Origin of the sequence: Microbacterium sp. NPDC057407 (genome assembly GCF_042803895.1) — a bacterium.
In the GTDB taxonomy this organism is placed as follows: Bacteria; Actinomycetota; Actinomycetes; order Actinomycetales; family Microbacteriaceae; genus Microbacterium.
This window is the reverse complement of record NZ_JBHVCA010000007.1, coordinates 76,058-120,050: the sequence shown is the minus strand read 5'-3', so window position 1 is coordinate 120,050 and position 43,993 is coordinate 76,058. Positions and strand designations below refer to the sequence as shown.

Here is a 43,993-nt window from a genome sequence, read left to right as displayed (position 1 = left end):
CCGCCATCACGGGCTTCGCGCTGGCCGGAGTGAGCGCGGGCGTGCTCGTTCCGGTGACGTTCGGCGCGGCGGGCGATCTCGACCCCGCCCACAGCGACCAGGTCATCGCCCGCGTGAACCTCTTCAACTACGCGGGGGCCATCCTCGGAGCCGTCGCGATCGGCCTTCTGGCTGACGGCCCCGGGCTCGGGCCCGCGTTCCTGCTGCCCGCCCTCGCGCTGGCGGCGATCCTGTTCGCGGTCCCCCGATTCGGCTCGCCGCGCGCCGCGGTCGCCCCGGCCTCCCCGCCCGGGGATGGCGTTCCTGGGTAATCTGACTGCGTGACGCAGACTCCCTCGCCGGACGCGCGCGCGGTGGCCGACGCCGCGCAGCGCGAGGAGGAGTCGCTGCGCGAGCGGTGGGAAGAGACCGAGCAGCACCTCCGCCAGCGCTTCGACGCCCCGATCAGCCGGGCGACCCGCATCACCGAGGCCACGCTGGCGTGGTTCCCGGTGCGGGTGTGGCGCAACTTCCTCATCGAGAACGGCTTCCTCCTCTCGGCCGGTGTGAGCTACGTCGCGCTCTTCGCGTGCTTCGCGGCGGTCTATCTCGCGTTCGCGATCGTCGGTCTGTGGCTCGGCGGCAGCACCGAGGCCGTCAACGGGTTCATCGCGCTGATCAACAGCTACATCCCGGGGCTCATCGCGCCCGACAGCAGCTTCGCCACGCCCGAGCAGGTGCAGGAGATCGCGTCGGAGAACACCGGCGTCCTCGGCTGGACGGGTGTGATCGCGCTCGGCGCGCTCATCTGGACCGCCATCGACTGGGTGACCTACAGCCGCCGCGCGGTGCGCGAGCTCTTCGCGATCCCGCCCGACCGTCGCAGCTACTTCCTCCTCAAGGCGCGCGACCTGCTCGCCGCCGTCATCTTCGGAGCCGCGCTGATCCTCGGTGCGGCGCTCTCCACCGTGGGCAGCCTGACGATCGACTGGCTGTTCTCGGTGCTCGGATGGGGCAAGGCGAGCGACCTCGTCGACGTCACGGTGCGCCTCGGCTCGCTGTTCATCGGCTTCGCCGTGACCTCGACCGCGCTCGTCGGCCTGTTCCGCTTCCTGACCGGCACGAAGCTTCCGTGGCGGCGCATCTGGCCGGGCGCGATGATCGGCGGCCTGGGTCTGTCGGTGCTGCAGCTCGGCGCGGGCCTCCTGCTCAGCTACACGCCCTCGAACCCGCTGCTCGCGGGGTTCGCGTTCTTCATCGGGATGCTGCTGTGGTTCCGGCTGATGGGGATCGTCCTGCTCGTGTCGGCGTCGTGGGTCGCCGTGGCCGCCCGCGACCGAAACGTCGTGCTGCTGCCACCCACCGAAGCCGAGCGGCTCGCCGAGGAGCACGCCGCCCTGCTCCTCGCCGCGAGGGTGCGGCTGCGCACCGCGAAGGACGCCCGCGCTCAGGCCCGGTGGTGGCGTGTGCCGCTCGCGGAGCGAGCGGTGCACGAGGCTGAGGAGGAGCTGCGGCAGGTAGAGGCATCCGCTCCCCCGCCCCCGGTGAAGAAGTCGCTGCTGCAGCCGCCGACCACGACCGCGACGGCTTCGCGTACGGCGAAGCCGGGTGCCGCGACCGGCACGGGGACGGATGCCGCGGTGGAGGTGCACGGCGGCTGGCGGTCGCTGTTCTCGCGCTCGCGCCACACCGAGAGCGGGGCGGACGAGGCGGGGAGCGACGGCGACTGACGCCCCGCGCCCGGACGGCAGGGCGGACCCTCGGCAGCGGGGCGTGTCGGCGGCCACGGATAGGCTGACGGGCGTGCCACGTCGAGTTCGCATCGCTTCCGTCAACGTCAACGGCATCCGCGCCGCCACCCGCAAGGGCATGATCGAATGGCTCGACGAGGCCGACGTCGACGTGATGGCGCTGCAAGAGGTCCGCGCCACGCTCGAAGAGCTGCAGACCGCGCTGCCCGGGTGGGAACTGGTGAACGACGAGGCGCTCGCCAAAGGGCGCGCAGGCGTCGCCATCGCCACGCGGATGCCGGCGGTCGAGGTGCGACGGGTGCTCGGGCCCGAGCCGCTCGACTCGGCCGGTCGCTGGATCGAGGCCGACCTCGACATCGACGGCGAGCGCCTGACCGTCGTGAGCGCCTATGTGCACACGGGTGAGGCCGAGACGCCGCGGCAAGACGCGAAGTGGGCGTTCCTCGACGCCATGGAACAGCGGATGCCGCAGATCCAGCAGGCCTCGCCCCTCGCGGTCGTGATGGGCGACCTCAACGTCGGGCACCGTGAGCTCGACATCCGCAACTGGAAGGGCAACGTCAAGAAGGCCGGGTTCCTGCCGCGGGAGCGGGCGTACTTCGACCGGTTCCTCGGTCCGGCCGGTGAGACGGTGACCGGGGTCGACGGGTCGACCGGACCGGGGCTGGGCTGGGTCGATGTGGGGCGTGCGGCGCACGGCGAGGTCGACGGCCCGTACACCTGGTGGTCGATGCGCGGGCGGGCGTTCGACAACGACAGCGGGTGGCGCATCGACTACCACCTGGCCACCCCGGCCCTCGCCGAACGGGTGTCGAACTACCGGGTGGTGCGGGCGCCGTCGTGGGACACACGGTGGAGCGACCACTCCCCCGTGGTCGCGGACTACGCCGTCGGATCCTGACGCCGCGGCCGAGGCATCCGTTGTCCCGTCGTCCGCGACCGGCGCGGATCGCGACCGGCGCGGCCGACCCTAGGATTGTCAGGTGAGCAAACCGCGCCTCTACTCCGGAATGCAGCCCTCCGCCGACTCCCTGCAGATCGGCAACTACATCGGGGCTCTCCTGCAGTGGCGCGACCTCCAGGAGTCGTACGACGCGTTCTTCTCCGTCGTCGACCTGCACGCACTCACGCAGCCCAACGACCCGGCCGAGCTGCGCGAGAAGACGCGTCGCACGGCCGCGCAGTACATCGCGGCCGGCATCGAACCGTCGAAGTCGACGCTGTACGTGCAGTCGCACGTCCGGGCGCACGCCGAGCTGGCGTGGATCCTGTCCACGATCACCGGGTTCGGTGAGGCGGGGCGGATGACGCAGTTCAAAGACAAGTCGCAGCGGTACGGATCGGACGCCACGTCGGTCGGCCTGTTCACCTACCCGGTGCTCATGGCAGCCGACATCCTGCTCTACCAGACCGACATCGTGCCCGTGGGCGACGATCAGAAGCAGCACGTCGAGCTGACCCGCGACCTGGCCGAGCGGTTCAACAGCCGCTACGGCACGACGTTCAGCGTGCCGACGCCGGTCATCCAGAAGGACACCGCGCGCATCTACGATCTGCAGAACCCCATGGCCAAGATGTCGAAGTCCGCCGAGTCGGACGCCGGCGTGCTGTGGCTGCTCGACGACCCTTCGGTGAGCGCGAAGAAGATCATGCGCGCCGTGACCGACAGCGACGGCACCGTCCGGTACGACCGCGAGGAGAAGCCCGGCGTGTCGAACCTGCTCGTGATCTACGCGGCGCTGACGGGTCGGCAGATCGCCTCCATCGAGGACGAGTACGCAGGGCGGGGCTACGGCGACTTCAAGAAGGGTCTCGCCGAGGTCGTCGTCGAGGAGTTCGGCCCGGTGCGCCAGCGAGCGCTCGACCTCCTGTCCGACCCCGCCGAGCTCGACCGGGTGCTCGCCGCCAACGCGGCGCGCGCCGACGAGGTCGCGAACCGCACCCTCGGCGACGTCTACGACAAGGTCGGCCTCCTCCGCCGCGTCTGACCCCGGGCCGCTCCGCGGCGCGCCGCCGGTGCGAGGGTCGGGCGGCGGCTAAGCACGGGACGGCCGCGGTCAGTCGGCAGCTGGCTGTGCACCACGGTCACGGCCTTCGACCATGCACGAGGACGCCTCGAAGTGCCGAAAGCACTGCGTCGGGACGGTAGAGGATGTCCTCCGCCGTCAGCCGAAGCGTGACGAACCCCAGCGTGGCCGCCGTGAGGTCGCGCCGGTAGTCCTTCCGCCGCTGCTCCCAGCTGTCGTGGAAGCCTCGACTGTCGCATTCGATCACGAGCCACTCGTCGACGAGTAGGTCGACGAAACCGACCCCGTCGATCTGCACCTGGAGGTCCACGGAACAGCCGAGCCCGAGCACCATCAACCGAACCAGGGTTTCGGGACCGGACTGGGCCCGACCGTCGATGAACCGACGCAACGCACGAAACTTCGCCGGGAGTGCATGGAAGATGTCGTTCAGATCGGTCCGTTCGATGACGCCCCGGTTCAGAGCGCTGTCGAGTGTGGCGATCGCGTACCTCGGCGCCTGGCACCGTATGGCGTGAATCACCGCATCGACGACGCCGACGACTGCGCTGCGAGCTTCATCCGGGTGCAGCAACGGCGCCCAATGCAATCGTGCGTCGCGGTCGGGGCGGGCCGCGAGTGGACGCCCGGCGACGGTGGCGGACCTCAGCCTGGCCGCATTGCCTGGCAGGTGCACGTGCACGCGGTCGGAGGCGAAGACGAAGACGTCCAACAGTCGCAACAGGGACAGACACGTCAGTCGACCGCCCACTCGTACGGCCTGGATGAGATCGTCGGGAGCGTCCACTCGGAGATAACGGTCGCGCCGAGCGCGTACGAGGAGCCCGTCGCGGAGGGCGGCCTCGAGTCGCCGACGCGTCATCCCCCTCCGACGCAGTTGAGCGCGGGTTCGGACAGACCATGGATGCATCTCGCGAATCTCGCGCAGTCTGCGGCGGCGTACGCGCAAAGATTCGAGGGCTGTGGATGAGTGGCCTGGATGCCTCCGTGTGAAGGAGGCGCGCCATCGCGCGCCGGCCTGCCGGGCGCCTCGGTGACCGGGCTGACCCTCCGTGAGGCCCGGGCGCCCGCCCGCCGGGTGCACTTACTCAGGCGGGGCGAGCGGGCCGAGTTAGGGCGACCCCGATTTCGCGGGCCGCCCACTCCCACAGCCTGAGTTGATGTCGGAGATGACGCCACGACCCCACGGCCCCCGCCGGAGAGCCGCGCGACCCGCGCCGCGACTCCGCACCGGTGGACATCAGGGCGGCCGGGGTCACGACCGGCACGTACTCAGGCCCGCAGAGTGGGTCGAGGCCGACGTTCCGCGGAATCGAGGGCATGCCGGTGTCGCCCGACGCCGCGCAGCCTGAGAAACGGCACACCCGTGGCCCGGGACAAGCCGACGACGGCGGGCGGGTTAGCCTGGCGGGATGGAACCGGTGATCCTGCGCACGGAGCGGCTCGAGCTCTCGCTGCCCCGCGAGTCCGACGTCGACGCCATCTTCGAGGCCTGTCAGGATGCCGGGATCCAGCGTTACACGCCGGTTCCGGTGCCGTACGAGCGGCAGCACGCCGAGTCGTTCGTGCGCCAGGTGCCGAAGGACTGGGAGGCCGGCCGTCACGTGACGTGGGCGATCCGCGAGAACGGCACCCTCATCGGGACCATCGGCCTCTACCGCATGGAGGGCGACGGCAACGGCGAGATCGGCTTCTGGATGGCTCCCGCCTCGCGCGGCGGCGGGCGGCTGCGCGAGGCCGCGAACGCCGTCATCGACTGGGGCTTCGCGTCCGACGGCGTCGACCTCTCGCGCATCGAGTGGCGGGCGGTCGTCGGCAACGTCGCCTCGGCGCGCGTCGCGAGCGCGCTGGGCTTCCACTTCGAGGGGACTCTGCGCCAGGCGCTCTCGAACGCGAAGTACCGCGACGACGGCTGGATCGCGGCCCTGCTCCGCAGCGATGACCGGATGCCGCAGCCCTGGCCGGTTCTCGACAGCTGAGCCCGTTCGGCCCGGCCGTGGCAGGATGGCCGCATGCCGGAGATGCCCGAGGTTCAGGGTCTGGTCGAGTTCCTCCGCGGACGCCTGACCGGACTCGAGGTGACACGCGTGACGGTCGCGAACATCGCGGCGCTCAAGACCTACGACCCTCCGGTCGACGCGCTCAAGGGCGGCCGGGTCGCCGAGGTCGCCCGCCACGGCAAGTTCGTCGATCTCGCGACGACGGGGACGGATGCCTCGCCCCACCTCGTCTTCCACCTGGCGAAGGCCGGGTGGCTGCGGTTCTACGACGAGCTGCCGGCGACGGTGATCCGGCCGGGCAAGACGCCGATCGCGCTGCGGGTCGCCTTCTCGGACGGCTCGGGGTTCGACCTGACCGAGGCGGGCACGAAGAAGTCGCTCGCCGTCTACGCGGTGCGCGATCCGGCCGAGGTGCCGGGGATCGCGCGCCTCGGTCCCGATCCGCTCGACCCGTCGTTCACGCGCGACACGCTCGCCGGCCTGCTCGCGGGACGTCGCACCCAGATCAAGGGCGTGCTGCGCGACCAGGCGACGATCGCCGGTGTGGGGAACGCGTACTCCGACGAGATCCTCCACGCGGCGAAGATGTCGCCGTACGCGCTGGCGTCGAGCCTCGACGACGCCGATGTCGACCGCCTGTTCGCCGCGATGACCGACACCCTCGCGGAGGCGGTGGCCGCGGCATCCGGTAAGCCTCCCGCCGAACTGAAGGACGCGAAGCGGCGCGGGATGCGGGTGCACGGCCGGCGGGGCGAGACGTGCCCCGTGTGCGGCGACGAGGTGCGCAGCGTGTTCTTCGCCGACAACTCGCTCGAGTACTGCCCGACGTGTCAGACGGGCGGGAAGATCCTGGCCGACCGGCGTCTTTCGCGCCTTCTCAAATAAAGGCGGCGCCGATCAGGGGCCGGTCGTGCCCATGAGGGTCCGGGCGTCGTCGTCGACCCAGTTCAGCGACTTCGACACGGCTTTGCGCCACAGCCGGTAGCGCCGCTCGCGCTCGTCCTCGGGCATGCGCGGCTCGAACCGCACGTCCTCCTGCCAGTGGGCGCGGAGCGCGTCGCGCCCGCCCCACACACCGACCGCGAGGCCGGCGGCGTATGCGGCGCCGAGCGCCGTCGTCTCGACGACCTTCGGGCGCACGACCGGGATGCCGAGGATGTCGGCCTGGAATCGCATGAGCGCGTCGTTGCGTGTCATCCCGCCGTCCACGCGCAGCTCTTCGAGCTCGCGCCCGGTGTCGGCGACCACGGCGTCGATGACGTCGCGCGTCTGGAAAGCCGTCGACTCCAGCGCCGCGCGGGCGATGTGGGCTTTGTTCACGTAGCGGGTCATCCCGACGAGCGCACCCCGGGCGTCCGGACGCCAGTACGGCGCGTACAGGCCCGAGAACGCGGGGACGAAGTAGGCGCCGCCGTTGTCGTCCACGCTCGCGGCGAGGGTCTCGACGTCTTCGGAGCGCTGGATGATCCCGAGGTTGTCGCGCAGCCATTGCACCAGCGACCCCGTCACCGCGATCGACCCTTCGAGCGCGTACCGGGCCGGTTCGCCGTCGCAGCGGTAGGCGACGGTGGTGATGAGGCCGCGGTCCGAGCGCACGATCTCGGTGCCCGTGTTGACGAGCAGGAAGTTGCCGGTGCCGTATGTGTTCTTCGACTCGCCGGCGTCGAAGGCCGCCTGCCCGAAGGTCGCCGCCTGCTGGTCGCCGAGGATGCCGGCGATGGGCGTGCCGTGCAGCACGTCGGGGAGCGCCGTCGTCCCCACCACCTCCGACGACGAGCGAATCTCGGGCATCATCGGGCGCGGGATGCCCCAGACCGCGAGCAGCTCGTCGGACCAGTCGAGGGTGCGCAGGTCCATGAGCAGCGTGCGCGAGGCGTTCGTGACGTCGGTGACATGGATGCCGCCGCGGGCGCCGCCCGTGAGGTTCCAGACCACCCAGGTGTCGGTGGTGCCGAAGACGAGGTGCCCGGCTTCGGCGGCCTCGCGCGCGCCCGCGACGTGGTCGAGGATCCACGCGATCTTCGACGCCGAGAAGTAGGTGGCCAGCGGCAGCCCGGTCGATTCCGCGAACCGGTACGTGCCCTCGCCGCCGGCGCCCTCCGCCGATCCGGCGAGCTCGTCGATGCGCGGCTGGGTGCGCGTGTCCTGCCAGACGAGGGCGTTGTAGACGGGACGGCCGGTGCGGCGATCCCAGACGACCGCCGTCTCGCGCTGGTTCGTCACGCCGACGGCGGCGATGTCGGATGCCGCGACCCCCGCCCGCGAGAGGCACGACGCGATGACCCACTCGGTGTTGGTCCAGATCTCGACGGGGTCGTGCTCGACCCAGCCGGCGCGCGGGAAGATCTGCTCGTGCTCGCGCTGCGAGACCGCGACGACGGCGCCGGCGCTGTCGAACACGATCGCCCGGGTGGACGTGGTGCCCTGGTCGATAGCCAGAACGTGGTCGGCCACGGCCGCCTCCTTCCTCGCGGGCATCGCCGCCCGCACCTGCCCGGGCGGCGGTGCGCCGGGCTGCGGTCCAGGTTATCGCGATGCCGCGGATGCCTCGCCCCACGCCGCGTCGGCGGCGTGCACTCCCGCGATGCCGCGCTCGGTCTCCGCCGCGATGCGGGCGGCGTCCCACCCGAGCACCGGCCCGACGGTGTGCGCGATCTCGCGCACGGCGTCGTCGGTGGCGGCGCCGACGAAGGCGATGCTGGTGCGGCGGAGCAGGAGATCTTCGAGGTGCACGACGTCTTCGGCCGCCGCCAGATAACGCAGTTCTGCGGAGCTGTAGCCGGGGACGTGCTCGAGTCCGGTGTCGTCGACGTCGTCGACGATGGCGGCGATCACCTCGGTGGCGACGGTGCCGTAGCGGTCGAGGAGGGTCGCGACCCGGGCGCGGGGCAGTCCGTCGGCGTGACCCGAGATCCACTGCTGGCGGGCGCGCTCGGTCGTCGGGAACCCCTTGCCGCCCCCGATGGGCACGCCCTTGGTCGAACGGCGCCGCGGCCGGGCGAGCAGCTCGAGGGCGCGGTCGGCGAGGTGCTCGCCCGACGCGCGGAAGGTCGTCCATTTGCCGCCGACGAGACTCAGGACGGTGGCATCGCCGCCCACGAGCGGCGCAGACTCGATGCGGTAGTCGCGCGACACGAATCCCGGGGCGAGGTCGTCGTGGCCGGGGAGCGGCCGCACCCCCGAGAAGCGGTACACGATCTGCGAGCGGTCCACCGCGATGCCGGGCAGCACCTGCCCGACGAGGTCGATGAAGTAGTCGACCTCTTCTTCGGTGCACACGATCGGGTCGCGCATGTCGTGCTCGAGATCGGTCGTGCCCACGAGCACCCGGCCCTTGAGCGGGTAGATGAGCACGATGCGGCCGTCGGCGTTCTCGAAGAACAGCTCGCGCCCGCGGGTCGCGGCGAGCAGCTCGGGGTGGTCGAGCACGATGTGGGAGCCCTTGGTGCCGCCCATGTAGCGCGTGGGGTCGCCGAGGGCGAGGTTGGTGAGGTCGGTCCACGGTCCGGACGCGTTGACGACGACGGATGCCGCGAACAGCACCTCCTCGCCCGACACGGTGTCGCGCAGCACGACCTTGCCGTCGCGCGTGCCGGCGGCGCCGGTGTAGTTGGCGGCCCGCGCCTTCCCGTCCCCGGCCGCCCGCCCGTCGCGGAGCACGTCGAGCGCGAGGCGCTCCGGGTCGTGGAGCGAGGCGTCCCAGTAGGTGGCGGTGTACTTCACGTCGGGATTGAGCTCAGGCAGCTCCTGCAGCGACCGCTTGCGGCCGCGGAAGGTGTGGCGCGGCACGCGGCCGCCGCCTCGCGAGAACGAGTCGTAGATCACGAGGCCGATCTTGATGAGCGCCGCTCCGCGCTCGCGGTGCGCGCCCCCGCCGTGGCGGAGGAACCGCAGCGGAGCACTGAGCACACCAGAGAACGTCGAGAAGATCGGGATCGTGGTCTGGAGGGGCCGGACGTAGTGCGGCGCGACGCGGAGGAGGGCGTTGCGCTCGGTGACGGCCTCGTGCACGAGACGGAACTCGCCGTTCTCGAGATAGCGGATGCCGCCGTGGATCATGTGCGACGACGCGGCGGACGCTCCGCTGACGAAGTCGGATCGCTCGACGAGGGCGACATCGACCCCCTGCATGGCGAGGTCGCGGAACGTGGCGAGACCGTTGATGCCCCCGCCCACGACGAGCACGTCGGCGTAGGGCCGCTCGCGGAGGGCCGAGAAGCCCCGTGACGGGCCGCCGTCGGGTCGGGGGTCGGATGCGGATTCGGTGACGTCGCTCATCGGCTTCCCTGTCGTGCGTCGTGGTGCAGTGCCTCCATGATCGCATCCCTGGACGTCCTTGCAGGCCGATTGCACATATGTGCAAGACTGCACCTGTGGAGGAAGCATCCGACCCCCGAACGCTGCAGCGCGCCCTCACCGCGGCCCATCTCTACTACGTGCAGGACCGCACCATGGAGGCCATCGCGCGCGAGCTCGACACCTCTCGCTCGACGGTCTCGCGGCTGCTGTCGCACGCCCGTGCGGCCGGAATCGTCGACATCCGCATCCGCTCCCCGTTCGCGGCTCCCCAGCTGCTCGAGGAGCACCTGGCCGACCGCTTCGGCGTGACGGCTCATGTCGTCCCGGTGCCCGACGACGCGACCGACGTGGAGCGACTGGAGCGGGTCGCGGTCGCCGCGGCCCACCTGCTCAACGAGCTGGTCCAGTCCGACATGACCATCGGCGTCGCGTGGGGGTCGACGACGGCGGCGGTGAGCCGGCGCCTCGTGCCGAAGCCGATGCACGGCACGACGTTCGTGCAGCTGAACGGATCCGGCAACACCTACACGACGGGACTGCTCTACGCGAGCGAGATCCTCAGCCGGTTCGCCGGCGCCTACGGCGGAAGCGCGCAGCAGTTCCCGGTGCCGGCTTTCTTCGACGACCCGCGCACGAAGCACGCGATGTGGCGCGAGCGCAGCACCCGCCGCATCCTCGCGATGCAGGCGGCGATGGACCTCGTGATCTTCAGCACCGGATCCGCCGGATCGCGGGTGCCGAGCCACGTCTACTCCGGGGGCTACCTGGAGGCGCAGGAGCTCGCCGCCCTCGAGGCCGAAGGCGTCGTCGGCGACGTCGCCACGGTGTTCTTCCGCGCCGACGGCTCGAGCGACCGGATCCCGCTCAACGACCGCGCCACGGGGCCGCACTTCGACGTGCTGCGGCGCGTGCCCCGACGACTGTGCGTCGTGTCGGGCGTCTCGAAGGTCGAGAGCCTGCGCGGCGCCCTCGCCGCCGGGCTCGCCACCGATCTGGTCGTCGACGAGGCCGTCGCCCGGGCGCTCAGCGAGTGACCGGTCGGCGTTCATTCTGCGACATGGAATGAACCGGTCACCTCGGCGTTTACTACACTCGAGAGCATCAACGTGCTCCGGGGTCGGTGAGAATCCGAACCGGCGGTGACAGTCCGCGAGCCAAGGCACCAGCATCCGAACGGATGCCGCCGCGGCCGATCCGGTGCAATTCCGGAACCGACGGTGATGCGAAGAAGCCTGTGCGCAGGAGTCTTCGCTAGTCCGGATGGGAGGCAGCACGGGCGGCGCCACGCGCGCCGCCGATTCCCGTGTCCCGGAGCACCGCGGGTGAGACAGAGGACACGGATGACGGCGACCACGGCAGAGCGCGACGCGATGCGTCGTGCGCTCGAGCTCGCGACGCGCGGCCCCCGCGGGGTGAACCCGCAGGTGGGCGCCGTTCTGCTGTCGCCCGATGGCACGGTCCTCGCCGAAGGCTGGCACCGCGGCGCAGGCACGCCCCACGCCGAGGTGGCCGCCCTCATGCAGCTCGCCCCCGGCGCCGCACACGGTGCGACGGCCGTCGTCACGCTCGAGCCGTGCAACCACACCGGCCGCACCGGCCCGTGCTCCGAGGCGCTGATCGCCGCCGGCGTGGCCCGCGTCGTCTACGCCATCCCCGACCCGAACGCGGTCTCGTCGGGCGGCGCCGAGCGCCTGCGGACGGCCGGCGTCGACGTCGTCTCGGGCGTCCTCGCCGACGAGGCCACGGCGCTGCTCGACTCGTGGCTGACCGTCCAGCGTCTGGGCCGCCCGCACGTCACCGTCAAGTGGGCGCAGAGCCTCGACGGGCGCGCCGCAGCCGACGACGGCACGAGCCAGTGGATCACCGGTCCCGCCGCCCGGGCCGACGTGCATCGCCGCCGCGCCGCGAGCGACGCGATCGTCGTGGGCACCGGCACCGTCATCGCCGACGACCCGTCGCTGACCGCGCGGGAGGACGACGGCTCGCTCTCCCCGCAGCAGCCCGTGCCGGTCGTGCTGGGCGCACGCGGGATCCCGGCGGATGCGGCCGTGCGGCGGCATCCGCTCCCCCTCGTGCAGTACGCGGGCGACCTGCATGCGGCGCTCGACGACCTGCGCGCGAAGGGTGTGCACCGCGTGTTCGTCGAAGGCGGCCCGGCCGTCGCGTCGTCCTTCGTGCGCGAAGGGCTGGTCGACGAGTACCTCGTCTATGTCGCCCCGGTGCTGCTGGGCGGCGACCGGCTCGCGGTGCGCGACGTCGGGGTGTCCACCATCACAGGCGCGCTGCGCCTCACGCCCGAACGCATCGAGAGACTCGGCGACGACCTGCTGATCGTCGCTTCCCCCGCCACCGAAGGAGACCGCTGATGTTCACGGGAATCGTCGAGGAAGTCGGCGAGATCACCGCCGTGGAGCCGTCCGGGGACGGCGTGCGCGTGACCGTCCGGGCGCCGAAGGCGGTGTCGGATGCCGCGCACGGAGACTCCATCTCGGTCAGCGGCGTCTGCCTCACCGTCGTCGACCAGGGCACGGACTGGTTCACCGCCGACGTCATGCGCCAGACGCTCGACATGTCGACGCTCGCCGGCGTGGGGGCCGGACGCCCCGTGAACCTCGAGCGCGCCACCGCCGTCCACGGCCGCCTCGGCGGTCACATCGTGCAGGGTCACATCGACGGCACCGGCGAACTGCTCGAGGTGCGCCCCGGCGCCGAGTGGCGCGTGCTGCGGATCGGCCTTCCCGCCCACCTCGCCCCCCTCGTCGTCGACAAGGGCTCGATCGCCGTCGACGGCGTCTCGCTCACCGTCAGCGCCGCGAGCCCGGCCGCGCCGGCCGACGGCGTGCACTGGTTCGAGGTCTCGCTGATCCCCGAGACGCTCGCCGCCACGACTCTGGGCGCCCGCGTCGCCGGCGACCGCGTCAACCTCGAAACCGACATCCTCGCCCGACACGTTCAGCGGCTGGTCTCCTTCGGGACCCTCCCCGCCGCGACGTCAGAACTCCCCGCGGCTGCGGCCGCACCGACGGAAGGAGGCTCGGAATGAGCCTTGCCACCATCCCCGAGGCCCTGGACGCGATCCGCGCCGGGCGGCCCGTCATCGTCGCCGACGATGAGCACCGCGAGAACGAGGGCGACGTCGTGCTCTCGGCGCAGCTCGCGACGCCCGAGTGGCTCGCCTGGACCGTGCGCTGGTCGAGCGGCTTCATCTGCGCCCCGATGCCCGCCGACTGGGCCGACAGCCTCGACCTTCCGCCGATGGTCGAGATCAACCAGGACGCCCGCGCCACCGCCTACACGGTGAGCGTCGACGCGGCCGACCGCGAGTCGACGGGCATCAGCGCCTCCGACCGCGCGCACACCCTCAACGTGCTAGCCGACCCGGAGTCCACGCCGTCGAGCCTCATCCGCCCGGGGCACATCCTGCCCCTGCGCGCCGTCGACGGCGGCGTGCGCGAGCGCGGCGGCCACACCGAGGCCGCGGTCGAGCTGATGCGCCTGGCGGGCGTGCACCCGGTCGGCGCGATCGCCGAGGTCGTCGCCGAGGACGGGTCGATGATGCGGCTCCCGGGGCTGCTCGAGCTGGGTCAGCGCGACGGGGTGCCGGTCATCACCATCGAGCAGCTGATCGACTACCTCGACGAGCACGAGCCGGTCGAGAGCCAGGCGCACACGCACAAGCGCCGGGTGAGCCTGCGCGCCGAGGCCCTCGTGCCGACGTCGCACGGCGAGTTCCGGTTCCTCGCGTACAAGGACCGGGTCACCGGCACCGATCACGTCGCCGTGGTCTCGGGTGAGATCGGCGACGCGCCCCTGGTGCGCGTGCACTCCGAGTGCCTGACCGGCGAGGCCTTCGGCTCGCTCAAGTGCGAGTGCGGTCCGCAGCTGGATGCCGCGCTCGACGCGATCGAGCAGGACGGCGGTGTCGTCATCTACATGCGCGGGCACGAGGGCCGCGGCATCGGCCTCATCAACAAGCTCCGCGCCTACTCGCTGCAGGAGCGGGGGCTCGACACCGTCGACGCGAACCTGGCCCTCGGCCTCCCCGCCGACGCGCGCGACTACGCCGCGGCCGCCGGCATCCTCGCCGACCTCGGCGTCGACAAGGTGCGCCTGCTGACGAACAACTCCGACAAGGTGAAGCAGCTGCGCGACTTCGGGCTCGACATCGTCGAGCAGGTGCCGCTGTTGGTCGGGGTGGGTCCGAACAACCACCAGTACCTCGCCACCAAGCGCGACCGCATGGGCCACATCATCGACGAGGACGACCTCGCCGACGCCCTCGCGCAGATGCACGAAGGAGCGGAGCGATGAGCGGCAAGGGAGCTCCGGTGCCCGGCGCGCCCGTGGATGCGACCGGTCTCGACGTGGTCGTGATCGCCGGCACCTGGCACGACGAGATCTCCAACGGCCTCATCGCGGGCGCCCAGCGCGCGCTCGACGAGTACGGTGCCACGTGGCGACTCGTTCGCGTGCCGGGCTCGTTCGAGCTGCCGGTCGCCGCGAAGGCCGCGCTCGAGGCGGGGGCGGACGCGGTGGTGGCGCTCGGCGTGATCATCCGGGGCGGGACGCCGCACTTCGAGTTCGTGTCGTCGGCGGCGACGGACGGGCTCACGCGAGTGGCGCTCGACACGGGCAAGCCGGTCGGCTTCGGCGTGCTCACGCTCGACGACGAGGCTCAGGGCATCGCCCGCGCCGGCCTCCCCGGCTCGGACGAAGACAAGGGGTTCGAGGCGGCCGACGCCGCCGTGCGCACCGCGATGGTGCTGCGCGACCTGCGCGGGCAGTGAGGCCGTCCTTGGTGGCGCGGCGCGCCCCGCGGGCTTAGCCTCGGGCGCATGGAGTTCCTTCGCCACCTCGTCCTGCTGTTCCACCTCGTCGGGTTCGCGCTGCTGTTCGGAGCGTGGGCCGTCGAGCTCGTCAACGGTCACCGCGGCATCACGCGGCTGATGCACTGGGGGCTCGCGATCGCCGGTCTCGCCGGCGTCATCCTCGCCGCACCGTGGGGGATCGACTACGAGCTGAACTACGCCAAGATCGGCCTGAAGCTCCTGATCCTCCTCGTGATCGGAGCGCTGCTCGGCATCGGCGCCGGGCGTCAGCGCAAGACCGGCAAGGTGCCGCCCGCGATCTTCTGGTCGATCGGCGTGCTCACGCTCGCGAACGCCGCGATCGCGGTGCTCTGGCGCTGAACGCCCGACACGGATCGAGATCGGATGCCGCGTCCCACGCCGGGCGCGGCATCCGCTCTTCCCGTTCCGGACCGTGCCGCCCACCGCGAAGCTAGACTCGATGCTCGTGCCCGGGTGAACGCACCCGGGTTCCGGTGACCCAGTGCAGCGCCGCCTGATGCGTCACCCTGCATCGGCGGCCGCCCACCTCACATCCCACGAGGATGGACCGCAACGCGTTTCGACAGGTATCCATGTCTTCCCCCAGCTCTGCCGCCGCTGCGACGGCGTCGTCCTCAGCCCCCGCGAATCCCCGCTCCCGCGTCATCACCGCGAGCCTCGTGGGCACCACCATCGAGTTCTACGACTTCTACGTGTACGCGACCGCCGCGGTGCTCGTGTTCCCGATCCTCTTCTTCCCGACCGGCAACGACACGACCGCGCTCCTCGCCTCGTTCGGCGTGTTCGGCGCGGCGATGATCGCCCGGCCGCTGGGCGCCATCGTGTTCGGTCACTTCGGCGACCGCTTCGGCCGCAAGGCCACGCTCGTGGCATCGCTGCTCACGATGGGGATCGCGACGTTCCTCATCGGCTGCCTGCCGACGTACAACGACATCGGCTGGTGGGCGGCGCTGCTGCTGCTCATCCTCCGCCTCGCGCAGGGCTTCGCCCTCGGCGGCGAGTGGTCGGGCGCGGCGCTGGTGGCGACCGAGAACGCCCCGGCGGGCAAGCGCGCCTGGTACGGCACGTTCCCCCAGCTGGGTGCGCCGCTGGGCTTCATCATCGCGAACTCGATCTTCCTCGCCGTCATCCGTCGTCACTGGTGGCACCTGATTCTCGGCACGTTCATCATGCTCGCGACGTACGTGCTGTTCTACCTCATGACGAACTTCACCCTCTCGTACGGCACGAAGGCCGCCGATCTCGAGACGGCGTCGGCGGCGGCGCAGGCGGCGGCAGAGGCGGCCGGCAAGCCGTTCGACGCGGCGACGTTCGCGGCGCAGTTCTACCCGGGACTCGGCTTCGGCTACACCGACTTCGTGATCATGCAGATCATCGGGGTGGTGTTCTTCGGCATCTTCACGCTGCTATCGGGCCCCATCGCCGACGCGGTCGGCCGCCGCAAGCTGCTGCTGTGGGTGACGGGGCTGATCATCGTGTTCGGTCTGACGTTCAACCTGTTCCTGCTGCCGCAGGCCGACCCGAAATTCACCGGCGCCCTGGCGCAGGCGTTCCTCATCTTCCGGGTTCATGCTGATGGGATCGACGTTCGGCCCGATGGGCGCCGTGCTGCCCGAGCTGTTCCCGACGAACGTGCGGTACACCGGCTCGGCGGTGGCGTACAACCTGTCGTCGATCCTCGGAGCGGCCCTCGCGCCGATCGTGGCGGTGGCGCTGTGGGCGGCGACGGGCGGAAGCCCCTGGCTCGTCGGCCTGTACCTCTCGGCGATGGGCGTCCTGACCTTCATCGCGCTGCTCCTCGCGCCCGAGACGAAGGACGTCGACTACGACGCCGACCTGGGAGTCGGAGCCACCGGCTCGCTCTGATCCCGTTCTGAAGAACAGCGGATGCCGCGGCCCTGCGTGGGTCGCGGCATCCGCTGTTCCTCCGGGCCTGCGGTCGGCGCGAGGGGCCGGGGTCGCCGGGCCGGGTTCGGCGTGGCGGGACGGGTTCGGCGCGCGGGGCGCGCGGCACTTTGCGGCATGCGCGGCGTCGCCCGACGCCGCAGTTGCAGGAAACTGCAGCGGTCGCCGACGGCCCGCGGTACATCCCCTCGGGCGCGGCAGCTCACGGCACGCGCGGCAGCTCAAGGCACGCGCGGCAGCTTCCTCCAGCCGCTGCACCTCACGGCAACCGCTGCGTCGCGCGACGCCGCAATTGCAGGAAACTCGCGCGCCTTACGGGGGCACGAGCACGATCGCGAGGATGTGCTGGATCACGGATCCGCGCGGAGCAACCGGCCCGTCATCGTGCACATCCACGCGGGGCGTGCTCGCTGCGGCGAGGTCAGTCGAGGAAGAGGGCGCGCAGGCGCTTCGTGGTGAAGACGAGGCCGATCGCGATCATCACCACGAAGTACAGCACGTGCCACCACATGTCGGGCGTGAGGACCCCCGTCGTCAGACCGCGTACGAGCTCGACACCGTGCCAGAGCGGGAAGGCCATGATCACGTGCTGGACCCAGTCGGGGTAGACCGTGATCGGGTAGAGCGTCGCCGAGAAGAGGAACATCGGCAGCAGGACGAAGTTGATCCAGTCCATGTGCTGGAAGGTCTTCATGTAGCTCGTGACGGCCATGCCGAGGCTGGCGAACCCGAACGCGATGAGCAGCACGGCGGGAATCGCGAGGATCGCGGTCCAGGCCAGGTTGAGCCCGAGCACCTGCATGATGATCATGAAGCCGGTCGCGTACAGCAGGCCGCGCAGCAGCGCGTAGAGGATCTCGCCGAGCGCCACGTCGAGCGGCCCCAGCGAGGTCGCGAGCATCCCCTCGTAGAGCTTCCCGTAGTTGAGCTTGAAGAACACGTTCCAGGTCGAGTCGTAGATCGCGCCGTTCATCGCCGAGACGGCGAGCAGCGCCGGCGCGATGAACGCCGCGTACGACACCTCGACGCCGCTGGAGGTCTCGACGTCGCCGATGAGGCTGCCGAGCCCGACGCCCATCGACACGAGGTAGAACACCGGCTCGAAGAATCCCGACAGCACGACGACCCAGCTCGACGATCGCGCCGCGATCAGTCCGCGCTGCACGACGGATTGGGGATTGCCGGCCCACAGCGCCCGCACGCCGCCGCGCCGGACCGGGGCGTCCGTCGTCGTCGTCACCGCGGTCATTTCGCGAGCCTCCGCTCGAACAGGCGCCGGCCGACGACGAGGCCGCCGATCGCGAGGGTCAGCAGATACACGACGTGCACGACGATGAGGATCGGCGGGCTCGGCTGCCCGTACGTGACGACGCGTCCCAGCTCGGTCGCGTGCCACAGCGGCGAGATCCAGCCGATCCACTCGAGCCAGTCGGGCAGCTCGCGCAGCGGGTAGAAGGTGCCCGAGAACAGGAACATCGGCATGAAGAGGAACCGCTGCACGAGCGCGAACTGGCCCTTGTCGTCTTCGATCGACGCCGCGTAGGCCATCAGCGGCGTGCCGAACGCGAGGCCGCCGAGCAGCGCGATGAAGATCGCCAGCCACGCGGTGCCGGGTCGCATCGCGTCGGGCTGCAGCCAGGCGAAGAACAGCGCGATGAACAGGAAGTACAGCACGACGGTCACGCCCATGCGCGCCCCCGCGCCGGCGACGACGCCGTTGGCGATCTGGCCGGACGACAGCGGCGACGCGTTGAAGCCGTAGAAGTATCGCCGCCACTTGAACCCCGACATCACGGGGTAGGTGAACTCCTCGGATGCCACGGCCACCGCCGACGTCATCAGCAGCGCGGGCGCGACGAAGACCAGGTACGGCACCTCCTGGCCGCCGACCTCGATCGGCGCCTGGATCAGCGCGGCGAGCCCGACCGCCAGTCCGAGCAGGTAGAGCACCGGCTGCCCGAGGGCGCCCACGATGATCGTCCACCCGTAGGCACGCATCGCCCGCACCATGTGCTCGGTGACGTAGTACGAGCCAAGGGTGCGCGGTCTGCGCCCCCACTCCCTCGCTTCGGCACGGAGCTCGTCGAGCCCGTCGTCGGCGGTGACGGATGCCTCGGCCCCCGGCATCCGCTCGTCTCCCGGTCTCGGTGATCGCACGTCGCTCATTCGATCAGCGACCTTCCCGTGAGGCGCAGGAACACGTCTTCGAGGCTGGAGCGACGCACGAGGCTGGTGAGCGGGTGCAGTCCGCGCGAGGTGACCTGCTCGAGCGCCGCCTCGCCGTCGCCGGCGTAGACGAGCACGCGGTCGGGGAGCACCTCGACCCGGTCGCCGATCCCATGCAGCTGCCCGGCGACCTGCTCGTTGCGGTCGGAGCCGAACCGCACCTCGAGCACCTCGCGACTGGAGTGGTCGCGGATGAGCGACGCGGGCGTGCCCTCGGCCATGATGCGGCCCTTGTCGACGACGATGAGTCGGTCGCACAGCTGCTCTGCCTCGTCCATGTAGTGGGTGGTGAGCACGAGGGTCGTGCCGCGCTCCTTGAGGCGGAACAGACGGTCCCACAGCACGTGACGGGCCTGCGGGTCGAGGCCGGTCGTGGGCTCGTCGAGCAGGAGGATGCGCGGGTCGTTGATGAGCCCCCGCGCGATCGTGAGGCGCCGCTTCATGCCGCCGGAGAGCTGGTCGACCTTGCTCTTCGCCTTGTCTTCGAGCGCGGCGAAGGCGAGCAGCTCGTCGGCCTTCTGCGCGCAGACCTTGCCCGGCAGGCCGAAGTAGCGACCGTAGATGTACAGGTTCTCGCGCGCGTTCAGCTCGCCGTCGAGGTTGTCCTGCTGCGGGACCACCCCGAGCCGCGATCGGATCTCGGGCCCGTACCGATCCGGGTCGAGTCCGAGGATCGACAGGTCGCCCGCCGTGCGGGTCGACACCGCCCCGATCATCTTCATGGTGGTCGACTTGCCCGCCCCGTTCGGCCCGAGCAGCCCGAACGACTCGCCCGGTGCCACCTCGAACGACAGCCCGTCGACCGCGAGGAAGTCGGGCTTGCCCTTCACCGGATAGGACTTGACGAGGTTCTTCGCATCGATCACGGGCGCTGGCACCGGACAACCCTAACGCCGCCCGCCGACACGACCGCCGCGATCGACGCGTCAACCGCAGTTGACGACGCCGTGCTCGTCAACTACGGTTGACGACGGATGCCTCGGCCGAGGCATCCGTCACCTCCCTCATACAAGGAGCGACGTGAGCGGCGACGACCTGCGCACCCTCATCGGATCGGCGCCCGAGCGCGAGCCGATCGTCGAGCTGCGCCGGCTGGCCGACGCCCGGACCGAACTCGCGCGGGCCGAGGAGGTCGCGGTCCGGCGAGCCCGCAACCTCGGGTTCTCGTGGCAGGCGATCGCCTCGGCGCTGGGAGTGACGAAACAGGCCGTCCACAAGAAGTACGGTCGAAGGTAACCCCTCCCGACGAACGAGGTTCACCCATGCCCTCCGCCGACACCGCCGACACCGCCGAGGCCGAAGCCGCCGCCCGATCGGCCTCCCCCGCCCGCCCCCCGCGCGGACGCCGAGGCCGCAAGGCCGACGACGGCCCGCGGGCCACGTTCGGACAGCTGCTGCCGTTCCTCTTCGAGCACAAGCGCACACTCGTGGTGGTCGCGGTGCTCAGCATCCTCAGCGCGGCCACGATGCTGGTGCAGCCGCTGCTGGTCGGGCAGGTCATCGACCGCGTGCAGAAGAACCTCGACCTCGGTCTGCTGCTGTGGGCGCTCGCCGGGTTCGTCATCCTCTCGTCGCTGATCTCGGGATGGCAGCACTATCTGCTCCAGCGCACCGGCACGGCGGTGGTCTACTCCAGCCGCCGCAAGCTCATCGCGCGCATCTTCCACCTGCCGATCAGCGAGTTCGACGCCCGCCGCACCGGCGACCTCGTCTCGCGGGTCGGCAGCGACACCACCCTCCTCTACGCGGTGCTCACGCAGGGTCTCGCCGACGCCGTCGGCAATGGGCTACTGTTCGCCGGCGCGATCATCGCGATGGCGCTGATCGACCCGGTGCTGCTGGGCATCATCGTGGTCGTCATCGGCGTCTCGGTCGTCGGGGTCGTCGTGCTGAGCGGCCGCATCCGCACCGCGTCGACCGAGCAGCAGGAGAAGGTCGGCGAACTCGCGTCGGGCGTGGAGCGTGCGGTGGGCTCGATCCGCACCGTGCGCGCGGCGGGTGCGACCGAGCGCGAGGTGGCGGCCGTCACAGAGCGAGCGACCGCCGCCTACACCGTCGGAGTCCGCATCGCGAAGGTGTCGGCCCTCGTCGTGCCGATCGCCGGCATCGCGCTGCAGGTGTCGCTGCTCGTGGTCATCGGCCTCGGCGGATTCCGCGTCGCGACCGGGGCGATCTCGATCGCGAGCCTCGTGACGTTCATCATGTTCCTCTTCATGCTGATCGCGCCGCTGGGGTCGTTCTTCGGAGCCATCACCTCGGTCAACCAGGCGCTGGGCGCGCTCGGCCGCATCCAAGAGGTCCTCGACCTCCCCACCGAGACGCAGCACGACGCCGCGCTCGCCCAGGCCGTGGTGCGCGACGCCCCCACCGCCGACCCGAGCACGCCCGCGCCGGCGGTGGAGTTCCGCGACGTGCGGTTCCGCTACCCCGAAGCGGTCGTCGCCGCCCGGCGCAAGGCCGAGACCGAGGCGATCGCGGTGCTCGAGAACGCACACGTCGACCCCTCGGGGATCGTGCGGGACGAGGCATCCGTCCCCCTCGCCGAAGCGGCGACCGACGCCGACCGCGAGGTGCTGCGAGGAGTGTCCTTCGCGGTGCCGCGCGGCTCCCGCGTCGCGCTGGTCGGACCCTCGGGCGCCGGCAAGAGCACCACCCTCGCCCTCATCGAGCGCTTCTACGACCCCACCGGCGGGGCGATCCTGCTCGACGGCGTCGACGTCCGCGCGCTCGACCGCGCCGACCTGCGCTCGCGCCTCGGGTATGTGGAACAGGATGCCCCGACCCTCGCCGGGACGATCGGAGACAACCTCCGCCTCGCCTCTCCCGACGCCTCCGACGCCGAGTGCGAAGCGGTCCTGCGAGCGGTGAACCTCGGCGAGGTGCTCGACCGCGACCCGCTGGGCCTCGACGCCGCGGTCGGCGAGAGCGGCGTCATGCTGTCGGGCGGCGAGCGCCAGCGACTCGCGATCGCACGCGCGCTCCTCGCGGCCCCGCCGATCCTGCTGCTGGACGAGTCGACGTCGTCGCTCGACGGCCTGAACGAGCAGCGCATGCGCGAGGCGATCGACGCGGTCGCCGCCGGGCGGACGCTCATCGTGATCGCGCACCGCCTCTCGACCGTGGTCGACAGCGACCTCATCGTCGTCATGGAGCACGGTCGGGTCGTCGGGCAGGGCACGCACTCCGAGCTCATCGCGTCGACGCCGCTGTACCGCGACCTCGCGAAGCACCAGCTGCTCGTCTGACCCCCGTCCGCCACGAGCCCGAGCTCATCCCGATCGAGTCGCCAAGACACGCCGATCATCCGCGTCCGCGTCGGCGTGTCTTGGCGACTCGACACCAGCGGGGCCGGGCGAAGGGCATCCGGATCAGGCGCGCTGGAGGCGGTAGCGCAGCGCAGCGAGCTCGGCCCACAGCGGCGCGGGCACGCGCCCGTCGAAGGTGCGGTAGAACTCCTCGGTCAGGTCGGCCTCCTGCATCCACAGGGCGGGGTCGACCGCGAACAGCTCGTCGAGGTCGGCCTGCGGCACGTCGATGCCGTCGAGGTCGAGGTCCTCGGTGCGCGGCAGGCGGCCGATGGGGCTCTCGAGAGCCGGCACCTCGCCGTCCAGGCGGCGCACGATCCAGTCGATCACGCGCGCGTTGTCGCCGAAGCCGGGCCAGAGGAACCGGCCGTCGGCGCCCTTGCGGAACCAGTTCACCTGGAACACCCGCGGCGCACGGTCGAAGCGCAGCTTCTGCCCCACCTTGAGCCAGTGGCCGAAGTAGTCGGCCATGTTGTAGCCGCAGAAGGGCAGCATCGCGAAGGGGTCGCGGCGCAGCTCGCCCACCGTGCCCTCGGCAGCGGCGGTGCGCTCGGACGAGATGTTCGAGCCCATGAAGACGCCGTGGGTCCAGTCGGTGGCCTCGACCACCAGCGGCACGTTGGTGGCGCGGCGTCCACCGAACAGGATCGCGTCGAGCGGCACGCCCTGCGGGGCGTCCCAGTCGCCGGCGATCTGGGGGCACTGCTCGGCGCGGACCGTGAAACGCGAGTTCGGGTGGGCGGCGGGACGACCGGATGCCGGGGTCCACGGCTTTCCCTCCCAGTCGATGAGCTCCGCCGGCGGTTCGTCGGTGAGCCCCTCCCACCAGACGTCGCCGTCGGGGCGCAGCGCGACGTTCGTGAAGATCGTGTTGCCCCACAGGGTCTCCACCGCGGTGACGTTGGTCGACTCCCCGGTTCCCGGCGCGACGCCGAAGAAGCCGGCCTCGGGGTTGATCGCCCAGAGTCGGCCGTCCTCGCCGGGTCGGAGCCACGCGATGTCGTCACCCAGGGTCTCCACGCGCCAGCCGGGGATCGTGGGGCGGAGCATGGCGAGGTTCGTCTTGCCGCACGCGCTGGGGAAGGCCGCCGCCAGGTGGTACGCCCGCCCGGCGGGGTCGATGACGCGGATGAGCAGCATGTGCTCGGCGAGCCAGCCCTCGTTGCGGCCGATGACCGACGCGATCCGCAGCGCGAAGCACTTCTTGGCGAGGATCGCGTTGCCGCCGTAGCCCGAGCCGAACGACCAGACCTCGAGCGTGTCGGGGAAGTGCACGATGTACTTCTCGTCGTTGCAGGGCCAGGCGACGTCCTGCTCGCCGGCCTGCAGCGGCGCCCCCACCGAATGCACCGTCTTCACCCACGGCGCACCCGCGGCGATCTCGCGGAGCACCTCGGTGCCGACCCGCGTCATGATCTCGATCGAGGCGACGGCGTAGGCGCTGTCGGTGATCTGCACGCCGATGTGCGACAGCGGACCGCCGACCGCGCCCATCGAGAACGGGACGACGTACATCGTGCGGCCCTTCATCGACCCCTCGAACAGCGGGGTGAGGGTGGCGCGGATCTCGGCGGGGTCGATCCAGTTGTTCGTCGGACCGGCGTCCTCCTCGCGCTCGGAGGCGATGAAGGTCCGCGCCTCCGTGCGGGCGACGTCGCTCGGGTGCGAGCGGGCCAGGTACGACCCCGGACGCCACTCCGGGTTGAGCTTGATGAGCTTGCCCTCGTCGACCATCTCGCGCAGCAGCGCGTCGTTCTCGGCACGCGATCCGTCCACCCAGTGGATCCGGTCGGGCTGCGTGAGCGCGGCGATCTCCTCCACCCATGCGCGCAGGTCGGCCATGCCCTCGCCCTGGATGGCGGGCAGATCGCCGTACGTGCGTCCGACCCCGGGTCGTGCGGGGGCGGATCCCGCCGGGCGGCTGAAGATGTCGGCAAGGGCCATGGTGGTCGCTCCTCCTCGATTCGACGTTCAGATCGTCGTCCTCCTCTACTTTCCCCGCCTTATCCGCACTCTTCCTCGCGTCATACGCGTCAAGAGTTGCGATTCTTTCGCTATCCTCAAAGAATGCCGCCGACGTCGCTCGAACTCTCGACCCTGGGCCACCGCATCCGCCACCAGCGCATCGCGCACGGCTACACGCTGGACGAACTGGGTGAGATCGTGGGCGTCGCGGGCAGTCAGCTGAGCCTGATCGAAAACGGCAAGCGCGAGCCCAAGCTGTCTCTGCTGCAGGCCATCGCGACCGCCACCGGGGTCGAGGTCGCCGATCTGCTGTCGTCCGAGCCGCCGAACCGGCGCGCCGCCCTGGAGATCGAACTGGAGCGGGCGCAGGCCGGCTCGGTGTTCCGCCAGCTCGGCATCGCGCCGGTGAAGGTGACGAAGGGCATGAGCGACGAAACGCTCGAGTCGATCCTCGGCCTGCATCGCGAGCTGCAGCGTCGCGAGCGCGAAGCCATCGCGACCCCCGAAGAGGCCCGACGCGGCAACACCGAACTGCGGCTGCGGATGCGCGAGCTCGACAACTACCTGCCCGACATCGAGAAGCTGGCCGAGAAGCAGCTCAAGGCCGCCGGGCACGTATCCGGCGCCCTCACGCACCGCACCGTGAGCATCATGGCCGAGAAGCTCGGGTTCGAGCTCATCTACGTGAGCGACCTGCCTCATTCGACCCGATCGGTGACCGACCTCGAGAACGGCCGCATCTACCTGCCCCCCGCCTCCATTCCGGGCGGGCACGGCCTGCGGTCGATGGCGCTCCAGGCGATGGCGCACCGGCTGCTCGGACACGAGCGCCCCACCGACTACGCGGACTTCCTGCAGCAGCGCCTCGAGATCAACTACTACGCCGCCTGCTGCCTCATGCCCGAGACGGCGTCGGTGGCGTTCCTGCAGCAGGCGAAGAAGGACCGCAACCTCGCGGTGGAGGACTTCCGCGACGCCTTCGGCGTGACGCACGAAGCGGCCGCGATGCGCCTGACCAATCTGGCGACGAAGCATCTCGGCATCCGTCTGCACTTCCTGCGTGTCGACGGCTCGGGCGCCATCACGCGCGTCTACGAGAACGACGACCTGCCGCTGCCGATGGACGTCACCGGCGCCGTCGACGGGCAGATCGCGTGCCGCAAGTTCTCGGCCCGCTCCGCGTTCTCGGAGCAGAACCGCACCACCGAGCACTACCAGTACACCGACACCCCGGCAGGCACCTACTGGTGCTCGACCCAGACCGGGACGACGAGCGAGGGGGAGTTCTCGATCACGGTCGGGGTGCCGTTCGACGACGCGCGGTGGTTCCGCGGCCGCGAGACCCAGAAGCGCGCGTCGTCGACGTGCCCCGACGAGTCCTGCTGCCGCCGGGCTCCCGCCGAACTCACCTCGCGCTGGGCCGGCAAGGCGTGGCCGAGCGCACGGGTGCACATGCAGATGTTCTCCCCGCTCCCCCGCGGGGCCTTCCCCGGGGTCGACGACAACGAGGTGTACGCGTTCCTCGACCGCCACGCCTGACCCCGGCCCGTCCCCGGCGGTGGGTACGCTCGGAAGCCTCACGCCGCACACACGAGGAGCGCCGATGACCCGGACCGTCCGCACCGACGTCATCTCGGCGGTCGTGCTCGCGGCCGTCGCCGTCGTCGTGCTGTTGGTCGGCGACGGCAAGCCGTGGCTCGGGCTTCCCGTGACGGCGACCTTCGTGCGGCCGCCGGAGGCGCCGACGGGTTCGCCCGTGGAGCTCGCGACGGCCGAGGCATCCGTCTCCCTCGCCGTCGTCCAGCTGCCCGATGCCGTCGCGATGCTGCTGCTGTTCCTGGCGGGGCTGCGCGCGCTCTCGCTGGTCGCCGCGGTTCGGGCCCGGCGCCACCGCGCGATGCACGCCGACCGTCACACGACCCGCTGGATCGAGTACTCGCAGGTCGGCGGCGTCGTCACGTTCCTCGTCGCGCAGCTCAACGGCATCACCGCTGTGACCTCGCTCGTGCCGCTCTACGCGCTCGGTGCGGCCGGCGGGATGCTCCTGTGGCTGCACGACCGGCGCACGGCGACCGGCCGCGCCGGTCTGTGGGCCTTCGGCTTCGGGGCGGCGATCGCGGTCGTGCCGTGGGGCGTCATCGCGTTCGCGCAGGTCGGCGGCGGACTCGTCGAGGTGGGCCCCGGCATCCTGATCCGCATCGTCACGATCGCCGCGCTGCTCGCGCTCGCCACGGTGTGGGTGGGCGTCTGGGTGCTCGGGCGCGGCGAGCGCACCCCCGAGATCGGCACGCGGGTGGACCGGATGCTGGCGCTGACCATTCCTCTCGCGCCGATCGTGCTCGCGGTCGGTGTGGCGGTCGGGTGACGGGCGAAGACGTGACCGTGGAGGCCGACGCCCCGCCGCTCCCCGGCCGGGCGGTGATCGAGCAGCGCTGGAGCGGCGCGGTGTTCCTGCACTGGCGGGTGCCGCCGCAGGCGGTGGAACGGATGCTGCCATCCGGCGTCCGCCCCGACACGTTCGACGGCTCGGCCTGGGTCGGTCTCGTGCCCTTCGTGCTGTCGGACTTCCGGTTCCTGCCGCTGCCCGCGGTGCCGTTCCTGGGGACGTTCGCCGAGATCAACGTGCGCACGTACGGCGTCGACGATGCCGGACGGCGCAGCGTCGTGTTCCGCACGCTCGAGGCGGAGCACCTGCTGCCGGTGCTGGCCGCACGGGCGCTGTTCGGGCTGCCCTACCGCTGGGCGCGCATCGGTGTCCGCTCCCGTGGCGACGTCGTCGAGTACCGGTCCCGCCGTCGCCGCGTCGACGGCCGATCGACCGGCCCGGGCACCCGGATCGCCGTGCGGCTGGGCGAGGAGCCGGCCGACACCCCGCTGTCGAGGTTCCTCACGGCCCGATGGGGCTTCCATGAGACCCATCTCGGCGCGACCCGCTGGGCCGCGAACGAGCACGTGGCCTGGCCGCTGGTGGAGGCCGAGCTGCTGAACCTCGCCGACGACCTCGTCCGCGATGCCGGGCTCGGCGACCTCGCGCTGAGGACACCGGATTCCGTGCTCGCGATGCCCGCGCAGCATCCGGGATTCCTCACGCGCTTCGCCGCGCCCGTCCGGATCGCGTGAGGCGAGCCGGTCGGGGGTTCGCACGGTCGGGCGCTGCAGATCCCTGCGAGCGCGGCGTCGCACGACGCAGCGGTTACAGCAACCTGGCGCGGTCGACCCGCGACGCCGACCGCGACGCCGACCGGGACGCCGACCTGGACGCCGACGCCTAGAGCAGGATCACGGTCGTCCCCGGAGCCGGGGCCGCTGACGACATCGTCGCGAGCGCGGCGGGCGCCTCGTCGAGGGTGATCGTCCGGCCCACCAGCGCCGCCGGGTCGAGCGTCCCGCGGGCGATCTCGTCGAGCATCGCGGGATACTCGTGCGCCGACATGCCGTGACTGCCGAGCAGTTCGAGCTCCAGCGCCAGGATGCGCCCGACGTCGACCGGCGGGTCGGCGTCGTCGCCGGCCAGCAGCCCGACCTGCACGTGCCGGCCGCCGGGCCGCAGGCACGAGACGCCCCGACGCACGAGGGAGGCGCGACCGATCGCCTCGATCACCGCGTGCGCACCGCCCGAGGTCGCGGCGCGCAGTCGCGCGTCGAGGTCGGGGACGGTCGCGTCGACGAGCTCGTCGGCGCCGAGACGCGCCGCCAGGTCGAGCGCCGCGGGTGACACGTCGACCGCCACCACCCGCGCGCCGCGCGCACGCGCGACGAGGAGGGCCGCGAGCCCCACGCCGCCGCACCCGAAGACCACGACCTGCTCGCCCGCGGCGACGCGCGCCCGGCTCGCGACCGCACGGTACGCGGTCGCGAACCGGCACCCGAGGCTCGCGGCGGTGGCGTCGTCGATCGCGTCGGGCACCGCCACCAGGTTGACGTCCGCATGGTGGACGACGACCAGCTCGGCGAAGGACCCGTCACGGTCGAAGCCGGCCTGGGTCTGGTTCGGGCAGATGCTCTGGCGCCCCTCGGCGCACGTCTCGCACGTGCCGCACGCGTTCACGAACGGCGCGGTCACCCGCGCCCCCGGCGTCCAGCGGCGGACCTCGTCGCCGACCGACGCGATCGTTCCGACGAACTCGTGCCCGGGCGTGTGCGGAAGCGAGACGGTGTCGTCGTGCCCCTGCCAGGCGTGCCAGTCGCTGCGGCACACCCCGGTCGCGGTCACGCGGATGACGGCGCCGTGCGCCGGCGCGACCGGTTCGGCGACGTCGACGACGGTCGGGGGCTCGGTGAACGCCGAGAAGCGGACGGCTCGCATCCGGCCATCCTTCCACGGCCGCTCCGGCAGGTGACGGGGGAACGAAGGGCGGCGGGACGCGCGGGTCGTGTCGGCGGATGTCGCGGCGGCGGCGTAGCCTCGAAGGGTGACCCCCGAACTCGCCGCCCGCATCGTCGCGGACTCCCGCGATCGGGTCGCGTGGGTGCGGGCGCGCTCGCGGGGGATCACGGCCACGGATGTCGCGACCCTGACCTCCGACCGGGCGATCGCTCGCGCCGCCGACGCCAAGCTCATGGGCTCGGGCTTCTCGGGCAACGCCTACACCGCCCACGGCCGCGCACGAGAGCCCGAGATCGCCGCGTGGGTCGCCGCGACCCACGGCATCCGTCCCTCGTCGGCGCTCTTCCACGCCGTCGTCGAGAAGCGGCACCTCGCGACACCCGACGGCATCGCGGTCGACGTGTCCGGACGCATCGTGCTCGCCGAGATCAAGACGACGAACAAGTCGTGGCGCAGCATCCCTCGTTCCTACCTTCGTCAGGTGTGGTGGCAGCAGCATGTGCTCGGCGCCGAGCGCACGCTCGTCGCGTGGGAGCAGCACGACGGCTTCGTCCCCGTCGACGACGAGCCGCGGTCCGCGTGGGTCGACCGCGACGACGCCGAGATCGCCAAGCTCGTGAGACTGGCGACCGCGCTCATCGACGAGCTCTACCACCGCACGACCCGCGGGCGGGCGCCGGTGGAACGGATGCCGCAGCCCGCCGCCCCGCGTCAGCCCTTCCGCGCCCTCGCCCTGGCCGACTGACCGCCGTCCGCGGCCGCGTGCACGGTCAGGCCAGCGTCGTCACGATCTTCGCCGCGGCATCCCACACGCGAAGCCCGGTGGCCGCGCCCTCGACCTCGGGCGCCGCCACGGTCTGGAGCACCTCTCCGAGCCGCTCGATCGGGACCGAGCGCGCGAGCGTGACGTGGGGCGTCCAGCGGTCGCGGCCGGTGTTGGCGTAGCGGGGCTCGGGCGCTCCGAGGCGCTCGGCGATCTCGTGGTGCAGCCGCAGGAGCGCGGCCGACACGACGACCTGGCGGGCCACGACAACGCGCCGGGAATGGCGGAACAGCACGATCCCGCCGAGGTGGAGCGGCAGAGGGAGCAGCTCTTGGACCCCGGCGAGTGCGGCGATGTCGAGGTGATCACGCACGGCGAGCGTGAGGTGCGGACGGTTGCTCGGCGAGGGGTTGCGCCCGGCGTGGGGCAGGCCCGCCGCGTCGAGTCGCGCCCAGTCGGCCCGCACGGCGGCATCGACCGCGGCGTCCGGCACCAGTTCGACGCTGAGCATGAGCCCATCCTCCCCCACGGGAATAGTTGACGTGCATCAACTATTGACCATATAGTTGACTGAACTCAACTGTTGATCGATGTCAACTTTCGCGCCGACGGCGTCGCGGCTTCTTCATCCCGCTCACCCCGAAGGATTCACATGACAGCACCCGCCACCGCGCCCGCCTCGGCCGTCGCCTCCCCGATGGACGTTGAAGAGAAGCGTCGGCGTCGCCGCGTGCTGCAGGCGCTCACCGGCCTGCTGCTCGGCATGTTCGTCTCGATGCTGGCCTCGACCGTCGTGTCGACGTCGCTCCCGGTGATCGTCCACGACCTGGGCGGCGACCAGGCCGCGTTCACCTGGGTCGTCACCGCGACGCTGCTCACCACCGCGATCTCGACCCCGATCTGGGGGAAGCTGGCCGACCTTTTCAACCGCAAGCTGCTCATCCAGCTCGCCATCGTCATCTTCGTGCTCGCGACCGCGGCCGCGGGGTTCTCGCAGGATCCGGGAACGCTCATCGCCTTCCGCGCCGTGCAGGGCATCGGCGCCGGCGGTCTCGCCGCACTCAGCCAGGTCATCATGGCCGACATCATCAGCCCGCGTGAGCGCGGCCGATACATGGGCCTCTTCGGCGCTGTCATGGCCGTCGCCACCGTCGGCGGACCGCTGCTCGGCGGGTTCATCACCGACACCATCGACTGGCGCTGGAACTTCTTCATCGCGCTGCCGTTCGCCGTCGCCGCGCTCGTGATCATGCAGCGCACGCTCCACCTGCCGCGCCGTCCGCGCACCAAGGCGCGCATCGACTACGTCGGCATCGTGCTGCTGTCGACGGCGGTCTCGCTCCTCCTCGTCTGGGTGACCAACGCCGGTCACGACTACGAGTGGTGGAGCCTCGAGACGGTCCTCATGGTCGGCGGTGCGCTCCTCGCGGCCGTCGTGTTCGTGATCGTCGAGCTGCGCTCGAAGGAGCCGCTCGTCCCGCTGACGCTGTTCCGCAATCGCACCTTCACCCTCGCCGTGATCGCGTCGATCTCCATCGGCATCGCGATGTTCGGCACCTCTGTGTTCCTCAGCCAGTACATGCAGCTCGCGCGCGGCGCGACCCCGACCGAGGCGGGACTCATGACGATCCCGATGATCGGCGGCCTGCTTTTGGCCTCGGTCGTGATCGGCGGCCTCGTGACGCGTCACGGCCACTGGAAGCCGTATCTCGTCGTCGGTGGCGTGCTGCTGATCGCCGGCTCGTTCCTGCTGTCGACCATCCACTACGACACGAACTTCGCTCTCGTGTCGCTCTACATGTTCCTGCTCGGCGCCGGAGTCGGCATGACGATGCAGAACCTCGTCCTCATCGTGCAGAACACCGCCGACCCCAGCGAGATCGGCGTGGCGAGCTCCGGAGTGACCTTCTTCCGCAGCCTGGGCGGCACGATCGGCGTGTCGGTCATGGGCGCCACCCTCGCCACCTCGGCGGCCGACCTCTTCCTCGACCGCAAGGACGCCATCGGCACCGCTCTGATGAAGCTCGGACAGGAGGGCGCCGCCATCGGCGAGCAGCTGCAGTCGGGAACGATCCCGCAGGTCTCGGCGCTGCCCGAGTCGATCCGCGTCATCGTCGAGGACATCTACGCCACCGCGATCGCCCACTCGTTCCTCATCGCCGTGCCGCTGGCCGTCATCAGCCTGGTCGCGATCATCTTCCTCCCGAACACACCGCTCACCCGCATGACGACGAGCGAGCGGGTGCAGGCGATCGAAGCCGACCTGGCGACGGTGTCGACCCCCGAGGGGATGGCCGCCCTCGAGGCGACCGGCAGCGTGGCGGTTCCGGATGCCGCGGCCGAGGCATCCGGTCACGCCAGGCGCCGCCGCCGCGGCTAGTGTCGATCACGATGACCGCTGACGAGACCCGCGAGGCGCGCACCGAGGCGGTGCGCGCCCTCGAGGCCGAGTTCGGCGAGCTGATCAACCGGTTCCGGCGGGTGATGTCGGAGAACGCGAATCGCGTGAGCCCGGGCATGCTGCCGGGCGCATACAAGGTGTTCACGACGATCGTCCGCCGCGAGTCGGTCACCCTCTCGGCGCTCGCCGAGAGCCTCATGGCCGACAAGGGGCAGATCAGCCGCACGGTGCGCGAGCTCGAGCAGCTCGGTCTGATCGAGCGCACGCCCGACCCCGCCGACGGCCGCTCGAGCCTGCTGTCGCCGACGCCCGCCGGGCTCGAGCGACTGGCCGAGGCCCGGGCTCCCCAGGAACGCACCCTGGTCGACGCCCTCGAGGACTGGCCGATCGACGACATCCGCAATCTCTCGCGCCTCCTGCACGCCCTGACGGCGGGCGAGTCCCCCACCGCCTCCTGACGGCTCACCCCGCCCGCCGCGTAGGGACCAACGCCCGACGGGTCGCTAATGACCCCCGGGGCTCGCGTCGGACGGCGCTTCACGTCCTCTCGGGAGGCTCCGGGCAGGGCTTCTCGGTCCGGTAGCACCGGCGTAACACGAGTGAGACATTCCCGGGGTTGACTGGCTCTACGTCGGCGGGGACGGCCTGTGGGGACGACGCGAATGCGGAAGGAGCGACCGAATGAGATTCCGGCCGCTGCGATCAGCTCCCGTCACCGACTCCGAGAGCGTCGCCGTCTCCGAGCCGCCCTCCGAAATGCGGGCGATCGTGTTCGACGGCGCCGGCGGACCCGAGACGCTGGTCGAGGCATCCGTCCCCGTCCCGTCCCCCGTGCTCAGCGAGCTCCTCGTGCGCGTGGTCGCCGCGGGCGTCAACCCGATCGACGCGAAGACCCGCTCGGGCGCCGGGGTCTCGTCCCAGCTGCCGGCACACCCCTCGACGCTGGGCTTCGACTTCAGCGGCATCGTGGTGCGCAGCCCCTACGAGGCGCACCCCCTCGCGCCCGGTACACCGGTCTTCGGGATGGCGGCGTTCCCCCGCACTGGCGGGTCGTACGCCGAGTACGTCGTCGTGCCCTCGCTGTCCGTCGCCCGCAAGCCCGCCTCGCTCTCGCACGTCGAGGCGGCCGGGGTGCCGTTGGCCGCCCTCACCGCGTGGGGGCTCGTCGTCGAGACGGCGCGAGCGCATGAGGGGCAGCGCATCCTGATCCACGCCGGAAGCGGAGGCGTGGGCCACTTCGCCGTGCAGTTCGCGGCCTACTTCGGCGCCCACGTGACCGCGACCGCGTCGGCGCGCAACGCCGGGTGGCTGCGCGAGCTCGGAGCGGCCGTGGTGATCGACTACACGACGACGCGCTTCGACGAGGTCGTCGCCGACGTCGACGTCGTGATCGACCTCGTCGGGAACGTCGGCGGCTCGACCGGCACGCGATCGCTGCGGGTGCTGCGCCCGGGCGGCCTGTACATCGTGGTGCCCACGGGCTCGTGGCCCGACTACGCGGAGGTCGCCGACGAGGCCGGCGTGCGCGCGACCTCGTTCAAGGTCGTGCCGGACGGCGGCACGCTCGCCACGATCGGACGCCTGCTCGACTCGGGCGCCGTGCAGGTCTACATCGACCGTGTCTACGACCTGCCGGAGGCGGCCGCCGCCCACCGGCACCTCGAAGACGGCCACACGCGCGGAAAGGTCGTGCTGCGGGTCAGCGACGACTGACCCCCGCCGCGGCGTGCCCGTCGGGAATCGAGGAGACGCGCCGCGATCCGCTTGCCCGGACGGGCGCATGTCGGGAATCGAGGAGACGCGCCGCAATCCGCCTGCCCGGACGGGGCGAACGCGGCGCGTCTCCTGCGTTTCCGACGGCGAACCCGCCCGTCAGCGGGCGAGCGGGGCGAGGACCCGGCGACCCTCGGCGACGATCTCACCCGCGATCGCATCGAGCAGCGGCGAGCGCAGGTTCCACTGCTGCCAGTACAGCGGCACGTCGACGGGCGGGCCGCCCAGTCGCACGAGCTCGCCTCGCTCGAGCCCGGGCGCCGCCTGGAAGGTCGGCAGCAGCGCCCAGCCAAGGCCGAGCCGCACGGCGGTGGCGAAGTCGTTCGACGCGGGCACGTAGTGGCGCGGCGGCTGCCCCTTCGCGCCTCGCGCGGCGAGCCACTCGTTCTGCAGGTCGTCCCGGCGGTCGAAGTCGACCACCGGCGCCGCCCCGAGAGCGTCGGCCGACGCCCCGTCGGGCAGCCATCGGCCGACGAACGCGGGCGTGGCCACCGCCTCGTAGCGCATGGCCCCGAGTACGCTCACCCGGCAGCCGGCGACCGGGGTCGCCCGCGAGGTGACCGCGCCCATGACGGTTCCCGACTCGAGCAGCCCGGCGGTGAAGTCCTGGTCGTCGCGGTGCAGGTCGAAGACGACCGGATGCCTCTCCCCCAGTCGCGCGAGCGGCTCGAGGAACCACGTGCCCAGCGAGTCGGCGTTCACCGCGAGCGGCACCGATGTTCGCGCCCCTTCAGCCGGGTCCGCCCCGAGCTCGGCCAGCGTGTCGTGCTCGAGGAGCGCCGCCTGGCGCGCGAGCCGGATGACGGCGGCCCCCGCGTCGGTCGGCCTGGCCGGTTTGGAGCGCACGAGCACCACGCGCCCCAGCTGCTCCTCCAGGGTCTTGATGCGCTGGCTGACGGCAGAGGGTGTGATGCGCAGGCGGCGGGCCGCCGCGTCGAGCGTTCCCTCGTCGACGACGGCGGCGACGGTCTCGGCCAGTTCGAACGGAATGCGCATCGACAGTCAGGCTAATGCACCTGAAGAATCATGAGCTGGACTGAATCAGCGGGATTACGTAGCGTCGAAGCGTGCTCACCCCCGTCCTCGCCGGTCTCGGACTCGGCTTCTCCCTGATCATCGCCATCGGCGCGCAGAACCTGTTCGTGCTGCGCCAGGGGCTACGGCGCGAGCACGTCTTCGTCGTCGCGGCCATCTGCGCGGCATCCGATGCGGTCCTCATCGCGCTCGGCGTCTCGGGGGTGGGGCTGGTGCTGCAGGCGGTGCCCTGGCTCGTCGACGTCGTCCGCTGGGCGGGCGCCGCGTTCCTCATCGCGTACGGGATCCTGGCGGCCCGGCGCGCGTGGCGCCCGTCCGACCGCTCGCTCTCGGTCGACGGTGCGGGTCCGGGTTCGGCCGAGGGCGCCGGCGAGGCGGCGAACACCGGGGCCGAGGCATCCGTCTCCCGCTCGTCGGCGGCGACGACGACGCGCACCCTCCTGCTGCCCGTCGTGCTCACGTGCCTCGCGCTGACGTGGCTGAACCCGCACGTGTACCTCGACACGGTGTTCCTGCTCGGCACGGTCGCCAGCACGCACGGCGACGAGCGCTGGCTGTTCGCCGCGGGAGCCATGGCGGCGAGCGTCATCTGGTTCTTCGGTCTCGCGTTCGGGGCGCGTTATCTCGGACGCTGGCTCGCCACACCGCGCGCGTGGCGCGTCCTCGACGCCGTCATCGCCGTCGTGATGATCGCGCTCGGTGTGAGCCTCGTCCTCCCGCACTGACCGGGCAGCGCTTCAGCCGTCGATCTGCGCCTTCCGGGCGAGCACCAGCGCGCGCACGACATCGTCGGGCAGCGGATGCTCCGGCTGGAACCGGATCGTCCCCTTGTCGAGTCCGATCCCGGGGTGCGACGCCAGTGTCGCCGCGACCGCCTCGACCGCCGCGGGACTGAACGGGTAGACCCCGATGTGCTTCTTGGCCCTCATGACCGAGACCAGCGGTTTCCCTCGGTAGACGAGCGCCGGCATCCCGTACCCGAGCCCCTGCTGCGCGTCGGGCACGACCTCCTGGGCGACGGCGTAGACACGCTCGATGGGCGCACGGTCGGCCGGGTCGAGGCCGGCGAGGAGGTCGTCGACGGTTCCCATGCAGGCATCCTGTCACCCCCACCGCTCCCGCAACACCCGCGAGGAGGCACGATGGAGGCATGAGACGGGTCCACGTGGTCGTGCGCGGCGCCGTGCAAGGCGTCGGCTACCGCTACACGATGCGCATGGTCGCGCGAGAGGCCGGGGTCGTCGGCTGGGTGCGCAACCGGCGCGACGGGTCTGTCGAAGCCGAGGTCGAGGGCACCTCGGCGCAGGTCGACGAGGTGCTCGCCTGGATGGCCGAGGGCCCGCCCGGGTCGCGGGTCGATTCCGCGACGGTGACGGATGCCTCGCCCTCCGGCGACCGCGACTTCGAGGTGAGGCCGACCGAGTGACTCCAGTGCGGGCGCTTCGCAGGCGGCGCCCGCGTCAGTCCTCGAAGGGGCGCAGGATGCGGTCGATGAACCGGCGGGTGCGCTCGTGCTTCGGGTTCGTGAAGAGCTCCTTCGGCGCACCGCGCTCGACGACCACGCCGCGGTCGAAGAACAGCACCTCGTCGGCGACCTGCCGGGCGAAGGCGAGCTCGTGCGTGACGATGAGCATCGTCCAGCCCTCGTCGGCGAGCTCCTTGAGCACCAGGAGCACTTCTCCCACGAGCTCGGAGTCGAGGGCGCTCGTCGGCTCGTCGAAGAGCAGCAGGGCCGGCTGCAGCGCGAGGGCGCGCACGATGCCGACGCGCTGCTGCTGACCGCCCGACAGCTCGAACGGGTAGGCGTCGCGCTTCTCGCTGAGTCCCACGCGGTCGAGCAATGCCTCGGCGCGGGCGATCGCCTCGGCCTTGGGCACGCCGTGCGCGTACACCGGCCCCTCGATGACGTTCTGGATCACGGTGCGGTGGGGAAAGAGGTTGTGGTGCTGGAACACCATGGCGGAGCGGTCGCGCATCGCGACGCGATCGGCCCTCGACAACGGCGCCGCGAAGTCGACGCGCGGTCCCTCGGCGAACTCGACGATCCCCTCCTCGGGCGTCTCGAGCCCATTGAGGCAGCGCAGCACGGTCGTCTTGCCCGAGCCGCTCGGGCCGATGAGCGCCACGACCTCGCCGCGGTGCACGTCGAGGTCGACACCGTCGAGCACCCGGTTCGCGCCGAAGCTCTTCGTCAGACCGGTGACGCGAAGGAGCGGCCCCAGGTCGTCGCCGGACGGCGGCGCGAGGGCGTCGCCGGCCGGGTCAATGGGCGACATAGCGGTCGAGCCTCCTCTCGAGGGCGCTCTGCCCGGCGGACAGCGCCATGCAGATGATCCAGTAGATCAGAGCCGCTTCGAGGTAGATCGCCATGAACTCGTACGTGAACGCGGCGATCTGCTGCGCGCGGCGGAACATCTCGGTGACGAGGATCGTCGAGGCGAGGGAGGTGTCCTTCACGAGGGAGATGAAGGTGTTCGACAGCGGCGGCACCGACACCCGCGCGGCCTGAGGCAGGATGACCCGGGTGAGCGTCTGCGCCTGCGAGAAGCCGACGGTGTGGCCCGCCTCCCACTGCCCCTTGGGCACCGAGAGGATCGCCGCCCGCACGATCTCGGCGGCGTATCCGCCCACGTTGAGCGACAACGCGACGATCGCGGCCGGCCACGGGTCGATCACGACCCCCACCGACGGCAGGCCGAAGAAGATGACGAAGAGCTGCACCAGCAGCGGCGTGCCGCGGATCACCGACACGTAGAACCGCGCGATGCCCGAGAGCACGGGGTTGCGCGACAGGCGCATGAGCGCCACCGCGATGGCGATCACGAGTCCGAGGGCGAACGACGCCAGCGCGAGCGGGATCGTGCCGGTGATGGCCGCGAGCGCGAGCGGCCAGAACGACTCGACCAGCAGCGACCACACACTGCCTTCCATCAGACGTCCTTCCGTTGCGGGCAGACGAGACCGCCGCCCGCCCACGCTAGGGCGAGCGGCGGCTCGGTGCTACTGGGTGACGTCTTCGCCGAAGTACTTCTCGCTGATCTCGGCGAGCACGCCCTCGTCGCGCAGCTCGGCGAGCGCCTCGTCGATCGCCTCGACGAGCGCCTCCTTGTCCTTCGTGAACGCGAAGGCGCTGAGGCCCGGCTCGTCCGTCTCGGCGGCGATCTTCAGGCCGGTGGGACCGTTCGTCTTCTCGTAGTCGAGGAACGTGAGGCTGTCGTTGACGGTGGCGTCGACACGGCCCTGCTCGAGAAGCGCGACGGCCTGGGCCCAGCCCTCGACGGCCTCGACGGTGGCCCCGTTCTCCTCGGCGAGCTCATACCAGTTGCTCGTGAGGGACTGGGCGGTGGTCTTGCCGTCGAGGTCCTCGAAGCTCGAGATCGAGTCGTCGTCCTCGGCCACGACGACCACGCCGGGCGACACCGTGTAGGGCTCGCTGAAGAGGTACTTCTCCTCGCGCTCCGGGTTGATCGACACCTGGTTCGCGATGACGTCGAAGCGTCCGGCATCCAGACCCGCGAAGATCGCGTCCCACTGGGTCTCCTGGAAGGCGACCTCGAGACCGAGCTTGTCGGCGACGGCTTCGGCGATCTCGACGTCGAAGCCGACCAGCTCGCCGCTGTCGTCGTGGAAGCTGAACGGACGATAGGTGCCCTCGGTGGCGACGGTGAGGGTGCCGTCCGTGACCAGACCGAGGTCGGCGCCGGCGGCGGCCGAGCCGGACGGCTCGGACGAGGAGGAGCTGCACGCCGAGAGGGCGAGCGCTGCGGTGGCGGCGAGGACGATGGCGGTGAGCTTACGGCGTGGCATGGTGATGTTCCTGGTGGGGTGTGAAGGGGGGATGGCCGGCGGGCGGGCGAGCACCCGGGCCTTCCAGTACAACACGCGATGTCCCGACAGCTTCCATCGGGTTACGCCCCGTTGCTGGGAGTCAGCCGGGGAGCCCCGCCGCGAGCTCGTCGAATACCGCGTCGGCCCGGTCGCCGCGCGCGAGGGCGCCTGCCTGCCCCGCCCACAGCGACACCAGCTCGGCGTCGCCCCGGGCTCCTGCCGCGGCTCGGAAGACCCCCGTCGCCCAGTTCTGAGCGGGGAACGGAGCGATGACACCCGCGGTCTCCAAGGTGCGCAGGGCGCGATTCGGGATGCCTCGGGCCAGCCGTCCGCTCATCGCCCGCGTCAGCACGGTATCGGTGGCGCGGGCTGCGCCGATCGCCGCACGGTGCCCCTCGGTCGCAGCGGACTCCGCCGTACGGAGGAACGCGGTCCCCACCTGCACGCCCGCGGCCCCCAGCGCGAAAGCGGCTGCGACTCCGCGTCGGTCGGCGATCCCGCCGGCGGCGATCACGGGCACGTCGACGGCGTCGACCACCTGCGGCACGAGCGCGAACGTTCCGACGAGCGAGTCCTCGGCACGGCGCAGGAACGACACCCGGTGTCCGCCGGCCTCGGCCCCCGTCGCCACGATCGCGTCGACTCCTCCGTCGGCGAGGGCGACCGCCTCCTCGACGCTGGTGGCGGTGCCGATGAGCCGGATGCCTCGGCTCTTCGCCGCGTCGACGACGTCGGCGCTCGGCACCCCGAAGACGACGCTGAGCGCGGCCGGCGCCGCTTCGAGCACGGCCTCGACCTGCTCGGCGACGTCGGGAAGGAACCGCTCGGGAGGCTCGGGCATGGCCACGCCCGCCGCCTCGTAGAGCGGCGCCATCGCGCCCAGCGCGGGGCCGAGGTCGACATCGGCCGGCGTGAGCTCGTCGCCGACCGGCAGCCACAGGTTGACAGCGAACGGCCGCGGTGTCGCCGCGCGCAGCTGCGCGATGGTGTCGTGGATGCGAGCGGCGCCGTAGCCGTAGAGCCCGTACGATCCGAGTCCTCCGCGCCGGCTGACCGCCGCGGCGAAGGCGACCGACGACAGGCCGCCGAACGGCCCGAGCACGATCGGGCGGTCGATCCCGAAGAGTCCGAGCAGGGGGTTCGCCATCCCCCGACGCTACCCCGGGTCGGGTGCTCCGCGCGGCGTCGGGCGGGGTCGTGCACAACGTCGGCCATTCGCGACGAAACCGCGGGCCGAGGCATCCGTCACCGCCGCCGCGGCCCGGAAGACCGACGTTGTGCACGCGCCATGCGGCCGAACGAGAAACGGGGCCCCACCCGAAGGTGGAGCCCCGTTGTGCTGATCCGGAGATCAGAGGGAGTTGACGTCCAGCGGGATGCCGGGGCCGAACGTGGTCGACACGGCGCCCTTCTGGATGTAACGACCCTTCGAGCTCGACGGCTTGAGGCGGATGATCTCCTCGAGCGCGGCCTTGAGGTTCTCGTCGAGCTGGTCGGCCGAGAACGAGGCCTTGCCGACGACGAAGTGCACGTTGGCGTGCTTGTCGACGCGGAACTCGATCTTTCCGCCCTTGATCTCTTCCACGGCCTTGGCCGGGTTCGGGGTCACGGTGCCGGTCTTGGGGTTGGGCATGAGGCCGCGGGGACCCAGCACCTTACCCAGACGACCGACCTGGCCCATGAGCTCGGGCGTCGAGACGGCCGCGTCGAACGCGGTGTAGCCGCCGGCGACCTTCTCGATGAGCTCGGCGCCGCCGACCTCGTCAGCACCCGCGGCGATGGCGGCCTCAGCGGCCGGACCGGTCGCGAACACGATGACGCGGGCGGTCTTGCCGGTGCCGTGCGGGAGGATGACGGTGCCGCGCACCATCTGGTCGGCCTTGCGGGGGTCGACGGCGAGCTTGAGCGCGACCTCGACGGTCGAGTCGAACTTCGCCGAACCGGTCTCCTTCGCCAGGGCGACGGCCTCGGTCGGAGTGTAGAACTTGTCCGCCTCGATCTTGGCGGCAGCGGCCTGGAAGGCCTTGGACTTGGTAGCCATGTTTCCTATCCCCCTCAGTCCTCGACCGTGATGCCCATGGAACGGGCGGTGCCGGCGATGATCTTCGAGGCGGCCTCGAGGTCGTTCGCGTTCAGGTCGGGCTGCTTCGTCTCGGCGATCTGGCGCACCTGCTCCTTGGTGAGCTTGCCCACCTTGGTCGTGTGCGGGGTCGACGAGCCCTTCTGGAGGCCGGCGGCCTTCTTGATGAGCTCCGCGGCCGGAGGGGTCTTCAGGACGAAGGTGAAGCTGCGGTCCTCGTAGACGGTGATCTCGACGGGGATGACGTTGCCGCGCTGCGACTCGGTCGCCGCGTTGTACGCCTTGCAGAACTCCATGATGTTGACGCCATGCTGACCGAGCGCGGGGCCGATCGGCGGCGCCGGGTTGGCTGCACCGGCGTTGATCTGAAGCTTGATCAGGCCGGTCACCTTCTTCTTCGGTGCCATTCTTGTTCCTCCTGTTCGTGCGCCCTGGCGGGCGCGCTTCCACGACTCAGGCGAACCCTGAACGTGGTGGGGATCGTCACGCAGACACGCGCAACCGCTCTAGTCTACCGGATGCCGCGAGCCGAGGCATCCGTCCGCCGTTTCGCCCCGCCGGAAACGCGAGAGAGCGGATACCGGGGCATCCGCTCTCTCGAAGATCGCTCTGCGCGATCTACAGCTTCGTGACCTGGTCGAACGAGAGCTCGACGGGGGTCTCGCGCTCGAAGAGGGAGACGAGCACGGTGAGCTTGCCGCTCTCGGGCTTGATCTCGCTGATCGTGCCCGGGAGGCCCGCGAACGAGCCTTCCTTGATCGTGATGGTCTCGCCGACCTCGAAGTCGACCTCGGCCGGGATGACGCGCGCGGCGGCCGCGGCGCCCTTCTTCGCGGCGCCGGCCTTCGCGGGCGCGGTCTCTTTGATCTCGACGAGGCTCTTCAGCATGTTGAAGGCCTCTTCGAAGCGGAGCGGGGTCGGGTTGTGGGCGTTGCCCACGAAGCCGGTGACGCCCGGCGTGTGACGCACGACCGACCAGGTGTCTTCGTTGAGCTCCATGCGCACGAGCACGTAGCCGGGGATCCGGACGCGCGTGACCATCTTGCGCTGCCCGTTCTTGATCTCGACGACGTCCTCCATGGGGACCTCGATCTGGTAGATGTCTTCCTCGACCTCGAGCGTCGACTTGCGCTGCTCGATGTTGGCCTTCACCTTGCGCTCGAAGCCGGCGTAGGAGTGGATGACGTACCACTTGCCCGGGAGGCTGCGCAGCTCGGCGCGGAACGCCTCGTAGGGGTCTTCGTCGGCGTCGTCCGCGTCTTCGTCGCCCTCGGCGTCGAAGTCCTCGTCGCCGTTCACGTCGGGACCGTCGTAGGGGGTCACCTCGTCGGCGGCCTCGGCTTCGAGCTCGGCCACCTCCTCGGCGATGGAGTCGTTGATGACCTCGGCGGCGGCTTCGGTCTCGGCCGCCTCGTCGAGGTTCAGAGCGTCGTTCACGATGGCGTCCGCCTCCGGGTCGTCGATGTCGATGTCGTCCAGGTCTTCGTCGGTGTCGGCGCCGTCGTCCACGATGTGGATCGCGACGTGCTCGGCAGCGGTGTTGGCGCGGTCCTCCTCGGCGAGGACGTTGCCCTCCTGGGCCTCGTCGTCCTCGGAGGACTGCTCAGCCGCCGTCGCCCAGTCGGCGTCGTCGATGAATCTTTCAGACACTGCGTTCTCTTCCGTTCTGTCCGCTGCGGGACGTGGTCCCGCCGGCGTCGTTCGCTCTGTCGAGACAGGCGGCTCAGGCGGCGCCGGGCACTCCGAAGACGACCGTCGCGACCCACACGAACAGCACGTCGAGGCCGTAGACGATCGCCATCATGACGACGACGAAGCCGAGCACGACCGCCGTGTACTTCAGCAGCTCCTGGCGCGTCGGGGTGACGACCTTGCGGAGCTCGGCGAAGACCTGACGGATGAAAATGGCGATCCGCGCGAAGACGTTGGGCTTCTTCTCGCGGGGTGCGCCGCCCGCCGCGACGATCTCGCCCTTCGGCTCGTCTTGAACCATCGATGCCACCTGATTACCTTCCGTGCGACGGCAGTCGCCTTCGCACTGTGTTGTCAACCGCCGGCATGGTGGTGCCGACGTAGCGCTGACGCGCAGGGCGGACAGGAATCGAACCTGCAACCTGCGGTTTTGGAGACCGCTGCTCTGCCAATTGAGCTACCGCCCTAGAGGCCCGGGGGCCTCGGATGCCCGCACTCTTCCACCGGTTGCTGATCACGAGGGACCTGCCCGAACGACGGGCACGGCGAAAGAATGCAGACTTCAACTGCATGGTCCAGTGTACGGCATGCCTCGGAGCCCCGCGAATCGTCAGTACTGCTGCACGCCGTACCGGTCGGGCTCGCCCGAGCGCTCGAAGGCGCGCCCCGAGAGCGACGTCGCCTCGACGCGCACGTAGGTGTACTTGAGCGTCGGGATCCACGGCGCGAGGCCCAGCCCGTCGGCCCGCTCCACCTCGGCGGACGTCCGCAGCGCGTGCGCACGGCCTCGCACGATGACGCTCCACGCGTCGGCCTCGGTGTGGTCGTCGACCTCGAACAGCACCTCGTCGCGGACCGTCAGCTCGAACAGCTTGCTGCCCTGCGCGGTGCGGAACAGGACGCTCTCGCCGTCGACCACGTAGTTCACCGGGAAGATGTCGATCACATCGCCTACGCGCGTGACGAGGCGGCCGAGCTCCTGCGTGCGAAGGCGCTCCCAGCACTCCTCATCCGTCAGGATCACCACGGGGTCCACCGGCTCGCTCATGCCCCCATCCTCGTCGGGCGCGACCGGGAGCGGTACCCCCGCGTGGGGCTAGCATGCCCCCATGCCCCTCGCACAGGCGCTGCTCGACGAGCTGTGGGACTTCTCCGATCCCGTCGCGTCGGAGTCGCGTCTGCGGCGTGCCGCGGACGCGGAACCGGATGCCTCGACCCGCGCCGAGCTCGAGACCCAGGTGGCCCGCGCACTGGGTCTGCAGGAGCGTTTCGTCGAGGCCGACGCCGTGCTCAGCACCGTCGCGGTGACCTCCCCCGAGGTGTCGGTGCGGGTCGCGCTCGAGCGCGGGCGCCTCCGCAACTCCGCCGGCGATGCGGAGGCCGCACGGCCCCTGTTCGAGCTCGCTGCGGAGGCCGCGGCCGACGCCGGGCTGACGTTCCTGCAGGTCGACGCCCTGCACATGCTGGCGATCGCCGACGTCGAGCGCGCGCAGGAATGGACCGAGCGCGCGATCGAGGTGCTCGACCCCACCACCGACGCGCGCACGCGCCGCTGGCTCGTGTCGCTGCACAACAACGCCGGCTGGGCGCATCTCGAGGCGGGACGCCCCCGCGACGCGCTCACCGAGTTCGAGCGGGCGCTGGATGCCGCGACCCGCTGGGGCACGCCCGAGCAGGTCGAGTGGGCCGCCGAGGCCATCGCGCAGGCGCGCGCCGCGCTCTGACCCGAAAGCCGCGAGTCGCCAAGACACGCCGGTGCGCTGCGCGCGGGTCGGCGTGTGTTGGCG

At 71.1% G+C, this 43,993-nt stretch carries 43 protein-coding genes, 1 tRNA gene and 2 pseudogenes; 25 read left to right on the top strand and 21 right to left on the bottom strand.

The window, feature by feature from the left end:
* The 4 genes and pseudogenes from ACFUTX_RS15820 to trpS form a co-directional block, all read left to right on the top strand.
* Positions 1-311 (top strand): annotated as a pseudogene (locus ACFUTX_RS15820) (MFS transporter); the annotation flags it as partial.
* Between the two features lie 9 nt (positions 312-320).
* A complete protein-coding gene (locus tag ACFUTX_RS15815; RefSeq protein WP_378866819.1) occupies positions 321-1,709 on the top strand; it encodes a YihY/virulence factor BrkB family protein in 1,389 nt (462 codons plus the stop codon).
* Between the two features lie 73 nt (positions 1,710-1,782).
* Positions 1,783-2,631, top strand: a complete 849-nt coding sequence (locus ACFUTX_RS15810) for an exodeoxyribonuclease III (protein ID WP_378866816.1) — start codon at positions 1,783-1,785, stop codon at positions 2,629-2,631.
* A gap of 82 nt (positions 2,632-2,713) precedes the next feature.
* Positions 2,714-3,718, top strand: a complete 1,005-nt coding sequence (gene trpS, locus ACFUTX_RS15805; protein WP_378866813.1) for a tryptophan--tRNA ligase — start codon at positions 2,714-2,716, stop codon at positions 3,716-3,718.
* Between the two features lie 97 nt (positions 3,719-3,815).
* Here the strand turns inward: trpS and ACFUTX_RS15800 are convergent, their stop codons facing one another.
* Positions 3,816-4,544 carry an endonuclease domain-containing protein gene (locus tag ACFUTX_RS15800; protein ID WP_378866811.1) on the bottom strand — a complete coding sequence of 243 codons (729 nt, stop codon included), beginning with the start codon at positions 4,542-4,544 and terminating at the stop codon, positions 3,816-3,818.
* Between the two features lie 625 nt (positions 4,545-5,169).
* Here ACFUTX_RS15800 and ACFUTX_RS15795 point away from each other — a divergent pair.
* Together ACFUTX_RS15795 and ACFUTX_RS15790 are read left to right on the top strand one after the other, a co-directional pair.
* On the top strand, positions 5,170-5,736 hold the full coding sequence (locus ACFUTX_RS15795) for a GNAT family N-acetyltransferase (protein WP_378866808.1): 567 nt from the start codon (positions 5,170-5,172) through the stop codon (positions 5,734-5,736).
* Positions 5,737-5,769: 33 nt separating this feature from the next.
* Positions 5,770-6,642, top strand: coding sequence for an Fpg/Nei family DNA glycosylase (locus ACFUTX_RS15790; protein ID WP_378866805.1), 873 nt, complete (start codon positions 5,770-5,772; stop codon positions 6,640-6,642).
* 12 nt (positions 6,643-6,654) lie between these two features.
* Here ACFUTX_RS15790 and glpK read toward each other — a convergent pair whose 3' ends face one another.
* Together glpK and ACFUTX_RS15780 are read right to left on the bottom strand one after the other, a co-directional pair.
* Positions 6,655-8,211 (bottom strand): glycerol kinase GlpK, encoded by a 1,557-nt coding sequence (glpK, locus tag ACFUTX_RS15785; protein ID WP_378866802.1) that lies wholly within the window; start codon positions 8,209-8,211, stop codon positions 6,655-6,657.
* A 72-nt stretch (positions 8,212-8,283) separates the two neighbouring features.
* Positions 8,284-10,035, bottom strand: coding sequence for a glycerol-3-phosphate dehydrogenase/oxidase (locus tag ACFUTX_RS15780; protein WP_378866799.1), 1,752 nt, complete (start codon positions 10,033-10,035; stop codon positions 8,284-8,286).
* A gap of 77 nt (positions 10,036-10,112) precedes the next feature.
* Between ACFUTX_RS15780 and ACFUTX_RS15775 the strand changes: the two genes are divergently transcribed.
* The 7 genes and pseudogenes from ACFUTX_RS15775 (at position 10,113) to ACFUTX_RS15745 (ending at position 16,772) form a co-directional block, all read left to right on the top strand.
* The gene (locus tag ACFUTX_RS15775; protein ID WP_378866796.1) at positions 10,113-11,090 is read left to right on the top strand and encodes a sugar-binding transcriptional regulator; all 978 of its coding nucleotides are present in this window, start codon (positions 10,113-10,115) and stop codon (positions 11,088-11,090) included.
* A 306-nt stretch (positions 11,091-11,396) separates the two neighbouring features.
* Complete coding sequence (ribD, locus tag ACFUTX_RS15770; protein WP_378866793.1) at positions 11,397-12,422, top strand: bifunctional diaminohydroxyphosphoribosylaminopyrimidine deaminase/5-amino-6-(5-phosphoribosylamino)uracil reductase RibD; 1,026 nt, start codon at positions 11,397-11,399, stop codon at positions 12,420-12,422.
* The gene (locus ACFUTX_RS15765) at positions 12,422-13,099 is read left to right on the top strand and encodes a riboflavin synthase (protein WP_378866790.1); all 678 of its coding nucleotides are present in this window, start codon (positions 12,422-12,424) and stop codon (positions 13,097-13,099) included. Before ribD ends, ACFUTX_RS15765 begins: the two co-directional genes overlap by 1 nt.
* Positions 13,096-14,367: a GTP cyclohydrolase II gene (gene ribA / locus ACFUTX_RS15760; protein ID WP_378866787.1), complete on the top strand. Its 1,272-nt coding sequence runs from the start codon at positions 13,096-13,098 to the stop codon at positions 14,365-14,367. The genes ACFUTX_RS15765 and ribA overlap by 4 nt, the downstream gene beginning before the upstream one ends.
* The gene (gene ribH / locus ACFUTX_RS15755; RefSeq protein WP_378866784.1) at positions 14,364-14,843 is read left to right on the top strand and encodes a 6,7-dimethyl-8-ribityllumazine synthase; all 480 of its coding nucleotides are present in this window, start codon (positions 14,364-14,366) and stop codon (positions 14,841-14,843) included. Before ribA ends, ribH begins: the two co-directional genes overlap by 4 nt.
* 48 nt (positions 14,844-14,891) lie before the next feature.
* Positions 14,892-15,245, top strand: coding sequence for a Fe-S protein (locus ACFUTX_RS15750; protein WP_378866781.1), 354 nt, complete (start codon positions 14,892-14,894; stop codon positions 15,243-15,245).
* A 233-nt stretch (positions 15,246-15,478) separates the two neighbouring features.
* Positions 15,479-16,772, top strand: a pseudogene (locus ACFUTX_RS15745) (MFS transporter).
* A 460-nt stretch (positions 16,773-17,232) separates the two neighbouring features.
* Here the strand turns inward: ACFUTX_RS15745 and ACFUTX_RS15740 are convergent.
* From ACFUTX_RS15740 to ACFUTX_RS15730, 3 genes are read right to left on the bottom strand one after another with little or no spacing between them, the layout of a single operon-like run.
* On the bottom strand, positions 17,233-18,060 hold the full coding sequence (locus ACFUTX_RS15740) for an ABC transporter permease (protein WP_378866778.1): 828 nt from the start codon (positions 18,058-18,060) through the stop codon (positions 17,233-17,235).
* A complete protein-coding gene (locus ACFUTX_RS15735; protein ID WP_378866833.1) occupies positions 18,057-18,938 on the bottom strand; it encodes an ABC transporter permease in 882 nt (293 codons plus the stop codon). Before ACFUTX_RS15735 ends, ACFUTX_RS15740 begins: the two co-directional genes overlap by 4 nt.
* A gap of 35 nt (positions 18,939-18,973) precedes the next feature.
* A complete protein-coding gene (locus ACFUTX_RS15730) occupies positions 18,974-19,915 on the bottom strand; it encodes an ABC transporter ATP-binding protein (RefSeq protein WP_378866775.1) in 942 nt (313 codons plus the stop codon).
* 142 nt (positions 19,916-20,057) lie between these two features.
* On the opposite strand from ACFUTX_RS15730, the gene ACFUTX_RS15725 reads away from it, so the two are divergent.
* Together ACFUTX_RS15725 and ACFUTX_RS15720 are read left to right on the top strand one after the other, a co-directional pair.
* Positions 20,058-20,273: an AsnC family protein gene (locus ACFUTX_RS15725; protein WP_378866772.1), complete on the top strand. Its 216-nt coding sequence runs from the start codon at positions 20,058-20,060 to the stop codon at positions 20,271-20,273.
* 26 nt (positions 20,274-20,299) lie between these two features.
* Complete coding sequence (locus ACFUTX_RS15720) at positions 20,300-22,282, top strand: ABC transporter ATP-binding protein (RefSeq protein WP_378866769.1); 1,983 nt, start codon at positions 20,300-20,302, stop codon at positions 22,280-22,282.
* 123 nt (positions 22,283-22,405) lie between these two features.
* On the opposite strand, the gene ACFUTX_RS15715 is transcribed toward ACFUTX_RS15720, so the two are convergent.
* Positions 22,406-24,286, bottom strand: a complete 1,881-nt coding sequence (locus ACFUTX_RS15715) for a phosphoenolpyruvate carboxykinase (GTP) (RefSeq protein ID WP_378866766.1) — start codon at positions 24,284-24,286, stop codon at positions 22,406-22,408.
* Between the two features lie 123 nt (positions 24,287-24,409).
* On the opposite strand from ACFUTX_RS15715, the gene ACFUTX_RS15710 reads away from it, so the two are divergent.
* From ACFUTX_RS15710 to ACFUTX_RS15700, 3 genes are all read left to right on the top strand, one after another.
* Entirely contained in the window at positions 24,410-25,846 is a 1,437-nt protein-coding gene (locus ACFUTX_RS15710; RefSeq protein ID WP_378866764.1) for a helix-turn-helix domain-containing protein, read from the top strand.
* 64 nt (positions 25,847-25,910) lie between these two features.
* On the top strand, positions 25,911-26,672 hold the full coding sequence (locus ACFUTX_RS15705; RefSeq protein WP_378866762.1) for a hypothetical protein: 762 nt from the start codon (positions 25,911-25,913) through the stop codon (positions 26,670-26,672).
* On the top strand, positions 26,669-27,427 hold the full coding sequence (locus ACFUTX_RS15700; RefSeq protein ID WP_378866759.1) for a YqjF family protein: 759 nt from the start codon (positions 26,669-26,671) through the stop codon (positions 27,425-27,427). The genes ACFUTX_RS15705 and ACFUTX_RS15700 overlap by 4 nt, the downstream gene beginning before the upstream one ends.
* 148 nt (positions 27,428-27,575) lie before the next feature.
* Here ACFUTX_RS15700 and ACFUTX_RS15695 read toward each other — a convergent pair whose 3' ends face one another.
* Positions 27,576-28,613: a zinc-binding dehydrogenase gene (locus tag ACFUTX_RS15695; protein WP_378866756.1), complete on the bottom strand. Its 1,038-nt coding sequence runs from the start codon at positions 28,611-28,613 to the stop codon at positions 27,576-27,578.
* Between the two features lie 106 nt (positions 28,614-28,719).
* Between ACFUTX_RS15695 and ACFUTX_RS15690 the strand changes: the two genes are divergently transcribed.
* Positions 28,720-29,379, top strand: coding sequence for a YqaJ viral recombinase family protein (locus ACFUTX_RS15690; protein WP_378866753.1), 660 nt, complete (start codon positions 28,720-28,722; stop codon positions 29,377-29,379).
* Between the two features lie 25 nt (positions 29,380-29,404).
* Here ACFUTX_RS15690 and ACFUTX_RS15685 read toward each other — a convergent pair whose 3' ends face one another.
* Entirely contained in the window at positions 29,405-29,908 is a 504-nt protein-coding gene (locus tag ACFUTX_RS15685) for a 2'-5' RNA ligase family protein (RefSeq protein ID WP_378866750.1), read from the bottom strand.
* Positions 29,909-30,094: 186 nt separating this feature from the next.
* Here ACFUTX_RS15685 and ACFUTX_RS15680 point away from each other — a divergent pair, with 186 nt between their 5' ends.
* The 3 genes from ACFUTX_RS15680 (at position 30,095) to ACFUTX_RS15670 (ending at position 33,511) form a co-directional block, all read left to right on the top strand.
* A complete protein-coding gene (locus ACFUTX_RS15680; RefSeq protein WP_378866831.1) occupies positions 30,095-31,777 on the top strand; it encodes an MDR family MFS transporter in 1,683 nt (560 codons plus the stop codon).
* An 11-nt stretch (positions 31,778-31,788) separates the two neighbouring features.
* Complete coding sequence (locus ACFUTX_RS15675) at positions 31,789-32,256, top strand: MarR family winged helix-turn-helix transcriptional regulator (protein ID WP_378866747.1); 468 nt, start codon at positions 31,789-31,791, stop codon at positions 32,254-32,256.
* A 223-nt stretch (positions 32,257-32,479) separates the two neighbouring features.
* A complete protein-coding gene (locus ACFUTX_RS15670; RefSeq protein ID WP_378866744.1) occupies positions 32,480-33,511 on the top strand; it encodes an NADP-dependent oxidoreductase in 1,032 nt (343 codons plus the stop codon).
* Between the two features lie 159 nt (positions 33,512-33,670).
* Here ACFUTX_RS15670 and ACFUTX_RS15665 read toward each other — a convergent pair whose 3' ends face one another.
* Positions 33,671-34,567 (bottom strand): LysR family transcriptional regulator ArgP, encoded by an 897-nt coding sequence (locus ACFUTX_RS15665; protein WP_378866742.1) that lies wholly within the window; start codon positions 34,565-34,567, stop codon positions 33,671-33,673.
* A gap of 71 nt (positions 34,568-34,638) precedes the next feature.
* On the opposite strand from ACFUTX_RS15665, the gene lysE reads away from it, so the two are divergent.
* Complete coding sequence (gene lysE / locus ACFUTX_RS15660; protein WP_378866739.1) at positions 34,639-35,331, top strand: L-lysine exporter; 693 nt, start codon at positions 34,639-34,641, stop codon at positions 35,329-35,331.
* Between the two features lie 12 nt (positions 35,332-35,343).
* Here the strand turns inward: lysE and ACFUTX_RS15655 are convergent, their stop codons facing one another.
* The gene (locus ACFUTX_RS15655; protein WP_378866736.1) at positions 35,344-35,697 is read right to left on the bottom strand and encodes an iron chaperone; all 354 of its coding nucleotides are present in this window, start codon (positions 35,695-35,697) and stop codon (positions 35,344-35,346) included.
* 59 nt (positions 35,698-35,756) lie between these two features.
* On the opposite strand from ACFUTX_RS15655, the gene ACFUTX_RS15650 reads away from it, so the two are divergent.
* Positions 35,757-36,032 carry an acylphosphatase gene (locus ACFUTX_RS15650; protein ID WP_378866733.1) on the top strand — a complete coding sequence of 92 codons (276 nt, stop codon included), beginning with the start codon at positions 35,757-35,759 and terminating at the stop codon, positions 36,030-36,032.
* 34 nt (positions 36,033-36,066) lie between these two features.
* Here the strand turns inward: ACFUTX_RS15650 and ACFUTX_RS15645 are convergent, their stop codons facing one another.
* From ACFUTX_RS15645 to ACFUTX_RS15600, 10 genes are all read right to left on the bottom strand, one after another.
* Positions 36,067-36,882, bottom strand: a complete 816-nt coding sequence (locus ACFUTX_RS15645) for an amino acid ABC transporter ATP-binding protein (RefSeq protein ID WP_378866731.1) — start codon at positions 36,880-36,882, stop codon at positions 36,067-36,069.
* A complete protein-coding gene (locus tag ACFUTX_RS15640; protein ID WP_378866728.1) occupies positions 36,869-37,537 on the bottom strand; it encodes an amino acid ABC transporter permease in 669 nt (222 codons plus the stop codon). The genes ACFUTX_RS15645 and ACFUTX_RS15640 overlap by 14 nt, the downstream gene beginning before the upstream one ends.
* A 69-nt stretch (positions 37,538-37,606) precedes the next feature.
* Entirely contained in the window at positions 37,607-38,413 is an 807-nt protein-coding gene (locus tag ACFUTX_RS15635) for an amino acid ABC transporter substrate-binding protein (protein WP_378866725.1), read from the bottom strand.
* Between the two features lie 121 nt (positions 38,414-38,534).
* Complete coding sequence (locus tag ACFUTX_RS15630) at positions 38,535-39,581, bottom strand: NAD(P)H-dependent flavin oxidoreductase (RefSeq protein WP_378866722.1); 1,047 nt, start codon at positions 39,579-39,581, stop codon at positions 38,535-38,537.
* Between the two features lie 204 nt (positions 39,582-39,785).
* A complete protein-coding gene (gene rplA, locus ACFUTX_RS15625) occupies positions 39,786-40,475 on the bottom strand; it encodes a 50S ribosomal protein L1 (RefSeq protein WP_378866719.1) in 690 nt (229 codons plus the stop codon).
* Positions 40,476-40,489: 14 nt separating this feature from the next.
* Positions 40,490-40,921: a 50S ribosomal protein L11 gene (gene rplK / locus ACFUTX_RS15620; RefSeq protein ID WP_378866716.1), complete on the bottom strand. Its 432-nt coding sequence runs from the start codon at positions 40,919-40,921 to the stop codon at positions 40,490-40,492.
* Between the two features lie 211 nt (positions 40,922-41,132).
* On the bottom strand, positions 41,133-42,164 hold the full coding sequence (nusG, locus tag ACFUTX_RS15615) for a transcription termination/antitermination protein NusG (protein WP_378866713.1): 1,032 nt from the start codon (positions 42,162-42,164) through the stop codon (positions 41,133-41,135).
* A gap of 73 nt (positions 42,165-42,237) precedes the next feature.
* Positions 42,238-42,507, bottom strand: a complete 270-nt coding sequence (secE, locus tag ACFUTX_RS15610) for a preprotein translocase subunit SecE (RefSeq protein ID WP_378866710.1) — start codon at positions 42,505-42,507, stop codon at positions 42,238-42,240.
* 93 nt (positions 42,508-42,600) lie between these two features.
* Positions 42,601-42,673, bottom strand: a tRNA-Trp gene (locus ACFUTX_RS15605).
* Positions 42,674-42,816: 143 nt separating this feature from the next.
* Positions 42,817-43,254 carry a pyridoxamine 5'-phosphate oxidase family protein gene (locus ACFUTX_RS15600; protein WP_378866707.1) on the bottom strand — a complete coding sequence of 146 codons (438 nt, stop codon included), beginning with the start codon at positions 43,252-43,254 and terminating at the stop codon, positions 42,817-42,819.
* Between the two features lie 61 nt (positions 43,255-43,315).
* Between ACFUTX_RS15600 and ACFUTX_RS15595 the strand changes: the two genes are divergently transcribed.
* A complete protein-coding gene (locus ACFUTX_RS15595; RefSeq protein WP_378866704.1) occupies positions 43,316-43,930 on the top strand; it encodes a hypothetical protein in 615 nt (204 codons plus the stop codon).
* The last annotated feature ends 63 nt before the right edge of the window (positions 43,931-43,993 follow it).

Bases quoted from the DNA above. Each gene is read 5' to 3' on its own strand.
- ACFUTX_RS15795 (WP_378866808.1), top strand. From the start codon at position 5,170: ATGGAACCGGTGATCCTGCGCACGGAGCGGCTCGAGCTCTCGCTGCCC.
- ACFUTX_RS15790 (WP_378866805.1), top strand. From the start codon at position 5,770: ATGCCGGAGATGCCCGAGGTTCAGGGTCTGGTCGAGTTCCTCCGCGGA.
- ACFUTX_RS15780 (WP_378866799.1), bottom strand. From the start codon at position 10,035: ATGAGCGACGTCACCGAATCCGCATCCGACCCCCGACCCGACGGCGGC.
- ACFUTX_RS15775 (WP_378866796.1), top strand. From the start codon at position 10,113: ATGTGCAAGACTGCACCTGTGGAGGAAGCATCCGACCCCCGAACGCTG.
- ribD (WP_378866793.1), top strand. From the start codon at position 11,397: ATGACGGCGACCACGGCAGAGCGCGACGCGATGCGTCGTGCGCTCGAG.
- ACFUTX_RS15765 (WP_378866790.1), top strand. From the start codon at position 12,422: ATGTTCACGGGAATCGTCGAGGAAGTCGGCGAGATCACCGCCGTGGAG.
- ribA (WP_378866787.1), top strand. From the start codon at position 13,096: ATGAGCCTTGCCACCATCCCCGAGGCCCTGGACGCGATCCGCGCCGGG.
- ribH (WP_378866784.1), top strand. From the start codon at position 14,364: ATGAGCGGCAAGGGAGCTCCGGTGCCCGGCGCGCCCGTGGATGCGACC.
- ACFUTX_RS15750 (WP_378866781.1), top strand. From the start codon at position 14,892: ATGGAGTTCCTTCGCCACCTCGTCCTGCTGTTCCACCTCGTCGGGTTC.
- ACFUTX_RS15740 (WP_378866778.1), bottom strand. From the start codon at position 18,060: ATGACCGCGGTGACGACGACGACGGACGCCCCGGTCCGGCGCGGCGGC.
- ACFUTX_RS15735 (WP_378866833.1), bottom strand. From the start codon at position 18,938: ATGCCGGGGGCCGAGGCATCCGTCACCGCCGACGACGGGCTCGACGAG.
- ACFUTX_RS15720 (WP_378866769.1), top strand. From the start codon at position 20,300: ATGCCCTCCGCCGACACCGCCGACACCGCCGAGGCCGAAGCCGCCGCC.
- ACFUTX_RS15715 (WP_378866766.1), bottom strand. From the start codon at position 24,286: ATGGCCCTTGCCGACATCTTCAGCCGCCCGGCGGGATCCGCCCCCGCA.
- ACFUTX_RS15710 (WP_378866764.1), top strand. From the start codon at position 24,410: ATGCCGCCGACGTCGCTCGAACTCTCGACCCTGGGCCACCGCATCCGC.
- ACFUTX_RS15705 (WP_378866762.1), top strand. From the start codon at position 25,911: ATGACCCGGACCGTCCGCACCGACGTCATCTCGGCGGTCGTGCTCGCG.
- ACFUTX_RS15695 (WP_378866756.1), bottom strand. From the start codon at position 28,613: ATGCGAGCCGTCCGCTTCTCGGCGTTCACCGAGCCCCCGACCGTCGTC.
- ACFUTX_RS15685 (WP_378866750.1), bottom strand. From the start codon at position 29,908: ATGCTCAGCGTCGAACTGGTGCCGGACGCCGCGGTCGATGCCGCCGTG.
- ACFUTX_RS15680 (WP_378866831.1), top strand. From the start codon at position 30,095: ATGGACGTTGAAGAGAAGCGTCGGCGTCGCCGCGTGCTGCAGGCGCTC.
- ACFUTX_RS15675 (WP_378866747.1), top strand. From the start codon at position 31,789: ATGACCGCTGACGAGACCCGCGAGGCGCGCACCGAGGCGGTGCGCGCC.
- ACFUTX_RS15670 (WP_378866744.1), top strand. From the start codon at position 32,480: ATGAGATTCCGGCCGCTGCGATCAGCTCCCGTCACCGACTCCGAGAGC.
- ACFUTX_RS15665 (WP_378866742.1), bottom strand. From the start codon at position 34,567: ATGCGCATTCCGTTCGAACTGGCCGAGACCGTCGCCGCCGTCGTCGAC.
- ACFUTX_RS15655 (WP_378866736.1), bottom strand. From the start codon at position 35,697: ATGGGAACCGTCGACGACCTCCTCGCCGGCCTCGACCCGGCCGACCGT.
- ACFUTX_RS15650 (WP_378866733.1), top strand. From the start codon at position 35,757: ATGAGACGGGTCCACGTGGTCGTGCGCGGCGCCGTGCAAGGCGTCGGC.
- ACFUTX_RS15645 (WP_378866731.1), bottom strand. From the start codon at position 36,882: ATGTCGCCCATTGACCCGGCCGGCGACGCCCTCGCGCCGCCGTCCGGC.
- ACFUTX_RS15640 (WP_378866728.1), bottom strand. From the start codon at position 37,537: ATGGAAGGCAGTGTGTGGTCGCTGCTGGTCGAGTCGTTCTGGCCGCTC.
- ACFUTX_RS15635 (WP_378866725.1), bottom strand. From the start codon at position 38,413: ATGCCACGCCGTAAGCTCACCGCCATCGTCCTCGCCGCCACCGCAGCG.
- ACFUTX_RS15630 (WP_378866722.1), bottom strand. From the start codon at position 39,581: ATGGCGAACCCCCTGCTCGGACTCTTCGGGATCGACCGCCCGATCGTG.
- rplA (WP_378866719.1), bottom strand. From the start codon at position 40,475: ATGGCTACCAAGTCCAAGGCCTTCCAGGCCGCTGCCGCCAAGATCGAG.
- rplK (WP_378866716.1), bottom strand. From the start codon at position 40,921: ATGGCACCGAAGAAGAAGGTGACCGGCCTGATCAAGCTTCAGATCAAC.
- secE (WP_378866710.1), bottom strand. From the start codon at position 42,507: ATGGTTCAAGACGAGCCGAAGGGCGAGATCGTCGCGGCGGGCGGCGCA.
- ACFUTX_RS15600 (WP_378866707.1), bottom strand. From the start codon at position 43,254: ATGAGCGAGCCGGTGGACCCCGTGGTGATCCTGACGGATGAGGAGTGC.
- ACFUTX_RS15595 (WP_378866704.1), top strand. From the start codon at position 43,316: ATGCCCCTCGCACAGGCGCTGCTCGACGAGCTGTGGGACTTCTCCGAT.